Origin of the sequence: Leclercia sp. GLN_9 (genome assembly GCF_043105735.1) — a bacterium.
GTDB lineage: Bacteria > Pseudomonadota > Gammaproteobacteria > Enterobacterales > Enterobacteriaceae > Enterobacter > Enterobacter adecarboxylatus.
Window position 1 is genome coordinate 229,136 of record NZ_JBICLV010000013.1, and the last position, 57,671, is coordinate 286,806.

51 protein-coding genes, 1 tRNA gene and 1 pseudogene (2 of these 53 running past the window's edge) are annotated in these 57,671 nt (G+C 53.9%); 19 read left to right on the top strand and 34 right to left on the bottom strand.

Annotated elements, in window-relative coordinates; translation table 11 throughout:
- From ACF8PE_RS08000 to pncB, 3 genes are all read right to left on the bottom strand, one after another.
- Positions 1-171: the 5' end (the start) of a porin gene (locus tag ACF8PE_RS08000; protein ID WP_392494751.1), read on the bottom strand. 909 nt of this gene lie to the left of the window's left edge; the window shows 171 of its 1,080 coding nt (coding positions 1-171); its start codon is at positions 169-171; its stop codon lies beyond the left edge, outside the window.
- A gap of 606 nt (positions 172-777) precedes the next feature.
- Positions 778-2,178, bottom strand: coding sequence for an asparagine--tRNA ligase (gene asnS, locus ACF8PE_RS08005; protein WP_059308356.1), 1,401 nt, complete (start codon positions 2,176-2,178; stop codon positions 778-780).
- A gap of 161 nt (positions 2,179-2,339) precedes the next feature.
- Positions 2,340-3,542 (bottom strand): nicotinate phosphoribosyltransferase, encoded by a 1,203-nt coding sequence (gene pncB, locus ACF8PE_RS08010; RefSeq protein WP_032617379.1) that lies wholly within the window; start codon positions 3,540-3,542, stop codon positions 2,340-2,342.
- A gap of 264 nt (positions 3,543-3,806) precedes the next feature.
- Here pncB and pepN point away from each other — a divergent pair, with 264 nt between their 5' ends.
- Positions 3,807-6,419, top strand: coding sequence for an aminopeptidase N (gene pepN, locus ACF8PE_RS08015; protein WP_392494752.1), 2,613 nt, complete (start codon positions 3,807-3,809; stop codon positions 6,417-6,419).
- Between the two features lie 89 nt (positions 6,420-6,508).
- Here pepN and ssuB read toward each other — a convergent pair whose 3' ends face one another.
- The 5 genes from ssuB to ssuE are packed head-to-tail and all read right to left on the bottom strand — an operon-like array spanning position 6,509 to position 10,749.
- Positions 6,509-7,279, bottom strand: coding sequence for an aliphatic sulfonates ABC transporter ATP-binding protein (gene ssuB, locus ACF8PE_RS08020; RefSeq protein WP_032617381.1), 771 nt, complete (start codon positions 7,277-7,279; stop codon positions 6,509-6,511).
- Positions 7,276-8,067, bottom strand: a complete 792-nt coding sequence (ssuC, locus tag ACF8PE_RS08025) for an aliphatic sulfonate ABC transporter permease SsuC (protein WP_392494753.1) — start codon at positions 8,065-8,067, stop codon at positions 7,276-7,278. The genes ssuB and ssuC overlap by 4 nt, the downstream gene beginning before the upstream one ends.
- Before the next feature lie 9 nt (positions 8,068-8,076).
- On the bottom strand, positions 8,077-9,222 hold the full coding sequence (ssuD, locus tag ACF8PE_RS08030) for an FMNH2-dependent alkanesulfonate monooxygenase (protein WP_059308353.1): 1,146 nt from the start codon (positions 9,220-9,222) through the stop codon (positions 8,077-8,079).
- A complete protein-coding gene (locus ACF8PE_RS08035) occupies positions 9,219-10,181 on the bottom strand; it encodes a sulfonate ABC transporter substrate-binding protein (RefSeq protein WP_262659990.1) in 963 nt (320 codons plus the stop codon). The genes ssuD and ACF8PE_RS08035 overlap by 4 nt, the downstream gene beginning before the upstream one ends.
- Entirely contained in the window at positions 10,174-10,749 is a 576-nt protein-coding gene (gene ssuE, locus ACF8PE_RS08040) for an NADPH-dependent FMN reductase (RefSeq protein WP_392494754.1), read from the bottom strand. The genes ACF8PE_RS08035 and ssuE overlap by 8 nt, the downstream gene beginning before the upstream one ends.
- A 248-nt stretch (positions 10,750-10,997) precedes the next feature.
- Between ssuE and pyrD the strand changes: the two genes are divergently transcribed.
- Positions 10,998-12,008: a quinone-dependent dihydroorotate dehydrogenase gene (gene pyrD, locus ACF8PE_RS08045; protein ID WP_059308350.1), complete on the top strand. Its 1,011-nt coding sequence runs from the start codon at positions 10,998-11,000 to the stop codon at positions 12,006-12,008.
- A gap of 168 nt (positions 12,009-12,176) precedes the next feature.
- Positions 12,177-12,713, top strand: a complete 537-nt coding sequence (zapC, locus tag ACF8PE_RS08050; RefSeq protein ID WP_032617388.1) for a cell division protein ZapC — start codon at positions 12,177-12,179, stop codon at positions 12,711-12,713.
- Here zapC and ACF8PE_RS08055 read toward each other — a convergent pair.
- Positions 12,710-13,819 carry a YcbX family protein gene (locus tag ACF8PE_RS08055; protein WP_263755857.1) on the bottom strand — a complete coding sequence of 370 codons (1,110 nt, stop codon included), beginning with the start codon at positions 13,817-13,819 and terminating at the stop codon, positions 12,710-12,712. The two genes, zapC and ACF8PE_RS08055, sit on opposite strands and share 4 nt — an antisense overlap.
- A gap of 99 nt (positions 13,820-13,918) precedes the next feature.
- Between ACF8PE_RS08055 and rlmKL the strand changes: the two genes are divergently transcribed.
- The 6 genes from rlmKL (at position 13,919) to rmf (ending at position 21,846) form a co-directional block, all read left to right on the top strand.
- Positions 13,919-16,027, top strand: coding sequence for a bifunctional 23S rRNA (guanine(2069)-N(7))-methyltransferase RlmK/23S rRNA (guanine(2445)-N(2))-methyltransferase RlmL (gene rlmKL, locus ACF8PE_RS08060; RefSeq protein ID WP_262659993.1), 2,109 nt, complete (start codon positions 13,919-13,921; stop codon positions 16,025-16,027).
- Between the two features lie 12 nt (positions 16,028-16,039).
- The gene (locus tag ACF8PE_RS08065; protein ID WP_262659995.1) at positions 16,040-17,947 is read left to right on the top strand and encodes an ABC transporter ATP-binding protein; all 1,908 of its coding nucleotides are present in this window, start codon (positions 16,040-16,042) and stop codon (positions 17,945-17,947) included.
- Between the two features lie 18 nt (positions 17,948-17,965).
- Positions 17,966-19,219, top strand: a complete 1,254-nt coding sequence (gene pqiA, locus ACF8PE_RS08070; RefSeq protein WP_032617394.1) for a membrane integrity-associated transporter subunit PqiA — start codon at positions 17,966-17,968, stop codon at positions 19,217-19,219.
- A 4-nt stretch (positions 19,220-19,223) separates the two neighbouring features.
- Positions 19,224-20,861 (top strand): intermembrane transport protein PqiB, encoded by a 1,638-nt coding sequence (pqiB, locus tag ACF8PE_RS08075; protein ID WP_155166536.1) that lies wholly within the window; start codon positions 19,224-19,226, stop codon positions 20,859-20,861.
- Positions 20,861-21,424, top strand: coding sequence for a membrane integrity-associated transporter subunit PqiC (gene pqiC / locus ACF8PE_RS08080; protein ID WP_262659999.1), 564 nt, complete (start codon positions 20,861-20,863; stop codon positions 21,422-21,424). Before pqiB ends, pqiC begins: the two co-directional genes overlap by 1 nt.
- A 254-nt stretch (positions 21,425-21,678) precedes the next feature.
- Entirely contained in the window at positions 21,679-21,846 is a 168-nt protein-coding gene (rmf, locus tag ACF8PE_RS08085; protein WP_032617397.1) for a ribosome modulation factor, read from the top strand.
- A gap of 72 nt (positions 21,847-21,918) precedes the next feature.
- Here rmf and fabA read toward each other — a convergent pair whose 3' ends face one another.
- Both fabA and ACF8PE_RS08095 read right to left on the bottom strand, forming a co-directional pair.
- Positions 21,919-22,437: a bifunctional 3-hydroxydecanoyl-ACP dehydratase/trans-2-decenoyl-ACP isomerase gene (fabA, locus tag ACF8PE_RS08090; protein ID WP_032617398.1), complete on the bottom strand. Its 519-nt coding sequence runs from the start codon at positions 22,435-22,437 to the stop codon at positions 21,919-21,921.
- Positions 22,438-22,505: 68 nt separating this feature from the next.
- Entirely contained in the window at positions 22,506-24,266 is a 1,761-nt protein-coding gene (locus tag ACF8PE_RS08095) for a Lon protease family protein (RefSeq protein ID WP_117385676.1), read from the bottom strand.
- 186 nt (positions 24,267-24,452) lie between these two features.
- Here ACF8PE_RS08095 and matP point away from each other — a divergent pair, with 186 nt between their 5' ends.
- The gene (gene matP, locus ACF8PE_RS08100; protein ID WP_032617400.1) at positions 24,453-24,908 is read left to right on the top strand and encodes a macrodomain Ter protein MatP; all 456 of its coding nucleotides are present in this window, start codon (positions 24,453-24,455) and stop codon (positions 24,906-24,908) included.
- Between the two features lie 66 nt (positions 24,909-24,974).
- Here matP and ompA read toward each other — a convergent pair whose 3' ends face one another.
- Positions 24,975-26,030: a porin OmpA gene (gene ompA, locus ACF8PE_RS08105; RefSeq protein ID WP_103792031.1), complete on the bottom strand. Its 1,056-nt coding sequence runs from the start codon at positions 26,028-26,030 to the stop codon at positions 24,975-24,977.
- 354 nt (positions 26,031-26,384) lie between these two features.
- Positions 26,385-26,894: an SOS-induced cell division inhibitor SulA gene (gene sulA, locus ACF8PE_RS08110; RefSeq protein ID WP_032617403.1), complete on the bottom strand. Its 510-nt coding sequence runs from the start codon at positions 26,892-26,894 to the stop codon at positions 26,385-26,387.
- 217 nt (positions 26,895-27,111) lie between these two features.
- On the opposite strand from sulA, the gene ACF8PE_RS08115 reads away from it, so the two are divergent.
- Positions 27,112-27,738 carry a TfoX/Sxy family DNA transformation protein gene (locus ACF8PE_RS08115; RefSeq protein WP_059308343.1) on the top strand — a complete coding sequence of 209 codons (627 nt, stop codon included), beginning with the start codon at positions 27,112-27,114 and terminating at the stop codon, positions 27,736-27,738.
- Here ACF8PE_RS08115 and yccS read toward each other — a convergent pair.
- Entirely contained in the window at positions 27,723-29,858 is a 2,136-nt protein-coding gene (gene yccS / locus ACF8PE_RS08120; RefSeq protein WP_059308342.1) for a YccS family putative transporter, read from the bottom strand. The two genes, ACF8PE_RS08115 and yccS, sit on opposite strands and share 16 nt — an antisense overlap.
- A gap of 18 nt (positions 29,859-29,876) precedes the next feature.
- Entirely contained in the window at positions 29,877-30,323 is a 447-nt protein-coding gene (locus ACF8PE_RS08125; protein ID WP_032617407.1) for a YccF domain-containing protein, read from the bottom strand.
- 123 nt (positions 30,324-30,446) lie between these two features.
- Here ACF8PE_RS08125 and helD point away from each other — a divergent pair, with 123 nt between their 5' ends.
- Entirely contained in the window at positions 30,447-32,501 is a 2,055-nt protein-coding gene (gene helD / locus ACF8PE_RS08130; RefSeq protein WP_230431345.1) for a DNA helicase IV, read from the top strand.
- Between the two features lie 105 nt (positions 32,502-32,606).
- On the opposite strand, the gene mgsA is transcribed toward helD, so the two are convergent.
- Both mgsA and ACF8PE_RS08140 read right to left on the bottom strand, forming a co-directional pair.
- Positions 32,607-33,065 carry a methylglyoxal synthase gene (gene mgsA / locus ACF8PE_RS08135; protein ID WP_032617409.1) on the bottom strand — a complete coding sequence of 153 codons (459 nt, stop codon included), beginning with the start codon at positions 33,063-33,065 and terminating at the stop codon, positions 32,607-32,609.
- Positions 33,066-33,144: 79 nt separating this feature from the next.
- Complete coding sequence (locus tag ACF8PE_RS08140) at positions 33,145-33,807, bottom strand: DUF2057 family protein (RefSeq protein WP_392494755.1); 663 nt, start codon at positions 33,805-33,807, stop codon at positions 33,145-33,147.
- Between the two features lie 171 nt (positions 33,808-33,978).
- Here ACF8PE_RS08140 and ACF8PE_RS08145 point away from each other — a divergent pair, with 171 nt between their 5' ends.
- Positions 33,979-34,392, top strand: a complete 414-nt coding sequence (locus tag ACF8PE_RS08145) for a CoA-binding protein (protein ID WP_392494756.1) — start codon at positions 33,979-33,981, stop codon at positions 34,390-34,392.
- A gap of 37 nt (positions 34,393-34,429) precedes the next feature.
- Here ACF8PE_RS08145 and hspQ read toward each other — a convergent pair whose 3' ends face one another.
- On the bottom strand, positions 34,430-34,747 hold the full coding sequence (gene hspQ / locus ACF8PE_RS08150) for a heat shock protein HspQ (protein ID WP_032617412.1): 318 nt from the start codon (positions 34,745-34,747) through the stop codon (positions 34,430-34,432).
- Between the two features lie 60 nt (positions 34,748-34,807).
- The gene (rlmI, locus tag ACF8PE_RS08155) at positions 34,808-35,998 is read right to left on the bottom strand and encodes a 23S rRNA (cytosine(1962)-C(5))-methyltransferase RlmI (RefSeq protein ID WP_032617413.1); all 1,191 of its coding nucleotides are present in this window, start codon (positions 35,996-35,998) and stop codon (positions 34,808-34,810) included.
- 277 nt (positions 35,999-36,275) lie between these two features.
- On the opposite strand from rlmI, the gene yccX reads away from it, so the two are divergent.
- Positions 36,276-36,557, top strand: coding sequence for an acylphosphatase (yccX, locus tag ACF8PE_RS08160; protein ID WP_059308338.1), 282 nt, complete (start codon positions 36,276-36,278; stop codon positions 36,555-36,557).
- On the opposite strand, the gene tusE is transcribed toward yccX, so the two are convergent.
- Both tusE and yccA read right to left on the bottom strand, forming a co-directional pair.
- On the bottom strand, positions 36,554-36,883 hold the full coding sequence (tusE, locus tag ACF8PE_RS08165; protein ID WP_032617485.1) for a sulfurtransferase TusE: 330 nt from the start codon (positions 36,881-36,883) through the stop codon (positions 36,554-36,556). The two genes, yccX and tusE, sit on opposite strands and share 4 nt — an antisense overlap.
- Before the next feature lie 86 nt (positions 36,884-36,969).
- Positions 36,970-37,629 carry an FtsH protease modulator YccA gene (yccA, locus tag ACF8PE_RS08170; RefSeq protein ID WP_032617416.1) on the bottom strand — a complete coding sequence of 220 codons (660 nt, stop codon included), beginning with the start codon at positions 37,627-37,629 and terminating at the stop codon, positions 36,970-36,972.
- A gap of 267 nt (positions 37,630-37,896) precedes the next feature.
- Here yccA and ACF8PE_RS08175 point away from each other — a divergent pair, with 267 nt between their 5' ends.
- The 3 genes from ACF8PE_RS08175 to ACF8PE_RS08185 all read left to right on the top strand — a co-directional run bounded on the left by ACF8PE_RS08175 (position 37,897) and on the right by ACF8PE_RS08185 (position 40,936).
- Positions 37,897-39,525 (top strand): ABC transporter substrate-binding protein, encoded by a 1,629-nt coding sequence (locus tag ACF8PE_RS08175; RefSeq protein ID WP_077227803.1) that lies wholly within the window; start codon positions 37,897-37,899, stop codon positions 39,523-39,525.
- 145 nt (positions 39,526-39,670) lie between these two features.
- Positions 39,671-39,758 (top strand) — tRNA-Ser (locus tag ACF8PE_RS08180).
- Between the two features lie 173 nt (positions 39,759-39,931).
- Complete coding sequence (locus tag ACF8PE_RS08185; protein WP_059308336.1) at positions 39,932-40,936, top strand: substrate-binding domain-containing protein; 1,005 nt, start codon at positions 39,932-39,934, stop codon at positions 40,934-40,936.
- On the opposite strand, the gene ACF8PE_RS08190 is transcribed toward ACF8PE_RS08185, so the two are convergent.
- The 5 genes from ACF8PE_RS08190 to ACF8PE_RS08210 all read right to left on the bottom strand — a co-directional run bounded on the left by ACF8PE_RS08190 (position 40,929) and on the right by ACF8PE_RS08210 (position 48,065).
- The gene (locus tag ACF8PE_RS08190) at positions 40,929-41,813 is read right to left on the bottom strand and encodes an NAD(P)-dependent oxidoreductase (RefSeq protein ID WP_059308335.1); all 885 of its coding nucleotides are present in this window, start codon (positions 41,811-41,813) and stop codon (positions 40,929-40,931) included. The genes ACF8PE_RS08185 and ACF8PE_RS08190 overlap by 8 nt on opposite strands.
- A 51-nt stretch (positions 41,814-41,864) precedes the next feature.
- Positions 41,865-43,220: an NAD(P)H-dependent oxidoreductase gene (locus ACF8PE_RS08195; protein WP_059308334.1), complete on the bottom strand. Its 1,356-nt coding sequence runs from the start codon at positions 43,218-43,220 to the stop codon at positions 41,865-41,867.
- A gap of 31 nt (positions 43,221-43,251) precedes the next feature.
- Positions 43,252-44,610, bottom strand: coding sequence for an MFS transporter (locus ACF8PE_RS08200; protein WP_392494757.1), 1,359 nt, complete (start codon positions 44,608-44,610; stop codon positions 43,252-43,254).
- A 270-nt stretch (positions 44,611-44,880) separates the two neighbouring features.
- Positions 44,881-46,560: a glycoside hydrolase family 43 protein gene (locus tag ACF8PE_RS08205; protein WP_117385670.1), complete on the bottom strand. Its 1,680-nt coding sequence runs from the start codon at positions 46,558-46,560 to the stop codon at positions 44,881-44,883.
- Between the two features lie 65 nt (positions 46,561-46,625).
- Positions 46,626-48,065, bottom strand: a complete 1,440-nt coding sequence (locus tag ACF8PE_RS08210; RefSeq protein ID WP_163604458.1) for an MFS transporter — start codon at positions 48,063-48,065, stop codon at positions 46,626-46,628.
- 507 nt (positions 48,066-48,572) lie between these two features.
- Between ACF8PE_RS08210 and ACF8PE_RS08215 the strand changes: the two genes are divergently transcribed.
- Together ACF8PE_RS08215 and ACF8PE_RS08220 are read left to right on the top strand one after the other, a co-directional pair.
- Complete coding sequence (locus ACF8PE_RS08215) at positions 48,573-49,952, top strand: carbohydrate porin (RefSeq protein ID WP_392494758.1); 1,380 nt, start codon at positions 48,573-48,575, stop codon at positions 49,950-49,952.
- A 15-nt stretch (positions 49,953-49,967) separates the two neighbouring features.
- Positions 49,968-50,215, top strand: a pseudogene (locus ACF8PE_RS08220) (penicillin binding protein PBP4B); the annotation flags it as partial.
- 31 nt (positions 50,216-50,246) lie between these two features.
- On the opposite strand, the gene ACF8PE_RS08225 reads toward ACF8PE_RS08220, so the two are convergent.
- The 8 genes from ACF8PE_RS08225 to ACF8PE_RS08260 form a co-directional block, all read right to left on the bottom strand.
- Entirely contained in the window at positions 50,247-50,726 is a 480-nt protein-coding gene (locus tag ACF8PE_RS08225) for a type VI secretion system tube protein Hcp (protein ID WP_150870433.1), read from the bottom strand.
- Between the two features lie 225 nt (positions 50,727-50,951).
- Positions 50,952-51,653 (bottom strand): hypothetical protein, encoded by a 702-nt coding sequence (locus tag ACF8PE_RS08230; protein WP_392494759.1) that lies wholly within the window; start codon positions 51,651-51,653, stop codon positions 50,952-50,954.
- 312 nt (positions 51,654-51,965) lie between these two features.
- Positions 51,966-52,343, bottom strand: a complete 378-nt coding sequence (locus ACF8PE_RS08235) for a hypothetical protein (protein WP_392494760.1) — start codon at positions 52,341-52,343, stop codon at positions 51,966-51,968.
- A gap of 321 nt (positions 52,344-52,664) precedes the next feature.
- Complete coding sequence (locus ACF8PE_RS08240) at positions 52,665-53,699, bottom strand: LacI family DNA-binding transcriptional regulator (RefSeq protein ID WP_150870439.1); 1,035 nt, start codon at positions 53,697-53,699, stop codon at positions 52,665-52,667.
- Positions 53,689-55,116, bottom strand: a complete 1,428-nt coding sequence (locus ACF8PE_RS08245; protein ID WP_392494761.1) for an inositol monophosphatase family protein — start codon at positions 55,114-55,116, stop codon at positions 53,689-53,691. The genes ACF8PE_RS08240 and ACF8PE_RS08245 overlap by 11 nt, the downstream gene beginning before the upstream one ends.
- A 39-nt stretch (positions 55,117-55,155) precedes the next feature.
- A complete protein-coding gene (locus ACF8PE_RS08250) occupies positions 55,156-56,259 on the bottom strand; it encodes an ABC transporter substrate-binding protein (protein ID WP_103793008.1) in 1,104 nt (367 codons plus the stop codon).
- Between the two features lie 26 nt (positions 56,260-56,285).
- Positions 56,286-57,365 carry an ABC transporter ATP-binding protein gene (locus ACF8PE_RS08255; protein WP_059308329.1) on the bottom strand — a complete coding sequence of 360 codons (1,080 nt, stop codon included), beginning with the start codon at positions 57,363-57,365 and terminating at the stop codon, positions 56,286-56,288.
- Between the two features lies 1 nt (position 57,366).
- On the bottom strand, positions 57,367-57,671 hold the final stretch of the coding sequence (locus ACF8PE_RS08260; protein WP_148568922.1) for an iron ABC transporter permease. The gene runs 1,519 nt beyond the window's last position; 305 of the gene's 1,824 nt are visible here — the last part of the coding sequence; the start codon falls outside the window, past its right edge; its stop codon occupies positions 57,367-57,369.

Here is a 57,671-nt window from a genome sequence, read left to right on the forward strand (position 1 = left end):
GGTGGTGTCAGCGTTAGAAGTATCACCGTTAGTGGTCCACTGGTGTTCGCCTACTGCTTTACCGTAGAAGTCCAGCTTGTTAGCGTTTTTGTTATAGATTTCTGCTGCGTTAGCTGCACCGGCTGCCAGCAGGGCAGGGATAACCACTGCCAGGATATTGCGCTTCATCATTATTTATTACCCTCATTGGTTTTTTTATGACACTCGCCACTGCCGTCAATAAATTCTGTCAATAAATATTTCCGGAACTATTGATGAGAGTTTGGTGTCTTTATGTGTCTGACAGGCATCTTTCCATTCAAATCCACGTTTCGCTAGCCTGAATGTGCTACAAACCTAAAGAATCAGTTACAAGAGGAAAATATGTGTAACAAAAGATGTATTTTAAGGAACTTTGTGAAGCATCTCAAAGTTCAGAGTTGAATGGTCAAAATTAAAGCTCGACTAATTCTATCTATATGAATTGCTTATCTTAATTTCAGCTAACGACTTTTTTTATGATCCGAAGCATTAGCACACTATTTTTCTTATCGTTGAAGATGGACATCTGGATAGCCGTATTTTTGTACGAAAAATGTGCTAATGCTTGAGATAAGTATTAGGCGCAATAAGACTGTGGTTTATTTTGTGTGCAAAGATATTTCATGGAAATAAAGCGTAACAGTGGAGAGGATTTTGCGGGGTTGCGCTTTAAGGATATTGACTTTCAACTGACAAAATTTGACAGTGCAGAATAAAATAATGGCCAGCAGAGGCTGGCCATTGAGTGTTACTGAATCAGAAGGTGGCGTTGCGCGGGGTACGCGGGAAAGGAATAACGTCACGCACGTTCTGAACACCGGTCACGTAAGCGATCAGACGCTCGAAGCCGAGACCGAAACCGGAGTGCGGTACGGTGCCGTAACGGCGTAAATCGCGATACCACCAGTAGTCCTCTTTATTGAGGCCCATCTCAGCCATACGCGCATCCAGCACATCCAGACGCTCTTCACGCTGAGAACCACCGATAATTTCACCGATGCCCGGGGCAAGGACGTCCATCGCGGCAACGGTTTTACCGTCTTCGTTAAGGCGCATATAGAACGCCTTAATGTCTTTCGGATAGTTTTTCACGACCACCGGGGCTTTGAAGTGTTTCTCGGCCAGGTAGCGTTCGTGCTCGGAGGAGAGGTCAACACCCCAGTAAACCGGGTTCTCAAATTTCTGACCGCAATTTTCGAGGATCGTCACCGCATCGGTGTAATCGACCTGCGCAAAATCAGCAGAGACGAAACGCTCCAGACGGGAGATTGCATCGCTGTCGACGCGCTCGGCGAAGAATTTCATGTCGTCAGCGCGCTCGGTGAGCACCGCGTTAAAGACATATTTCAGCATCGCTTCCGCGAGGCCAGCTACGTCATCGAGGTTGGCGAAGGCCACTTCCGGTTCCAGCATCCAGAATTCCGCCAGGTGACGGCTGGTGTTGGAGTTCTCGGCACGGAAGGTTGGGCCGAAGGTGTAGATTTTGGACAGTGCGCAGGCGTAGGTTTCGCCGTTCAGCTGGCCAGATACGGTCAGGAAGGACTCTTTGCCAAAGAAATCTTTGTCGTAGTCCACTTTGCCTTCCGGCGTGCGCGGCAGATTTTCCATGTCCAGCGTGGAGACGCGGAACATCTCGCCAGCGCCTTCGGTGTCGGAGGCGGTAATCAGCGGGGTGGAGACCCAGAAGTAGCCCTGTTCGTCAAAGAAACGGTGCAGCGCCTGCGCCAGAGTGTGACGCACACGGGCCACGGCACCAATCATGTTGGTACGCGGACGCAGGTGAGCCACTTCACGCAGATATTCGATGCTGTGGCGTTTTGCCGCCATCGGGTAAGTATCCGGATCTTCAACCCAGCCGGTCACTTCAATTGAGGTGGCCTGCAGTTCAAAGCTCTGACCCTGGCCCTGAGAGGCCACGATCTTACCGGTGACAACCACGGAACAGCCGGTGGTCAGACGCAGCACTTCCTGATTGTAATTGGGCAGAGAATTATTAATAACGGCCTGTACAGGATCAAAGCAGGAACCGTCATAAACGGCGAGGAATGAAAAGCCAGCTTTTGAATCTCGGCGGGTACGCACCCATCCGCGCACGGTGACTTCGCTGTCAACGGCTACGCGGCCCTGGAGTACGTCGGCTACAGGCACAACGCTCATAATAATCTCTCTATGTAGTCCAAAAATAAAATCTGTATCCCCTTCAATGGGGGGATATCTATGTTACCTGGCATCCGCCATCAGACAAGCAGATTTCGCTCTGATAAGAAAAGAAATAAGAAATAAATGAGAAAGGGAGCCGGGCAGACTCCCTGAAAGGATCAACTGGCGATTTTTATCTGTGGCAGGTCGAACGCTTTACGCAGTGCGCGTACGAAAGCTTTGTCATGGCAAATAGTTTTGCCCGGGCTGTCGGAGAGTTTTGCCACCGGCTTACCGTTACATTCCACCAGTTTAATGACGATATTCAGCGGTTTTACCTGAGGAATATCGCAAGTCAACCGGGTGCCGATGCCAAAGGCCAGGTTTACGCGTGAAGAGAAGTGCCGGTACAAGCCTACCGCTTTTGGCAGGTCGAGATTATCGGAGAAGACCAGCACTTTGCTCATCGGATCGATGCCTAACTTTTGATAATGGGCAATGGCTTTCTCGCCCCACTCCTGCGGATCCCCTGAGTCATGGCGCAGCCCCTGATAGGCGGTGGCGAACTCCGGGCCGAAATCACGCAGGAAGGCATCCATGGTAATACAGTCGGTTAAGGCGATGCCGAGCTGGTCCGGGTATTCTTCAAGCCAGGCCGCCAGCGCCGCACGCTGGCTGGTGGCCAGTTCCGGGCTGATCTGCTGATGCGCCTGGAACCACTCATGCGCCTGGGTGCCCATTGGGGTCAGGTTCAGGCGGCGGGCCAGATCGTAATTACTGGTGCCGACAAACCACGGCTCCTGCTGCAGCCGTTCGACGATGGCCTGCTGCACCTCGCGGGAGAAACGACGGCGGGTGCCAAAATCCATCAGCCGGAAACGCGACATATCCAGCGAGTCGGTCAGTTGGGCAAAATCAACCAGCTTATGTTCCAGGGTATCCAGCGCTTGATCAACGCTGACCTCCGGGGAACGGAAGTGGTGTACCAGCTCGCTGATCACCGCCAGCAGCGGCACTTCCCACATGATCACTTCGCGCCACGGGCCTTCCAGGCGAATATGCAGCTTGCCGTTATCATTGCTGATCTGAACCTGGGCCGGGTCATAGCGGAAATTCCGCAGCCATTGCAGGTAGTCTTCTTTAAAGAAAGGCAGGCCGGAAAGCCACTGGAATTCCTCGTCCCGCAGACGAAGATGTTGCATAGCGTCGACTTGCTCACGAATGGCATCAGCATAGATCCCAAGCAAATCATCACCACGGCAGCGGAACTCAGCCGCGACCTGTACGTCGTGGTAGTGGTGAAAAACGGCTTGCTGCATATGCAATTTATACGCGTCGGTATCCAGCAGCGTATGCAGAACAGGTGAAGCGAATCGAGTCATAGGTGCGCAGTAGCATCCTCTCACGGGAGCGTTTAGTACAATAAACGACTAATGAAACCGCTGGAGTATACCTTGTTTAGCGATTTATTGAACCCCGATCACACCATAAGCCTGGACCAGGGTCGAGTGCATTTCGTGCCGCATGTTATTAAAATGTAGCAAATAGAGTGTTTGTGACTGAAAAGATGAACATTCTGCATAGCGCGATTTACACAACAGGAATAGACTGACTCGTTATTCGACAAACGATGCAAAAGGTTTTCTATGACACAACAGCCTCAAGCCAAATACCGCCACGACTACCGTGCGCCGGATTACCTGATTAGCGATATCGATCTGACTTTTGACCTGGATGCCACTAAAACCGTTGTCACGGCGGTAAGCCAGGTGACACGCCATAACGCCACGGCAGTGCCGCTGCGCCTTGATGGCGAAGATCTGACCTTGGTGTCGATACACGTAAACGACACCGCATGGACTGACTATAAAGAAGAAAACAACCAGCTGGTGCTCGATAATCTGCCGGAGCGCTTTACATTACGCATCGTTAACGAAATCAGTCCGGCGTCCAACACCGCGCTTGAGGGGTTATACCAGTCGGGCGTCGCGCTCTGTACCCAATGTGAAGCCGAAGGTTTCCGTCACATTACCTGGTATCTCGACCGCCCGGATGTGCTGGCCCGCTTCACCACTAAAATCATCGCCGATAAAGCCACCTATCCGTTCCTGCTCTCCAACGGCAACCGCGTGGGTGAGGGCGAGCTGGAAAACGGCCGTCATTGGGTGCAGTGGCAGGATCCGTTCCCGAAACCGTGCTACCTGTTTGCGCTGGTGGCAGGTGATTTTGACGTCCTGCGTGACACCTTCACCACCCGTTCCGGTCGCGAAGTGGCGCTGGAGCTGTTTGTCGATCGCGGCAACCTCGATCGTGCGCCATGGGCGATGACCTCTCTCATCAACTCCATGAAGTGGGACGAAGAGCGTTTCGGCCTCGAATATGACCTCGACATCTACATGATCGTCGCCGTCGATTTCTTCAATATGGGCGCGATGGAGAACAAAGGCCTTAACGTCTTTAACTCCAAATATGTGCTGGCGCGTACCGATACCGCCACCGATAAAGACTACCTCGATATCGAGCGCGTTATCGGCCACGAATACTTCCATAACTGGACCGGCAACCGCGTCACCTGCCGCGACTGGTTCCAGCTAAGCCTGAAAGAGGGCTTAACCGTCTTCCGCGATCAGGAGTTCAGCTCTGACCTCGGCTCGCGCGCAGTAAACCGCATCAATAACGTGCGCACCATGCGCGGCCTGCAGTTTGCGGAAGATGCCAGCCCGATGGCGCACCCGATCCGCCCGGATAAAGTGATCGAGATGAACAACTTCTACACCCTGACGGTGTATGAGAAAGGTTCTGAAATCATCCGCATGATCCACACCCTGCTGGGGGAAGCGAATTTCCAGAAAGGGATGCAGCTCTATTTCGAGCGCCACGACGGCAGCGCCGCCACCTGCGACGATTTCGTACAGGCGATGGAAGATGCTTCTAATGTCGATCTGTCCCACTTCCGCCGCTGGTACAGCCAGGCCGGTACGCCGATTGTGACCGTCAAAGACGACTACAACCCGGAAACCGAGCAGTACACCCTGACCATCAGCCAGCGCACACCGCCGACGGCTGAGCAGGAAGAGAAGCACCCGCTGCATATTCCGTTCGCCATCGAGCTGTATGACAACGAAGGCAAGGTGATCCCACTGCAAAAAGGCGGTCATCCGGTACATAACGTGCTGAACGTGACTCAGGCCGAGCAGACCTTCGTGTTTGATAACGTCTACTTCCAGCCGGTGCCTGCGCTGCTGTGCGAATTCTCCGCGCCGGTCAAGCTGGAGTACAAGTGGAGCGATCAGCAGCTGACCTTCCTGATGCGTCACGCGCGCAATGACTTCTCCCGCTGGGATGCCGCTCAGAGTCTGCTGGCAACCTACATCAAACTCAACGTGAACCGTCATCAGCAGGGCCAGCCGCTGTCTCTACCCGTCCACGTTGCGGATGCATTCCGCGCGATCCTGCTGGATGAGAAGATCGACCCGGCGCTGGCGGCTGAAATTCTGACCCTGCCGTCTGCAACGGAAATCGCCGAGCTGTTTGAGATTATCGACCCGATTGCGATTGTGGCCGTGCGTGAAGCCCTGACCCGTACTCTGGCGACCGAGTTGGCGGATGAGTTCCTCGCCATTTACAACCTCCACAAGCTGGATGCGTACCGCGTTGAGCATGCCGATATCGGCAAGCGCGCGCTGCGTAATACCTGCCTGCGCTATCTGGCGTTTGGCGAGACGACGCTCGCCAACGAGTTGGTCAGCCAGCAGTACCATACGGCCGACAACATGACCGATGCCCTGGCCGCGCTGACCGCCAGCGTAGCCGCAGAGCTGCCGTGCCGTGATGCCCTGATGCAGGCGTATGACGATAAATGGCATCAGGATGGTCTGGTGATGGACAAGTGGTTTATTCTGCAATCCACCAGCCCGGCAGCCGACGTGGTAAACAAAGTGCGCAGCCTGCTCAACCACCGCTCATTCACCCTGAGCAACCCGAACCGCGTCCGTTCCCTGATTGGCGCCTTCGCCAGCAGCAACCCGGCCGCTTTCCATGCGGAAGATGGCAGCGGCTACCAGTTTATGGTGGAGATGCTGACAGAGCTTAACAGCCGTAACCCACAGGTGGCGTCGCGTCTGATTGAGCCGCTGATCCGTCTGAAACGCTACGATGAGCAACGTCAGGCGAAGATGCGTGCCGCACTGGAGCAGTTGAAAGGGCTGGAGAATCTGTCCGGGGATCTGTACGAGAAGATCAGTAAAGCGCTGGCCTGACAGTAAACGTCCGGCGGTAAGCTAAAAGCAAAACGGCAACCTCGGTTGCCGTTTTTAATCTCTGCACGTTATCTGTGTGGATAAGCGCATCAGGCATTGGCCGTCGCTAAATGACGCTCCGTCACCCCACGCGCCATCACCCGCTCCAACACCTCCGCTTCCAGCTCCGCAAGCCGCGCTGAACCTATCCGGCGAGGGCGTGGAAGGTCCACCGTCAGATCCAGCCCTATCCTGCCATCCTCAATCAGCAGTACCCGGTCGGCCATGGCTACGGCTTCGCTCACATCGTGAGTGACCAGCAGCACCGTAAAGCCATGCTCCTGCCATAACGAGACAATAAGATCCTGCATCTCGATCCGCGTCAGCGCATCCAGCGCCCCCAGCGGTTCATCCAGCAGCAACAGCCCCGGGCGATGGATCAACGCTCTGGCCAGCGCCACGCGCTGTTTTTGCCCACCGGAAAGGGCAGCAGGCCACTCACTTGCGCGATTGTCCAGCCCGACGGCGGCCAGGGCCTGCAACGCCTGCGCTTTCCAGTTACCCTTCAGCCCCAGCCCGACGTTATCTATCACCGTTTTCCACGGCAACAGACGCGCGTCCTGAAACATCATGCGGGTATCTTCCTGGATCTCTGCCAGCGGGGTGTTCCCGGCCAGCAGTTCACCGCCGTCTGGCGCCTCCAGCCCGGCCAGCAGGCGCAGCAGGGTGCTTTTACCGCCACCGCTGCGGCCCACGACCGCCACGAATTGCCCGGCCGGGATATGCAGTTCCAGCTCGTTCAGAATGGTGTTTTCGCCGTAGCGTTTGGTGACGCCGTTGAGCAGCAGCGGCGTACCCTGGTTTAAGCGAGCCGTATTCATGCGTGTGCCTCCTTAATCGCGTAGGCCGGATTCCAGCGCAGCCAGCGGCGTTCAAGCCACTGGGCGCTCACATCCGCCAGTTTGCCGAGCAGGGCGTAAAGAATAATGGCGACCACCACCACGTCGGTCTGCAGGAATTCGCGGGCGTTCATTGCCAGGTAACCAATACCGGAGTTAGCGGAGATGGTTTCCGCCACGATCAGCGTGAGCCACATCAGGCCGAGGGCGAAGCGCACGCCAACCATGATCGAGGGCAGGGCGCCCGGCAGGATGACATGGATAAACAGAGCCAAGCCGGACAAACCGTAGCTGCGCGCCATTTCCACCAGCCCGCGGTCGATATTACGAATGCCGTGCCAAGTGTTGATGTAGATCGGGAACAGGGTGCCGAGGGCGACGAGGAAAATTTTCGCCGACTCATCGATACCAAACCACAGGATCACCAGCGGGATCAGCGCCAGATGCGGCACGTTGCGCAGCATCTGGATGGAAGTATCCAGCAGACGCTCGCCCCAGCGGGACAGGCCGCTGATCAGACCCAGCGTCAGGCCAATCGATCCACCGATTGAAAAACCAATGACCGCGCGCCAAGAGCTGATCGCCAGATGCTGCCACAGCTCACCGCTGGCACTCAGCGACCAGAACGCCGCCACAACGCCCTCCGGGGAGGGCAGTATGCGGCTCGACAGCCAACCCACGGAGGAGGCCAGCTGCCAGATCAGGACAATACCCACAGGGAGCAGCCAGGGCGCAATGCGCAGCAGCCATTTTCGGGAAGGGTTAGCCATGCGATCTCCTTAACTCTGGGCGACTTTACGCGGGATAAATTCATTCGCGATCGCCTCACCCTGCTGCAACAGGGGCTGCGGCTGCGGGATCTGAGGAATGGCAACATCCAGATGCGGGAACAGAAGTTCGCCCACCTTGTACGCCTCTTCCAGATGCGGATAACCGGAAAGAATAAAGCTGTCGATACCGAGTCCGGCGTATTCATTAATCCGCGCCGCGACGGTTGGGCCATCACCCACTAACGCCGTGCCCGCACCGCCGCGCACCAGCCCCACGCCCGCCCACAGGTTCGGGCTGATCTCCAGATTCTCTCGCTTGCCGTTGTGCAGAGAGGCCATCCGGTGTTGCCCTACGGAATCGGTACGGGCCAGGGCGGCCTGGGCTTTGGCAATGGTGGCGTCGTCCAGATGGGCGATCAGGCGGTCAGCGGCCTGCCACGCCTCTTCCGTGGTTTCGCGCACAATCACGTGCAGACGGATCCCGAAGCGCACCTGACGACCCCGGGCCGCCGCTTTGGCACGCACCTGCTCAATCTTCTCTTTAACCAGTTCCGGCGGCTCGCCCCAGGTGAGGTAGAGGTCTACCTGCTCGGCGGCCAGGTCCTGGGCGACGTCCGATGAACCGCCAAAATAGAGTGGCGGGCGCGGCTGCTGGATCGGCGGGAAGAAGAGTTTCGCATCGCGAACATGAATGTGTTTGCCCTCGAAGGTCACGTTCTCACCTTCCAGCAGACGACGCCAGACGTGGGTAAATTCAGCAGAGGCTTCATAGCGCGCGGTGTGATCCAGGAAGACACCGTCTCCCGCCAACTCCTGCGGATCGCTACCGGTAACCAGGTTAAACAGCGCCCGTCCGTTCGACAGGCGATCCAAGGTCGCAGCCTGGCGTGCGGCCACCGTCGGAGAGGTCACGCTCGGACGCAGGGCCACCAGAAACTTCAGGCGTTGTGTCACCGGGATCATCGATGCCGCCACCAGCCATGCATCTTCGCAGGAGCGGCCAGTCGGAATCAGCACCCCGGTAAAGCCAATCCGATCTGCCGCCTGGGCTATCTGCTGAAGATAAGCATGATCCACCGGGCGTGCGCCCTCGTCGGTGCCAAGATAATGACCATCACCATGGGTAGGTAAAAACCAGAACAGATTCAGACTCATGACTTATCTCCTTTCAGCGCTGTGGGGTGCCAGATACGGTCGCGAATATCAATTTTTTTCGGGACCAGGCGATTGTCGTAGAAAAGATCAGCGGTTTGCTGCTGTAACACGGCGGTATTGGCATCCACCGGTTTGATGACGGTAGGCGGGCGGTGATCCAGATAGGTGGCAATCACCGGCTCCGGGAGACCCATCGTTTTTGCCAGCAGGGCGATACTGGCCTGACGTTGACTCTGAGTCAGGGCATCCGCCTCGCTAAAGGTATTCAGGACGCCCTGAACAAATTCACCGTTTTTCTCGGCATAAGGGCGAGCGGCAAGGTAGAAGGAACCGGTCTGTTTCAGGGTTTCGCCATCTTTAAGCACCCTCACGCCACCCTGCAACAGGGCTGCGGAGTAGTAGGGATCCCAGATGGCCCAGGCATCCACGTTGTTTTGCTGGAAGGCGGCGCGCGCATCCGCCGGTGACAGATAAACCGGCTGAATATCTTTAAACGTCAGTCCTGCCTGCTGCAGGGCGCGCAATAAAAGATTGTGTGAGCTGGAGCCTTTCTGAAAAGCGACTTTATGACCTTTAAGGTCTGCGACGGTTTTAATCGGGCTGTTTTCAGGAACCAGGATCACTTCGGCTTTCGGTTTGGGCGGCTCCACGCCAACGTAGACCAGATCTGCCCCGGCGGCCTGAGCGAAGATGGGCGGGATATCGCCGGTGCTGCCGAGATCGATACTGCCGACGTTCAACGCCTCCAGCATCTGCGGGCCTGCCGGGAACTCCACCCAGGAGAATCTGGTGTCCGGGTAGCGTTTTTCCAGCAGCTGGTGGCTTTTCGCCAATACCATGCTGACGCTGCCTTTCTGGTAGCCGATACGCAGGCTATCCGGGGCAGGCTCGGCAGCGTGCGCCAGGGCAGAAAAGGCCAGAAGCCCTGCGAGGCCTGTACGGACCAGGGATTTAAACATGGGCGACTCCTTTCTGAAGACCAAAAGCAGGAACCTGGACGTCGCGGCGGTGCAACGCCTGCCAGAACGTCTCCAGCGCGCTGTCGAGACGGGTCTGTAAATTCGAGGTAAAGTGCGGCTTGTGCTGGTAATCGATCACCTGCGAATCATCGGCAAACACGCCATGCAGTATCTCCTGAGCTTTCAGGGCGCTGAGGACGGGCTTCAGGGCATAATCTACCGCCAGCAGGTGGGCGACGGTGCCGCCAGTCGCCAGGGGCAGGACAATTTTGCCTTCCAGCGCGCGCTCCGGCAGCAGGTCGAGCAGGGTTTTCAGGGCACCGGAAAACGAGGCTTTATAAACCGGCGTTGCGACGATCAGCCCGTCGGCATCTTTAAGCTGCTCATTCAGGGTTTTTAGCGCCGGGCTGTCGAAACGCGCATAAAGAAGATCTTCCGGGGCAAAGTTATGCAGATTCCAGTGGAACACTTCAACATCCAGCGAAGTGAGTTGCTCCCGGGCGTACTCCAGCAGCGCGCTGGAGCGGGAAGGGAATCGCGGACTGCCAGCCAACGTAATGACGCGCATAAATGCTCCTTATAACCAATTGTTTGCTTTTATCTAACATTGATAACATTTGTTGGCAGTGTGGCATTGCTGACTTATTCCACTAAATGATTTATCTGCAGAATAAATGCCAAAAAATGAATAAAGGAGGAATGAAAAGTAAACGATTGCGCGGCAGGGCGCTTTTTTTGCCCCAGGTCAATTCCCTTTCCCGCTGCAATCGCAGATAATACGCCCCCGGTTTGCACACCGGGAATCCAGGAGAGTTCATGTACTACCCCTTCGTTCGTAAAGCCCTTTTCCAGCTCGATCCTGAGCGCGCTCATGAATTTACATTCCAGCAATTACGCCGTATTACGGGAACCCCGCTTGAAGCGCTGGTGCGCCAGAGAGTGATGGAGAAGCCGGTCACCTGCATGGGATTAACCTTTAAAAACCCACTGGGTCTGGCAGCAGGGCTGGATAAAAACGGCGAGTGCATCGATGCACTGGGTGCGATGGGCTTTGGTTCCATTGAAATTGGCACCGTCACGCCACGTCCACAGCCGGGTAACGACAAGCCGCGCCTGTTCCGTCTGGTGGAGGCCGAAGGGCTGATCAACCGCATGGGCTTTAATAACCTCGGCGTCGATCATCTGGTCGAGAATGTGAAGAAAGCGCATTTCGATGGCGTTCTGGGCATTAATATCGGCAAAAATAAAGACACGCCGGTAGAGCAGGGCAAAGATGACTATCTGATTTGTATGGAAAAAGTCTACGCCTACGCCGGGTATATTGCGGTGAATATCTCTTCACCTAACACCCCAGGCCTGCGCACGCTGCAATATGGTGAAGCGCTCGACGATTTGTTAGTCGCCATCAAAAATAAGCAAAATGAACTCCAGGCGACCCACCATAAATATGTTCCGGTGGCTGTTAAAATCGCCCCGGATCTGACCGAAGAAGAGCTGGCGCAGGTGGCCGACAGTTTAGTTCGCCATAATATTGATGGCGTTATTGCCACTAATACGACCCTCGACCGTTCTTTAGTGCAGGGGATGAAATATTGCGACGAAATGGGCGGCCTGAGCGGGCGTCCGGTGCAGTTAAAAAGCACTGAAATTATTCGTCGTCTGTCAGAAGAATTGAAGGGCCGCCTGCCAATTATTGGGGTGGGGGGAATTGATTCAGTGATGGCCGCGCGCGAGAAAATGGCGGCTGGCGCTTCGCTGGTGCAGATATATTCGGGCTTTATTTTCAAAGGCCCACCGCTGATTAAAGAAATCGTTAATCATATCTAATCTTTTATCATGACTCACAACCAGGGCTTTATTTCCAGCTCTGGTTGTTTTATATTCCCGGACTGTTGCTTTATTAGACATTGTGGTCTTTGATTATTGAAGTTTAAAAAGCGAAGCGGCAATACAGGACTTTCTTACGACAGGACGTTTTAGGAACGGGAGAGACAAATGCGAATTAAACCTGACGATAACTGGCGCTGGTATTTCTGTGACGAGCACGATCGCATGATGCTCGATCTGGCCAATGGTATGTTGTTTCGTTCTCGTTTTGCCCGCAGGATGTTGACCCCGGATGCCTTTGCCGATACCGGTTTTTGCGTTGATGATGCTGCACTCTATTTCTCTTTTGAAGAGAAGTGCCGTGACCTCGAACTGTCGAAAGAACAACGCGCCGAGCTGGTGCTCAATGCGCTGGTGGCGATACGCTTCCTTAAACCTCAGATGCCGAAAAGCTGGCACTTTCTTGCTCACAACGAGCGCTGGTCTCCCGTCACCGGCGATGCCGCGTGCGTCAGCCTGAGCGAGAATGCCGAGCAGGTGAATTTGCTGGTGGTGGAGCCGGGCGATAATGCCGCGCTCTGTTTACTGGCGCAGCCATCGGTGACCATTGCCGGGCGCACCATGCAGCTGGGCGACCCGATTAAAGTGATGAATGACCGGCTAAAACCGCAGCCGGTCTGTTTCAGCCTCGAGCAGGCTGTTTAAGCTTCCAGCTGTAACGCACTTTTCGGTACGCAGCTGCAGCACAGAATCGTGCCGTCACTGCCGATAGCCGATTTCTTCAACGCCGTTACTTCGCCTTCGACCAGGGTAACGCGACAGCATCCGCAGATCCCCGCCCGGCAGGAATAGGGCACACGAATACCGGCCTGTTCAAGCTGTTCCAGTAATACCTGCTGATTGTTGCCACGGATCGTCTGACCCTGCCACTGAATAGTGATAGCCGTCGCGGGCTGCGTCTCTACTTCGATAGCCTCTTCCTCAGCCCCTGCGCCGTAGATCCGGCCTGGCCCTGTGGAGAGAATTTCCACTTCGTCGCCTACGCGGATCACCCCGCTGCTGCGCGGGATCAGGTTCTGACCAAAATCGACATCGCCATTATCCTGTGCGGTGCGGAACGATTGCAGCGTTTTTAGCGGTTCACCGGCAGGGTGCTTTTGTCCTTTTTCCGGGCTGACGGTGGTAAAGATGCAGCGGCTGCAGGGTTTCACCACGTCAAAGATAACCTCCCCGATGCGGATCACTTTCCAGGTATCCTCTTCCCAGGCCGTTGCGCCTGTGACCACCAGATTCGGGCGGAACTGCTCCATCTGCACGCTGGCCGGGCAGCGCTTTTGCAGGTCGCGCAGGGAGGCGTCGTTAGTGAGCAGGAACGGGAAGCCGTCGGCAAACGACAGCGGAACCGCGGCAAAATCTTTAACGCGTCGCGTCATTTCAGGCCCGACCCAGCGGAGCTGTACCGGGCGCGAAAAGAATTCGCTCAGCCAGCGGTTGATCGCGTCGGGGGCGATACGCGCGGTAAAGTGGTTGCCCCATACTTCGGTAGGCGCATCCGCAGAGGCAAAATCGCTGAAGCGAACAAGACTACTGGAACCGTCTGGTGCGGTAAGATGCAGGCCGTCCTGAACCGGGGCCGGGGTGAAACGAACCATCTGTGGGAACTGGCGTGCGGTAATAAAGGTGCCATCCGGTTCTGTGATCATAAAAGTGCGATCATACGCAAAACCGCTGACGTCTGCGAAGGCATGCGTCAGCCCAATACCGCGCATGGATTTGACCGGATGAATGAAAAGCCTGGATAACGTCGCCACGGCACCGCTCCCTCAAATGAAAATAAGCCCTCAACTTTATGACATAGCGCCTGGATTGGCTATAATGCGCAGCAATTTTCTTAGAGTAAAAGTGACGATATGAATTCTCTGTTTGCCAGTACGGCCCGTGGGCTGGAAGAGCTGTTAAAAACTGAACTGGAAAACCTGGGTGCGCAAGAGTGCCAGGTGGTTCAGGGTGGGGTCCATTTTCAGGGCGACACGCGGCTTATTTACCAGAGCCTGATGTGGAGTCGCCTGGCCTCACGCATCATGTTGCCGATGAGAGAGTGCAAGGTTTACAGCGATCTCGATCTTTATCTGGGCGTGCAGACTATCGACTGGACAGAGATTTTTGCCCCGGGCGCCACTTTTGCCGTGCACTTCAGCGGCCTGAATGACGAGATCCGCAACAGCCAGTATGGCGCGCTGAAGGTCAAAGATGCCATCGTTGACTGCTTCACCCGTAAAAATCTTGAACGTCCGAACGTCGATCGTGAAAACCCTGACCTGCGTATCAACGTGCGTCTGAACAAAGAGATCGCCAGTATCGCGCTGGATCTGTGTGGCGAAGGCCTGCACCAGCGCGGTTACCGCGACCGGGCAGGTATCGCGCCGATCAAAGAGAACCTGGCGGCGGCCATTGTGATGCGTTCCGGCTGGCAGCCGGGTACGCCGCTGCTCGACCCGATGTGCGGTTCCGGTACGCTACTGATTGAAGCGGCCATGCTGGCGACCGATCGCGCACCGGGCCTGCACCGCGGCCAGTGGGGCTTTAAAGGCTGGGCACAGCACGACGAAGCCACCTGGCAGGATGTCAAAGCCGAAGCGCAGACCCGTGCGCGCGCAGGTCTGGCAGCCTATGAGTCCCGTTTCTACGGCTCTGACAGCGATAGCCGCGTGATTGAACGCGCGCGCAGCAACGCCCGTCGCGCCGGGATTGGCGATCTGGTCTCCTTTGAGGTGAAAGATGTCTCCCAACTCACCAACCCACTGCCAAAAGGCCCGTACGGCACGGTGATCAGCAACCCGCCTTACGGCGAACGTCTGGACAGCGAACCGGCGCTGATTGCCCTGCACAGCCTGTTGGGTCGCACCATGAAAGATCTGTTTGGCGGCTGGAATCTGTCGCTGTTCAGCGCCTCGCCGGAGCTGTTGAGCTGCCTGCAGCTGCGCGCCGAGCGTCAGTTCACAGCCAAAAACGGCCCGCTGGACTGTGTACAGAAGAATTATCACCTGGCCGAGAAAGAAGCCGACAGCAAGCCAGCCAGCATTGCGGAAGATTACGCCAACCGTCTGCGTAAGAACCTGAAGAAATTTGAAAAATGGGCGAAGCAGGAAGGGATTGAGTGCTATCGCCTGTATGACGCCGATCTGCCGGAGTACAACGTGGCGGTCGACCGCTACGGCGATTGGGTGGTCGTGCAGGAGTATGCCCCACCGAAAACCGTTGATCCGCAAAAAGCGCGTCAGCGTATGCTTGATATCATCGCTGCAACCATCAGCGTACTGAATATCGCCCCGAACAAGCTGATCCTCAAAACCCGTGAGCGTCAGAAGGGTAAAAATCAGTACGAGAAGATGAACAGCAAGGGCGAGTTTATCGAAGTGGGCGAATATAACGCCCGCCTGTGGGTGAACCTGACAGACTATCTTGATACCGGTCTGTTCCTCGACCACCGTATCGCCCGTCGTATGCTGGGCCAGATGAGCAAAGGTAAAGACTTCCTGAACCTCTTCTCTTATACCGGCAGTGCCAGCGTGCATGCGGGTCTGGGTGGCGCACGCACAACCACCACGGTGGATATGTCCCGCACCTATCTGGAGTGGGCAGAGCGTAACCTGCGTCTCAACGGCCTCACTGGCCGGGCGCACCGTCTGCTGCAGGCCGACGTGCTGGGCTGGCTGCGCGAATCGGATGAACAGTTCGATCTGATCTTTATCGATCCGCCGACCTTCTCCAACTCCAAACGCATGGAAGAGTCTTTTGATGTGCAGCGCGACCATCTGGCGCTGATGAAGGATCTCAAACGGATGCTGCGTAAAGGCGGCACCATTATGTTCTCGAACAACAAACGCGGCTTCCGCATGGATCATGAAGGGCTGGAACAACTGGGGCTGAAAGCACAAGAAATCAGTCAAAAAACCCTGTCCCAGGATTTTGCCCGTAACCGTCAGATCCACAACTGCTGGCTGATCACCGCCGCCTGAAAGGAAAAGTAAATGTCATTAATTAGTATGCATGGCGCGTGGCTGTCCTTCAGCGACGCACCGCTTCTCGATAATGCAGAGCTGCATATCGAAGATAACGAACGTGTCTGTCTGGTAGGCCGTAACGGCGCAGGTAAATCGACCCTGATGAAGATCCTGAACCGTGAGCAGGGTCTGGATGACGGACGTATCGTGTACGAGCAGGACCTGGTGGTGGCGCGTCTGCAACAGGATCCGCCACGTAACGTGCAGGGCAGTGTCTATGATTTTGTGGCCGAGGGGATCGCTGAGCAGGCGGAATACCTGAAAGGTTACCACGAGATCTCGCACCTGGTGATGACCGACCCGAGCACCAAAAACCTCAACGAGATGGCGCGTTTGCAGGAACTGCTGGATCACCATGGTCTGTGGCAGCTGGAAAACCGTATCAACGAAGTGCTGGCCCAGTTAGGGCTGGAAGCGGATATGCCGCTGGCCTCCCTCTCCGGCGGCTGGCTGCGTAAGGCTGCGCTGGGCCGGGCGCTGGTCAGCGGGCCGAAAGTGCTGCTGCTTGATGAACCGACTAACCACCTCGATATTGAAACCATCGACTGGCTGGAAGGGTTCCTGAAAACCTTCGGCGGCACCATTATCTTTATTTCGCATGACCGTTCGTTTATTCGCAACATGGCAACCCGCATTGTCGATCTCGACCGCGGTAAGCTGGTGACCTATCCTGGCGATTACGATACCTATCTGCTGGAAAAAGAGGAAAACCTGCGGGTAGAAGAGCTGCAAAACGCTGAATTCGACCGCAAGCTGGCTCAGGAAGAGGTATGGATCCGTCAGGGCATCAAAGCCCGTCGTACCCGTAACGAAGGCCGCGTCCGCGCCCTGAAAGCGATGCGCCGTGAGCGCAGCGAACGCCGTGAAATAATGGGCAGCGCGAAAATGCAGGTCGAAGAGGCGAGCCGCTCAGGCAAAATCGTCTTTGAGATGGAAAACGTCAACTACCAGGTAGACGGCAAAGTGCTGGTGAAAGACTTTTCCGCCCAGGTTCAGCGCGGGGATAAAATTGCCCTGATCGGCCCGAACGGCTGTGGCAAGACGACCCTGCTGAAGCTGATGCTGGAACAACTGAAGGCCGACAGCGGCCGCATCCATTGCGGGACCAAGCTGGAAGTGGCTTACTTCGACCAGCACCGTGCCGAACTGGACCCGGACAAAACGGTCATGGACAACCTCGCAGAAGGTAAGCAGGAGGTGATGGTAAATGGGAAACCGCGTCACGTGCTGGGCTATCTGCAGGACTTCCTGTTCCATCCTAAACGGGCGATGACTCCGGTTCGTGCTCTCTCCGGGGGGGAGCGTAACCGTCTGTTACTGGCGCGTCTGTTCCTGAAACCCAGCAACCTGCTGATTCTCGATGAACCGACAAACGATCTTGATGTGGAAACGCTGGAACTTCTTGAAGAACTGATTGATAGTTATCAGGGAACGGTAATGCTGGTCAGCCACGATCGTCAGTTTGTGGACAATACCGTTACCGAATGCTGGATCTTCGAAGGGCAGGGCCGTATCGGACGCTACGTGGGCGGCTACCATGATGCCCGTGGCCAGCAGGCGCAGTCGCTGGCGACGAAACAGTCAAAAGTGAAGAGCGAAGCGGACGTTGCGGTAACCAAAGCAGAAACGGTCAAACGTGGCAGTAATAAATTAAGCTATAACCTGCAGCGCGAACTCGAAGGCTTGCCGCAGCGTCTGGAAGAGCTGGAAGCCAGTCTGGAAAGTTTGCAGGCTCAGGTGGCCGACGCGTCATTCTTTAGCCAGCCGCATGACCATACGCAAAAAGTTCTTGCCGATATGGCCCAGGCTGAGCAGGCGCTGGAAGAGGCATTTGAACGCTGGGAATATCTTGAGGCTCTGAAAAACGGCGCATAAGTGAAACATGGAGCCAGTATGTGTGAACATCACCATGCCGATCGGCATATTTTATGCTCCCAGTGCGATATGCTCGTGGCGCTACCCGCGCTCGAGCATGGACACAAAGCGGCATGCCCGCGGTGCGGGACAACGCTGACAACGAAGTGGGACGCGCCGCGGCAGCGTCCCACTGCTTATGCTATTGCTGCGCTGTTCATGCTGCTTCTGTCCAACCTGTTTCCCTTTATCAACATGAAAGTGAGTGGTATCACCAGCGAAGTGCATTTGCTGGATATACCCGGTGTTATGTTCTCGGAAGATTACGCCAGTCTGGGCACTTTCTTTATGCTTTTCGTCCAGATCGTGCCAGCGTTTTGCCTGGTGGTGATTTTGCTGCTGGTGAACCGCGTGCAGATACCCAGGGCACTGAAAATCAGGCTGGCGCGGATCCTGTTCCAGTTAAAAAGCTGGGGGATGGCGGAGATTTTTCTTGCCGGGATCCTGGTGAGCTTTGTCAAACTGATGGCCTACGGCGACGTGGGCGTTGGCAGCAGCTTTATTCCCTGGTGTCTCTATTGCATCCTGCAACTGCGCGCGTTTCAGTGTGTTGACCGCCGCTGGGCCTGGGACGATATCGCCCCGGCGCCCGTGCTGTCGCAAAAGCTAAAGGTCGGTGTGCCGGGTATCCAACAGAATCTTCGTCTGTGTCCCTGCTGTACGGCGATCCTCCCCGTTGACCAGGAAATCTGTCCACGTTGCGAAACAAAAGGGCATGTGCGGCGCAAAAACAGTCTCCAGTGGACGATGGCGCTGCTCGTCACTTCGATCATGCTCTATTTCCCTGCCAACATCCTGCCGATTATGATCACCGATCTGTTGGGCGATAAAATGCCCTCCACCATCATGGCCGGGGTGGTTCTGCTGTGGGGCGAGGGGTCTTATCCCGTGGCGTTGGTGATTTTTATCGCCAGTATTATGGTTCCTACGCTCAAAATGATTGCGATTGCCTGGCTCTGTTGGGATGCCAAAGGACACGGCAAGCGGGATAGCGAGCGGATGCATTTGATTTATGAAGTCGTCGAGTTTGTTGGACGTTGGTCAATGATTGACGTCTTCGTGATTGCCGTTCTGTCTGCCCTGGTGCGGATCGGCGGGTTAATGAGTATTTACCCTGCAATTGGGGCGCTGATGTTTGCACTGGTCGTAATTATGACCATGTTTGCGGCCATGACTTTCGATCCGCGTTTATCGTGGGATCGTGAGTCAGAACTGAGCCATGAGGATGAATAAAAGCATGGAAAATAAGAGTGGAGAGGCGAAAGTCCAGAAGGTCAAAAACTGGTCACCGGTGTGGATTTTCCCCATTGTGACCGCGCTGATCGGTGCCTGGATCCTGTTTTATCATTACAGCCATCAAGGCCCGGTTGTCACGCTGATCACCACCAACGCCGAAGGAATTGAGGGCGGTAAAACGACCATCAAGAGCCGCAGCGTAGATGTAGGGGTGGTCGAGAGCGCGACCCTGACCGACGACCTGACGCACGTAGAAATTACCGCCCGCCTCAATGCCGGTATGGAAAAGCTGCTGCATGGCGACTCGGTGTTTTGGGTGGTGAAACCACAGGTGGGGCGCGAAGGCATTAGTGGTCTGGGAACCCTGTTATCCGGGGCCTACATCGAACTGCAGCCGGGGAAAAAAGGTGCTCAACCGGAGCAGTATCAATTGCTGGACTCTCCGCCGCTGGCGCCGCCGGATGCGAAGGGGATCCGCGTGATCCTCGACAGTAAAAAAGCCGGTCAGCTCAGTCCGGGCGATCCGGTGCTGTTCCGCGGTTATCGGGTCGGCTCTGTTGAAACCAGTACCTTTGACACACAAAAGCGCACCATCAGCTATCAGCTGTTTATCAATGCGCCGAACGATCGTCTGGTCACGGGCAACGTGCGCTTCTGGAAAGACAGCGGCATCGCCGTTGACTTAACCTCCGCAGGCATGCGCGTCGAGATGGGTTCCCTCTCCACGCTGTTTGGCGGCGGCGTGAGCTTTGACGTGCCGGAAGGAATGGATCAGGGACAGCCCGTGGCGCAGAAAACCGCGTTCAGGCTGTATGACGATCAGAAGAGCATTCAGGATTCGCTCTATACCGACCACATCGACTACCTGATGTTCTTCAAAGATTCCGTTCGTGGCCTGCAGCCGGGCGCGCCGGTTGAGTTCCGTGGCATCCGCCTTGGCACCGTCGGCAAAGTGCCGTTCTTTGTACCGGGGATGCGTCAGGTGCTGGATGACGATTACCGTATTCCGGTGCTGATCCGCATTGAGCCGGAGCGTCTGATTAATCAGGTTGGCGATACGCCTGACATCGCTCAGCATATCGACGGATTGATGAAGCGCGGCCTGCGCGGCTCGCTCAAAACCGGTAACCTGGTGACGGGCGCGTTATACGTGGATATGGACTTCTTCCCGAAAGAGCCGCCGGTAAAAGCGATCCGCGAGTTTGGGGGCTACAAAATCATCCCAACCGTGAGCAGTGGACTGGCGCAGATCCAACAGCGTTTGATGGAAACGCTCGACAAGATCAACAGCCTGCCGCTCAATCCGATGATTCAACAGGCCACCAATACGCTTAGCGAGAGCCAGGCCACAATGCGTCGTCTGCAAACCACGCTGGATAACCTTAACAAGCTGACCGCCAGCCAGTCGATGCAGCAGCTGCCGCAGGACATGCAGAAAACGCTGCGTGAGCTGAACCGCAGTATGCAGGGCTTCCAGCCGGGTTCAGCGGCGTACAACAAGATGGTGGCGGATATGCAGCGCCTCGATCAGGTTCTGCGCGAACTGCAGCCGGTACTGAAGACGCTGAATACGAAGAGCAACGCGCTGGTATTCGAAGCGAAAGACAAAAAGGACCCTGAGCCGAAGGGGGCTAAATAATGAAAAAATGGCTAATTATTACCGCAGTGGCGCTTCTGACCGCCTGTAGCTCATCAGAGAACAAGAGCTATTACCAGCTGCCTGTCGCAGCGCAAGCGGGTGGGCAAAGTATCGCCAGTCAGGGGAATCGCCTGCTGTGGGTAGAGCAGGTGGCCGTCCCGGATTACCTGGCCGGTAATGGCGTGGTATATCAAACCAGCGATGTGCAGTATGTCATCGCCAATAACAACCTGTGGGCCAGCCCGTTGGACCAGCAGCTGCGTAACACGCTGGTCGCTAATCTCGGTAGCCAGCTGCCGGGATGGGTGGTGGCTTCGCAGCCGTTGGGAAGCGACCAGGATACGCTGAACGTCAACGTGACTAACTTCCATGGTCGCTATGATGGCAGGGTGATTGTCAGTGGGGAATGGTTGCTGAACCATCAGGGTCAGTTGATTAAGCGACCTTTCCATCTTGAGTTGAAGCAGCAAAAAGATGGCTACGATGAGATGGTGAAAGTGCTGGCACAAGGGTGGGCGCAGGAGTCTGCGAGCATTGCCAGAGAGATTTCCCGACTGCCATAAGTAAAATTCATCGCATTAGGCCGCAGTTAGCGTCACGCTAATTGCGGCTTTTTTTTGGTTTATGCTCAGGCCGTTACTTGTGCCGCATCACACTTTTTGTACAAATGATCTTTTGAGTTGGTCACAAATATGACACTGGCGTGAATTTTGCGCATTGACGATCAACGCTAATCAGGGTATTCGTTATCTGTGGTTGCACGTTTTGTAATCACTGTTTTCTTTTCCACCAGATCAAATAATGAGGGAAACGAGGCATGAAGAGACAGAAACGAGATCGCCTTGAAAGGGCTCATCAACGTGGTTATCAGGCTGGCATCGCCGGACGTTCTAAAGAAATGTGTCCCTATCAGACCATCAATCAAAGGTCGCAATGGTTAGGGGGCTGGCGAGAAGCCATCGGAGACAGGGCAGTACTTGCTTGATAGCGTCTCTTTAAAAAAGAAACCTCCGCAGTGCGGAGGTTTCGCCGTTTTATGCTTCGGTAAAAGCAAAAATCAGAATGCGGAAGTATCCTGGAACAGACCCACTTTCAGGTCATTCGCGGTGTAGATCAGACGACCGTCGACCAGCACTTCGCCATCCGCCAGGCCCATGATCAGGCGACGGTTAACAATGCGTTTGAAGTGGATACGGTAGGTGACTTTTTTCGCGGTCGGCAGAACCTGACCGGTGAATTTCACTTCGCCAACGCCCAGGGCGCGGCCTTTGCCTTCGCCACCCAGCCAGCCGAGGTAGAAACCAACCAGCTGCCACATTGCGTCCAGACCCAGGCAGCCTGGCATCACCGGATCGCCAATAAAGTGGCAACCAAAGAACCACAGGTCCGGGTTGATATCAAGCTCTGCTTCTACGTAACCCTTATCGAAGTTGCCGCCGGTTTCCGTCATCTTAACGACACGGTCCATCATCAGCATGTTCGGGGCCGGTAACTGCGGGCCTTTTTCGCCAAACAGTTCACCGCGACCAGAGGCAAGAAGATCTTCTTTTGTATAGGATTCGCGTTTATCTACCATGTTCTCAGTATGCCTTATTTTAGTGAAGGACGCAGGATAGCTAACACGTGTACGCTGAACAAGTCCGATCAGTTCGGCGTGAACCAGTTCAACCAGCGTAACGGCCAGGGATAACGATGCCGTGCTTCCTGTTGTGTTGCCTGCGCAATACGTTCCTGGATGGTGTTCATTAACGTCGTCTGCCCTTCAGCATCCCACTCCAGGTTTGTCAGTAAGGGTAGCGCATCTGCAATGTCTTCGATGGCCCAGAGACTGAATTGTTCCTCTTCTACCGCGGTCAGCAGCGCCTGACTGAGGCTGAGATGACGCACGTTCGGCAGTGGAATAATAACGCCCTGTTTACCGTTCAGGCCGCGTTGCTGGCAAACGTTAAAGAAGCCTTCGATCTTCTCATTCAGACCGCCGACCGGCTGCGCACGACCAAACTGATCCACCGAACCGGTGATGGCAATGCTCTGATTCACCGGCACATCGGCAAGGGCGCTGATTAATGCGCACAGTTCTGCCATTGAAGCGCTGTCGCCATCGACTTCACTGTAGGATTGCTCGAAAGTCAGCGAGGCGGTGAAGGGGATCTGCTGCTCAAGCTGCAGTTCCGACATCAGATAAGCCTGCATGATCATCATGCCTTTGGCATGAATGTTCCCGCCCAGCTCGGCTTTACGTTCCACATCGATAAACTCACCGTCACCAATGTGTACAACGCAGCTGATACGAGACGGCTCGCCAAAGGCGCGCGGATGGCCCGGGAACTCGATCACCGACAGGGCATTGATCTGTCCGACGCGTTCACCTTCCGTTTCGACCAGGATCTGCTCAAGCAGGATCTCATCCTGCATGCGATCGGCCAGGTAGCCTTCGCGCCACTCTCGCTGCAACAGCATCTGGGAGAGCTGTTCGCCGGTAATGGTGTCGTCATCAGTCATGGCCGCAGCTTCACGCAGCTGCTTGCCAAGCCAGAGCGGGCAAAGCGGCAGCGTCTCCTGATCGCCGGTGTAGCGAACCGCCTCGCGGATCAGCACGGGCCAGGCATCGGCTGCCGGGGTAGGCAACTGCGCACGTTCGCTAACGGCAAGCACCCACTGGAGCCATTGCTGCATATCTTCGGCATCAGCGATCTGTGTGCTGTCTTCGAACTCGCTGTACACCACCTGGTCGGCCAGCTCGGGTTCCATCTCCTGGAAATCAGCCAGCGCTTCGCGATCGCCAATCAACACCACTTTCAGGGAGAGCGGCATAGAAGGCACGGCAACCGGAAGAGGGCGAGACTCATCCCAGGTCACCCAGTCAAAGCGCTGCTGGTTGACGCTGTTTTTCAGACGCATCCACAGCAGCGGCTGGGCCAGCAGCGTGCGCAGAGAGATGAGCAGCACGCCGCCATTGGCCTGATGGACCAGACCGGGATGCAGGGTTATTTCACCATTGAACTGGCGCAGGCAGCCGAACAGCTGTTCTGCTTCTGTCCAGCCCGCCGGAACGATATTGCCTGTGACCGCAAAACGGCCATCGGGTACGGTGGCGGGTTCAAAGGTGACGCTGTGGCCGTTGATGCTGTATTCACCCCCAAAGACCGTCCCGGTTTCTGGTTGCAGCTGCCGCATGGCATCCGCCAGAAGACTCAGGTACTCCGCTTCGTCTGGCGCTTTCAACAACATGAACGGTGAGGTTGCCCACGGGCTTAACACCTGCTCCAGTGCGTAATGCAAACGGGGCTGTGTGTCACTGAGGATGTATTCGTGTTCTTTCGCGAGATCTGGCTGTGCAAACAGTTCCTGATAGCTATCGGTATCAGGAACGAGGTCACGCCATGCAAGTTTCGTAATGGTCAAAGTTGATGTTTTTTAGTCAGAAGTAAAACGATGGAGTATACCGTAAGGTGCAGGCTCTGCCCATGAGGGAATGGGCGTTTCAAGAGATGAATGCATCACCGCGTGTCACAGGATATGATTTCTTTTCAGCAGATTGCCAAAAAACTGATATTCTGAACAGAGTTACACGGTCACACTGAGATCGCGATGAAATACCAACAACTGGAAAATCTCGAAAGCGGCTGGAAATGGAAGTATCTGGTCAAAAAACACCGTGAAGGGGAATTGATCACGTGCTACCTCGAAGCCAGTGCCGCAAAAGAAGCTGTGAATTTATTGCTGACCCTCGAAAATGAACCCATTCTGGTCAACGGCTGGATAGATAAACACATCAATCCGGCGCTACTGAACCGCATGAAGCAGACCATCCGCGCGCGGCGGAAACGGCATTTTAATGCCGAGCACCAGCATACGCGGAAGAAGTCGATCGATCTGGAGTTTATGGTCTGGCAACGGCTGGCCGGGCTGGCCCAGCGCCGCGGTAAAACCCTGTCAGAAACGATCGTGCAACTGATCGAAGATGCGGAACATAAAGAGAAGTACGCCAGTCAGATGTCGACCCTGAAAACCGATCTCAAGGCGTTGCTGGCTGGTAAGAAGTAGCGTTTACCTTTTCTTCAGGCAATAAAAAACCCCGCAACATGGCGGGGTTTTTTGTCAGACGATAACTTATGCCGCTGGCTGAGTTACAACGTCTTTGATGCCTTTAACTTCGATCTCTACGCGACGATCTGGAGCCAGGCAGTCGATCAGTGCAGCGCGAGCTTTCACGTTGTCACAGGTAGAACCGGTAACTGGGTTAGATTCGCCCATACCACGTGGGGAGATCTTGTTAGCCGGGATACCTTTAGAGATCAGGTAGTCAACAACGGACTGAGCACGTTTCTCGGACAGACCCTGGTTGTAAGCGTCAGAACCGATACGGTCGGTGTAACCCAGAACAACTACGGAACCATCTTTAGGATCCAGGTTGCTCAGCTGGGTGTACAGCTGATCCAGTGCCTGCTGACCTTCTGGTTTCAGGGTAGCTTTGTTGAAGTTGAACAGAACGTCAGACTTCAGAGTGAAGTGCTTGGTCTGTACTTCTGGAGCTGGTGCTGGCGCTGGAGCAACGATTGGCGCTGCTTCTTCCTGCTGGCCGAAACGGTAGGAAACACCTACGCTCAGCATGCCGTTGTCTGGACGAACACCAACGGTGTTGCCGTCGCCGATGTTGTTAACCCACTGGTATTCCAGACGGGTAGCAACGTCACGGGTCATTGCCCACTCAACGCCACCTGCGAATACTGGAGAAACGCCAGTGTCATGGTCGTCGCCAGCGATGCTGTTGCTGGAGTCTGCACGCCATACCATGCCGCCCAGACGGGTGTAGATGTCTACAGCGTCATTTACTGGGTAGCCCAGTTTAGCAGTCAGCTGAACGCCCTGTGCTTTGAATGCACCGTTAACGTTGTCACCTTTGTAAGGCATGCGGCCCAGCCAGTCGTAGCCCATTTCGAAACCAACGTATGGGTTAACCTGATAACCACCGAACGCGCCTGCGCCCAGCTGGCTTTCGTGAGTTGGGCCGTCGTTGTTCAGAGCATCGTTATACCAGCCAGTGTCATGGAACTGAGACCAGCCCAGTTTGCCACCTGCATACCAGGTATTATCTTTCGGAGCGGCCTGCGCTACGGTAGCGAAACCTGCCAGTGCCACTGCAATCGCGATAGCTGTCTTTTTCATTTTTTGCGCCTCGTTATCATCCAAAAATCGCCATGAGAATCTCAATGAGAGTCACGGTTAAATCCTTCACCGGGGGGCGGGGACAAAGAGTAAAGCTACCGATATCTTCGGTTTAGGCCGAGCACCCCTGGCGATGTAAAGTCTACAACGTACCTGAAAACTTACAAGTGTGAACTCCGTCAGGCATATGAAAAAAAAAGTTTTATATACACAATATTTAACATTTCTGGCGAAGTTTTGGGCGTGCTAAACTGGAGGAAGCCGCGGCAGACAAGACTTGTCGCGGCTTTTAGAAGGGGAACCAATGGCGTACAGCGCGTGCAAAAAAAATTCCAGGAAAACTCTTATTTTTACTTAGTGATACAAATTTGAGTGAATTTTTAGCCCAGAAAGGTGTCCGTTGCCGTGAGCGTTCATCCTGACGGGACGCATAATGAAGCCGAGTGCATTCCCTTCTTCGGCCGCTTCGGCCAGTCGATATTGTTCCGTTTCGGTTAGCTCTTCCGTAAACCAGCCAATCACTACGCTGTAATTCCCGGTACGCAGCGCTCTCACCATGGATTCTACAGTATGGCAGGGATCCATCTGGCTAACCTGCATCACTTTGGTAAGTGGTAAACCTGCGGATTGCACCCATTCCCGACTTAATTTCTGCTGCGGCGTGAGCCACAGCTGCCAGCGAGACTGCTGACCAAGCTGCTGTAACAGGGGCAGCAATAACAGCTGCGTCATCATGGGCTGGTCTTCACGGTAAAGCACTTCACTAATCAGCCCGGTGGTCATATAAGCAGCGGAACTCCGTGCACTTTTGCCGGCAGAAGAAGAGAAAGTTGTTGAACGGTTTGCATAGCCTGAAGAGTACATAATCTATCCAGCCCTGTAGTTACTGTATGGATATACAGTAACCCCTGTACGTCTAAAGATCAACTTCATTTTCGGAAAGCGCCTCGCAAATTTGGTTTGTTATTGAGGCGTATTGAAAAATCATCTTGCCGTTCAATCATAAGTTACCTATTTTTTGGCTAACGGATCCGTTAACAAATGACTGCACCATTACTCCATGATTTAAAAGGGAAATATCATGAAAAAGTTATCCTACGAGCGGATCTATCAATCCACGAAATATCTTTCACCCCTCGGAGAGGTCCAGCATCGCGCCCTGTTTGGCGGATACACATTGGCGGTGGATGACGCAGTCTTTGCGATGGTGTCAGATGGGGAGTTGTACCTGCGTGCCTGTGAAGAGAGCGCACCGTATTGCGCCAAAAATACCACCTCTTATCTGACGCTGATGAAGCGGGGGCGCGCGGTATTGCTGAATTATTACCGTGTCGATGAGGCGCTCTGGCAGGATCAGAATAAGCTTTTACAGCTCTCTTCACTTGCACTTGAAGCCGCGCGGCGGGAACGTCGCGAGCGGTACAAACGCGACAGGCTGAAAGATTTACCCAATCTCAATTTTCAGCTTGAGATTCTGCTGAATGAGGCGGGCATCACCAACGAAGCAGCATTACGCGCCCTCGGTGCTGAGCAGAGCTGGCTAAAGATCAGAGCGCTTAACAAGCACCTGAGTTACAAAGTGCTGTTTGCGCTGGAGGGGGCAATAGTGGGGCTGCATGAAGCAGCGCTCCCGGAGCTCAGGCGCCGGGAGCTGGTGGAGTGGTACAAAACGCTACCGGTAGAGAACAGTCCTCACTCCGGCAGTTGATTCACGTGCTGCTGTAAACGACAAATTTCTGGCAGCAACGCAATAAGCAGACCGATTTGCTGCAGCACTAACGGCGCTTTGGTCTCGGTACCCGGTTCAATATGCGAAATGCGTTGCGCCAGTTCGGACAGGGCCTGCTGAACACGAGGCTCATCCGCCGGGCGTTGATGAAGCGCATCATCGACATAGCAAACGGCGTCATCCAGCAACGCCAGGATGGCCGGGCTGGTCAGCCGCTCACGGTGTGCGCCCAGCGCCGAGATGTAGCTGGTAAAAGTATGGTTCAGGCACAACAGGCGGAATGCGACTTCACGTGTTTCCGCCGTCGCCCGCGGCTCCGTGGACATGTTCGAGACCACCGACGCCAGCTCCGCATCGCGGTTGTGCGCATCGCGCCGGGCGATGCGATACGCCAGTCGGTTATCCCGGCCCTGATGATACTGCTCAAGGATGGCATCCAGATACCGGCAGTTAGCGTTCATCGCCTGATCCAGCACGCGGGGTAGGTTACGGAAGCGCCAGTCTGGCCAGATAAAGCTCACCGCGGCCCAGGCAATGGCGCAGCCAATGAGGGTATCGATGATGCGCGGCAGCGCCACTTCAAAGCCTTCCCCGAGCAGGTTGAAACAGAGCAGAACCAGCAGGGTTATGAACATAGTCGCATGCGCGTACTGCACATTGCGAAACGCAAAAAACAGCACCCCGGTGATCACAATTAAGATCAGTTGGCCTTCCACCGACGGGACAAAGTAAAGAATCGGCAATCCGATGGCGACCCCCACCAGCGTACCGAGAATACGCAGCGCCAGCCGGTGGCGGGTGGCGTTGTAGTTGGGCTGGCAGACAAACAGGCTGGTCAGCAAAATCCAGTAGCCATGGTCAAGCCCGGTCACCTGTATAAAGGCATAGCCAATACAGAGCACCACCGACATCCTGACGGCGTGGCGAAACAGTGCCGATTCCGGTGAAAAGTTGCGGCTTAAGCGCAGCCACATATCGCTAAAACCGTTAAGACTGTCGTCGGCAAGCTGGTTTTCGACATCGTTACCGGGCATCGCCTGAGCCTGCCCGGATTCGATAGTGGCGAGCTGGGCATCAATGGCGCGCAGGTTGCTCAACAGAAAACCCAGCGCTTTCATTTGTTCGGCAGAGGTCCCGCTGGCCTGAACGCGATCGAGCGCTGCATCCAGGTGCGTGAAGGCCCGCTCAAAACGCGGATCGTGCTGATAGGGGGTGCGCAGCAGGATGGAGCGTGACAACTGCTGGCAGGCCTGCGCCTGCATAAAGAGCAGCCGCTGGAAGCGAAACATGACGTCGCTATAGCGAAACTTCTCGCGCAAGGTGGCGTACTGAATATGTGATGAACTGGCACGCTCATGGATATCCTGCGCCACAAAATAGTAGTGCAGGGTGCGGCGGGTGCCACGCTGGCCGCGATCGCCGCGCAAGCGGGTAAGCAGAGAGGCTTTGGTCTGGTTTAACGTGGTCACCAGCTGACCGTTCGCCAGCGCCAGATCGTACAGCGGTGCCTGGCCGTCATCTTCAATATCCGGGTCGAAGAGGCGGGATTTTAGCTCCAGGTAATGCGCCAGCTGCTCATAGCTACGGGCAAGATTGTCCTGCAACGGGCGAATAGGAAAGATGAGATGCCCGGCAAGAGTGAGCAGGTTATACCAGACCGCCCCCAGCAACAGCAGAACCGGTTGCTGATACCACTGGTCGTAAAGTGACACTCCCAGCATGGTATAGATAGCAATCAACAGAGCGCCAAAGGCGATGGTGGCGTAGCGCTGGCCCAGCCCGCCCAGCAGAATAAAGACGCTGGTGGAAAGCGTCAGTCCGATGGCGAAAAGCCATGGCCACGGGAAGAGCAGCTCCACCGACGCCGAGGCGATAAAAAAGCAGATCAGCGTGATGACCAGATTGCGCAGCCGACCGGCGAGACGGTCATCCAGATCGGCCAGCGCCCCGGCCACAACGCCCAGCGTCAGCGGAATGGTCAGCTTCACATCCCCCAGCCACCAGGGCAGGGCGGTGCTGCCACAGAGGGCAATAAAGATTCTGGCGTTATACAGCCAGGCGCTGTTGAGGGTGTAGCGGCGAAGCAGCGGGCTTAGCATAAGCGCACGGGATCCTTGTTACGGAAAACGACGGCGGGCGTTGGCCTCACGCGCAGCACGGGCAACTTCCACCGGGACGACCCGGCGTCCGACAGGCCACAGGGCAATGGCGGCAATTTTGAAATTGGCGATCCCGACAGGGATGCCGATAATCGTAATGCACTGCGCGATCCCCGCCACAATATGCATCAAACACAGCCACCAGCCGAAAAAGATCAGCCACAGAATATTGAGCAGCGTTCCTCCGGTATTCATGAGCGCGTTTTTACTGCCAGGTTCCAGCTCATCCACATGGACCGCTTCATTACCGAACGGGACCAGCGAAAGTTTGGTGATCTCCCAGCAGGAACGCGTCAGCGGCAGGGTGAAGATCAGGACCACGCTGACCAGGGTTGCCAGCAGCCAGGAGAGCGTAGTGGCAAACCCACCCAGGACAAAATTCAAAATATTCAGAACGGTACGCATAAAACCTCAATTCTTTCCATAATGTTGAAGCCCTGCTGATTGTAACGTTTTTTTGCGCTGGAGCACCTGAAAACTGGCAGTTAAACTATCAGGCAATTATTCACGTCGTGGATCGGGCTGGACATGGAACTGAAAGCAACTTCGTTGGGCAAGCGCCTGGCACAACATCCGTACGACAAAGTCGTTCTGCTCAACGCCGGGGTAAAAGTCTCCGGCGAACGTCACGAATATCTCATTCCCTTCAACCAGCTGCTGGCCATTCACTGTAAGCGCGGCCTGGTCTGGGGCGAGCTGGAGTTTGTCCTGCCTGAAGAGAAAGTGGTGCGTCTGCACGGGACTGAGTGGGCGGAAACCCAGCGTTTTCATCACCATCTGAACACGCTCTGGCAGCAATGGAGTGCTGAAATGAGCGAGGTGGCGGCGCAGGTATTGCAAAACGCGCTGAATGACATTACCACCAGCAATGAGCAAAACAGCTGGCTGACGCGGGAGAAAACGCTGGGCCTGCAGCAAAAAATTAATCAGGCGTTGCAGGCGCTGCCGCTGTCGGTCTCGCGGCTGGACGAGTTTGATAACTGTCGGGAAGCCTGGCGCCAGTGTCGGGCCTGGCTGGAGGATATTGACCAGAGCCGGCTGGCGCACAACCAGGCGTGGACCACCGCCATGCTCAGCCAGTATGCCGATTTTTTTGCCGGTATAGAGTCATCTCCTCTTAACCCGGCCCAGGCCCGGGCCGTGGTTAACGGCGAGCAGTCGCTGCTGGTGCTGGCGGGAGCCGGCAGCGGGAAAACCTCGGTGCTGGTGGCGCGGGCGGGCTGGCTCCTGACCCGCAATGAAGCCGTCCCCGACCAAATTTTACTCCTGGCATTTGGCCGCAAAGCGGCCCAGGAGATGGATGAGCGAATCGAGGCCCGGCTGCACACCCGCGACATTACCGCCAGAACATTCCACTCCCTGGCCCTGCACATCATTCAGCAGGGGAGTAAAAAGGTGCCGGTCGTCAGCCAGCTTGAGAATGACACCGTGGCGCGGCAAAAGATCTTTATCGAGGCCTGGCAACAGCAGTGCAGCGAGAAAAAAGCGCAGGCCAAGGGCTGGCGTCAGTGGCTGGAAGAGGAGCTGGAGTGGAGCGTGCCGGAAGGGAGTTTCTGGCAAAACGAGAAGCTGGCGCGCCGACTGGCCCCGCGGCTCGATCGCTGGGTGAGCCTGATGCGGATGCACGGTGGCGCTCAGGCTGAGATGATTGCGGGCGCGCCCGAAGAGATCCGGGCCTTGTTCTCAAAACGGGTGAAGTTAATGGCCCCGCTGTTAAAAGCCTGGAAAACTGCCCTTAAGGAAGAAAATGCCGTCGATTTTTCCGGGTTGATCCATCAGGCCGTCATTATTCTTGAAAAAGGTCGCTTTATTAGCCCGTGGAAGCACATTCTGGTGGATGAGTTTCAGGATATCTCTCCTCAGCGCGCAGCCCTGCTGGCGGCGCTGCGGGCGCAGAATAAACAAACCAGCCTGTTTGCCGTCGGGGACGACTGGCAGGCGATCTACCGTTTTAGTGGTGCCCAGCTGTCATTGACCACGGCGTTCCATCACTATTTTGGCGAAGGCGATCGCTGCGATCTCGATACCACCTACCGTTTCAATAACCGGATCGGCGAGATCGCCAACCGGTTTATTCAGCAGAACCCGAACCAACTGGCAAAACCGCTGAACAGCCTGTCGGCAGGCGACAAAAAAGCGGTCACCCTGCTTGCAGAGGATCAACTCGATGCCCTGCTGGATAAACTCAGCGGTTACGCCAGGCCGGAGGAGCGCATTCTGGTGCTGGCGCGATATCACCACCTTAAGCCCGCCAGCCTGGAGAAAGCCGCGACCCGCTGGCCGAAACTACAGCTGGATTTTATGACCATCCATGCCAGCAAGGGGCAGCAGGCAGATTATGTGATTGTGGTAGGGTTGCAGGAAGGGAGCGATGGTTTCCCGGCACCGGCGCGCGAATCGGTAATGGAGCAGGCTTTGCTGCCAGTGGTGGAAGATTTTCCCGATGCCGAAGAGCGACGATTATTGTACGTGGCGATGACCCGCGCCCGTCACCGCGTCTGGCTGTTATTCAATAAAGAGCAGCCGTCGCGCTTTGTGGAGATTTTAAAGGACATTGATGTGCCGGTGGCGCGTAAACCGTAGCGGTGTTTTACCCGGTGGCGCTGCGCTTACCGGGTCTACGGGTCATGCGGTTTAGGAGTTTTGTAAGCCGGGTAAGGCGAAGCCGCTACCCGGCAGGGCGGGCATTTATTTCAGGCGTTCAGCCAGATAGCGCTGATAATCCGGGATCAATATCTCTACCTGGTCGTTGAACTGCGGAGAAGCAATAATAAAATCCGCCGTCGACAGGTTGGTGGCGACCGGAATATTCCATACCGTGGCCAGGCGCAGCAGCGCTTTCACGTCCGGGTCGTGCGGGACTGCATTCAGGGGATCCCAGAAGAAGATCAGCACATCAATCTTTCCTTCCGAAATCTGCGCGCCCACCTGCTGATCGCCGCCCATCGGGCCGCTCAACATGGCATTGACCTGAAGCCCGGTTTCGCGGTGGATCAGATTACCGGTGGTGCCGGTGGCAGAAAGCTGGTGTTTTTCCAGCAAGGATTTGTGGCGCTGGACCCAGTTGAGCAGCATCTGTTTGCAGTGATCGTGCGCCACCAGCGCGATATGTTTGCGGTCCGGCAGTGTGCGAGTTGTGAGTTCCATAATCTCTATCCGTTAGTTAACTGGTTACAGATTACTGGAAGCACCTGACGCTGCAAGGGAAAGGGGTAAAAAATGCGGCTCAGGACGAGGGTTGTTGCTTCGCCCATTGCAGAAAACGGCTACGGGTCTCGGGATCGGCCTGGGCAAACCAGTATTTGAGCCGCTGCTCAGTCAGGTTCTGCGACTGCGGCGGCGGCATATCCAGCTCGGACACGCCAGATAGCAGCGTGCTGTCGTCGGCCATGGTGGTGGAGAATTGCGGTATTGAGGCGCTCTGTCCGGCTTTGTTATATCGCTCGGTATCGTATTCGTAATTCACGCCGGAAGGCGTATCGGTGATCGCCAGAATATCCAGCTTCACCGGAATCGGGGTCGCATCGCCATCCAGTAATTCAATATGCGGTGTATGATCAAAAAGTTGCGACTCTTTTTCTGTTTCCAGCCGGGGAAGACTAAAATTAACCTGACTGATGCGCTGGGTGTTGAAACTGGCGACCAGGGGAGGGGAGATATAAACCCGTTCTTCATGATTGCCGAGGCGAATGGTCTTCTCTACCCGAAACACAATCTGATGAGGGCCATTGTCCAGCTCGATGCTGTCCGCGCCGCGCAGCAGTGAACTGGAGACCTTTTTTCCGTCCAGTACCAGCAGATCGATGTCCGTAGAGAGCCGCAGCGTTGTAGCAAAAACGCAAACCGGCATGAGCAGCGCAAACAGACTCCAGGCAATGCCGGTTTTCATAAAAAACCCTCTTAAAAGACGCGCGTCATGAATAATGTATCAAATTTTTTCTTAAATCATATTTACTAACATATAGACATAATCTGGGCATTTGCCCTCATGCGGACGTATGGGATGGCAGGTTGCTTTCACTGCATGAATATTGATGATGAATACGCCAGGAGGAAATCCATGAAACAGAATGATATTGCTGAGATCCTGTCCACCACCCGGACCATTGCGCTGGTAGGGGCAAGCGATAAACCCGACCGTCCCAGCTATCGGGTGATGAAATACCTGCTCGATCAGGGCTACCACGTGATCCCGGTATCACCAAAAGTGGCAGGTAAGACGCTGTTGGGCCAGCAGGGGTACGGCACTCTGGCAGAGGTACCGGAAAAAATCGATATGGTGGATGTGTTCCGTAATTCCGAAGCCGCGTGGGACGTCGCGCAGGAAGCCGTTGCCGTCGGGGCAAAAACCCTCTGGTTACAGCTCGGGGTGATTAATGAACAGGCCGCGGAGCTGGCGCGTGACGCGGGGATGAATGTCGTCATGGATCGCTGCCCGGCGATTGAGATACCACGTCTGGGAATGGCGAAGTAATAAAAAACCCGGTCAGCCACCGGCTACCGGGTTTTCGTTAGTTGCGCAGGCGCGGGGCCTGTAACTGTCTGCGGATCGTTTGCGCCAGTTCATCCATGGAAGGCTGTTCAGGGTGTTCATCCTGCTGTTCGCCACTCAGTTGGGCTTCGGCAAGATAGGTATGCACGGCCTGGCCTTCGTCGTCTTCCATCACCACGTGGTACCAGGGGGCGGCGCGGAGTTCTGCGTTCACCGCCAGCTCATCGGCTGACGGTTCATCGAGGGAATATTCCGGGTCGATATCCACGACCACGCCCAGGTATCCTAACAGGGAGTGGCGGACCTGCTGGCCGATACCGAATTTGCTGGCAATCATAGTCACCTCCCGGGAAACGTTACTTACACTATAGGTGAGGGCAACATTCCACTTTTCAAGTTACATGATGCGACAGGCAAATCCTTTCAGATACAGCCCTTCCGGATAGGTGGCGATCACCGGATGATCGGCCGCCTGACGGAACTGCTCTATAAATTGTACATCACGACCAGCATCTACAGCGGCATCCGCGATAATTTTCTGGAATAATTCGGTGGTCATCAGGCCGGAACAAGAGAAGGTCAGCAGCACGCCGCCGGGGTTAAGCAGCTGGATCGCAAGCATATTGATGTCTTTGTATCCACGGCAGGCACCCATCAGCTGGTTTTTGTTTTCCACGAACTTTGGCGGATCCATCACAATAACGTCAAACTTCTCGCCCTGGTCGCGGTATTTACGCAGCAGCTTGAAAACATCGTCGCGCACAAATTCGGCTTTGCTCAGATCCAGCTTGTTCAGCGCCACGTTCTGCTTCGCCACGTCCAGCGCTTCCTGGGACGTATCAACGCTGACCACCTGGCTGCAACCGCCCATCAGCGCCGAGACCGCAAAACCGCCGGTATAGGAGAAGCAGTTCAGCACGCGTTTATCAGCAACGTACTGGCGGGTCGCCAGACGGCTGTCACGCTGATCAAGGTAGTAACCGGTTTTATGGCCACCCTGAATATCCACCAGCAGTTTCATGCCGTGTTCTTCAATCGGCAGCAGGGCTGGTGGCAGTTCACCGGTGACGGTGCCCTGAGTTAGCTCCATCCCCTCTTTTTTACGCACCGCAACGTCGCTGCGATCGTAAATGGCGCATTCAGGATACTGCGCCTGCAGGGCGCTGATTAACGCCGCACGCTGATATTCAGCGCCCGCGCTTAACAGTTGCAGCACCAGGAAGTTGCCGAAACGGTCGATGGTCACACCCGGCAGACCGTCGGATTCACCGGCGATCAGGCGATAGCTGTCCAGCCCGTCGCGTTTTGCCAGCCAGTCGCGCCACTGCTGCGCCTGCTGCAGACGACGAACAAAGAAATTGATGTCGATGGTTTCATCTTTATCGAAGGTCCAGACGCGCGCGCGGATCTGGGACGCAGGCGAGTAGGCGCCACGCGCTAACCATTTACCCTGATGGTCGACAATATCAATGGTTTCACCGAGGTTGGCTTTGCCTTCCATACGGGCGACCGCGCCGGAGAAGACCCAGGGATGGCGGCGCAACAAGGATTTCTCGCGCCCTTTGGCTAACACTAAACGTACACTCATAATTTACTATTCTGTCGATTCCAGGGAAATGGCGCGTAGAGTAGCACAGATGGCCGGGGGCAATCATCTGCGGGTACCGTTGAGCGTTGCGGCATAAATCAAAAATTATTCAGGCGAATTACCTGTTCGCAGCGGATTACACTGTTGTTGCCAGCCTGCGTTTTACAGCCCGTTTCCGACAACATTACGGCTGCTCAGTTAAAACGCTGTGCGAATCGCCGGGCCATAATTTGCTATTCTTTGGGTTCAGGGCCAGATACGGATAAGGGGACAGAACATGGCAAAAGTCTGCACAATCGCATGGGTTCACGGCACGGTTCAGGGCGTTGGCTTTCGTTACAGCACCCAGCGAGAAGCCACTGAACTGGGGTTGACCGGGTACGCGCGCAATATGGATGACGGTAGCGTCGAGGTGGTCGCCTGCGGCGAGGCGGAGCAAGTCGAGAAACTGCTCGACTGGCTTAAAGCGGGCGGGCCACGTATCGCCCGGGTTGAGAAGGTTCTGTCAGAGCCGCATCAACCCGAACGGGATTACGTCAATTTTGGTATTCGCTATTAAATGCACTTCACGGGCTTAGGCAAGCCGGCGATCTTGGTCGCCTGTTTTGCCGGGCCTTTCGGGAACAGACGATACAGGTAGCGGCTGTTGCCTTTCTCCTCGCCATACTTATTGGCCATCGCTTTTACCAGCATGCGGATGGCGGGGGAGGTGTTAAATTCCAGATAAAAATCACGCACGAAGCGCACCACTTCCCAGTGTTCTGGCGTCAGGGCGATCGACTCTTTTTCAGCAATGACCGCCGCCAGGCCTTCGCTCCACTGGCTGGTCTCTTTCAGATAGCCTTCGCTATCGGTCTCAATCTCTTTACCTTCAAAGTTCAGCATAATCATCACAGGTTTATCGAAAACCGCGGCAGTTTACCAAAAAAGAAAGCCCCGCATAAGCGGGGCTTTTTATGTAGCACTATGGGTTAATCGCGGCTGGCGAAGCCCAGGATGCTCAGCAGGCTGACAAAGATGTTATACAGCGACACATAAAGGCTCACGGTAGCGCGGATATAGTTAGTCTCGCCGCCATGAATGATGTTGCTGGTTTCCATCAGGATCGCCCCGGAAGAAATCAGGATGAACACCGCACTGATAGCCAGGTGCAGGGCCGGCAGCTGCAGGAAGATGTTCGCCACCATACCGATCAGCACCACGACGATGCCCGCCATCAGCATACCGCCAAGGAAAGACATGTCTTTGCGGGTAGTTAGCACGTAAGCGGAACAGCAGAAGAACACCAGCGCTGTGCCCCCCAGTGCCAGACCGATCAGATCGCCCATACCGGCAGACAGATAGGTGTTAAGCATTGGCCCCAGGATATAACCCAGGAAACCGGTGAAGGCGAACGCGGATAAAATACCCACTGGCTTATCAGCGGTTTTGTAGGTCAGGAACATCAGACCGTACATACCAACCAGCGTCAGGATCAGCCCCGGAGACGGCAGCATCAGCACCGTACTGGCGGTGGCCGTCAGCGCGGAAAAGGCCAGCGTCAGGCTGAGCATGAAGTAAGTATTGCGTAGCACCTTGTGGGTGCTGAGCAGCGATGTGCGGTCGCGTGAAGAACTAATAATACGATCCATGAGTCACTCTCTTATGACAGATGTAATTAACGGCAAGAATAGAAAACGACGCGCCGGTTACAAAGTGGTTTTACCCATCTTTACTCAGCGTCTTAGGGACAGAGCCAGCATGAAATTTTCCACAACGCGCCATATGCAGAACGAACCGCGGTTTGTCAGGATTAATCAGATCAAGCTCTTATAGGTCACTGAAATATATTGCCTTATTCCAGCCGCAACGCTAAGAGTTATTTTGCATCGTCAAAACTAAACTATAAGGCGAAGGACATGAAACCATCATCACGCGCTACATTTACACTCTCTTTGCTGACGACAGGGCTCCTTTGCGCAAGCGCAACGGCCTTTGCCGCCAGCGTACCGGCAGGAACAGAGCTGGCAGAGAAGCAGGAACTGGTCAGGAATAATGGCAATGAACCGGCATCGCTCGATCCGCATAAGGTCGAAAGCGATGTCGAATTCAATATTATCAGCGATTTGTTCGAAGGGCTGGTCAGCGTCTCGCCAGAAGGGGAGATCCAGCCGCGGCTGGCGGAAAAATGGGAGAACAAAGACAATACCGTCTGGACGTTCCATCTCCGCCCGGGCATTACCTGGAGCGACGGTACTGCCATCACCGCTCAGGACGTGGTCTGGAGCTGGCAACGGCTGGTGGATGCGAAAACCGCCTCGCCGTATGCCAGCTACCTCGGCAACATGCACCTGGTGAACGCCGCCGACATCGCCCAGGGCAAAAAAACGCCCGACACCCTGGGGGTCAAAGCCCTGAACGACACCACCCTGGAAGTGACGCTGACCCAGCCTAACGCGGCCTTCCTTGCCATGCTGGCGCACCCGTCGCTTGTGCCGGTCGATAAGGTGCTGATTGGCCGCTATGGCGATAAGTGGACCAAGCCGGAGCACTTTGTCAGCAGCGGGGCCTACACCCTCAGCCAGTGGGTCGTCAACGAACGGATCATCGCTGAGCGCAACCCGCGCTACTGGGATAACGCCCATACCGTCATCAACAAAGTAACGTACCTGCCCATCACCTCCGAAGCATCGGACGTGAACCGCTACAAGGCGGACGAAATTGATATTGTCTATACCGTGCCGATCAACCAGTTTGCCCAGCTACAAAAAACGATGGGCAGTGAGCTGGATGTTTCCCCGCAGCTGGCGACTTACTACTATGAGTTCAACACTACGCGTCCACCGTTTAACGACCCGCGCGTGCGCAAGGCGCTGAATCTGGCGCTGGATAAAGACATTATCGCCGGTAAAGTGTTAGGGCAGGGGCAGCGCCCGGCGTGGGTCATCAGCCAGCCGGATATCGGTGGCGTCAAACTCAACAGCCCGGACTACGCCAGCTGGCCGCTGGAGAAACGCATTGCCGAAGCGAAGAAGTTGCTGAACGAGGCGGGCTATAACGACAGCCATCCGCTGAGTTTCAAGCTGTTGTATAACACTTCGGAGTCGCACCAGCGGATTGCCATTGCCGCCAGCTCGATGTGGAAGAAAAACCTCGGCGTAGAGGCGAAGCTGCAAAACCAGGAGTGGAAAACGATGCTGGACACCATGCACACCCACAACTTTGACGCGGTGCGCTACGCCTGGATCGCTGATTACGACGATGCGGCCACCTTCCTGAATAACTTCCGTACCGGTGACAGCGAGAACACCAGCCAGTACAGCAATCCGGCCTATGACGAGGCGCTGGTCAATGCCGCAAAAGCGAAGACCACCGCCGAGCGCGGCACCTTCTACCAGCAGGCCGAAGATCTGCTTGCCCGGGACGTACCGGCGATCCCGGTCTATCACTACGTTCGCACCCACCTGGTCAAGCCGTGGGTAGGGGGCTTCACGCCGGATAAGCTGGGGTACTATTTCACCAAAGATATGTACATCAAAAAGCACTAATGAGCGGCGGTAAGATTTTGTGCTGATAAAATGGTCAGAATGTCGTCTATTCAACCGATTAAACGCATTTTGACTATTTTTCAGGCGAACGATTGTGCTCGTACTTTACAGGGCACACAGAGGTGTTTATAGTTCGCCTCACTTAGGAAGCGTGGCCGAGCGGTTGAAGGCACCGGTCTTGAAAACCGGCGACCCGAAAGGGTTCTAGAGTTCGAATCTCTACGCTTCCGCCAAATTAGAAAGCCCTGCGATAGCAATATCGCAGGGCTTTTGCTTTTTGATTTGTCTGTCGAATAACAACTCTGTGCTCATCCGGTCTGTTTATAGCCAAATATCAATGTTCATTGAAACATGATTGCTCTAACATGAAATTATCTATCCTGCGGACCTGAGGCTAAGTGTTGCATTGGTTGATAAAAAGAAAAGCACCATCAAAGATGTCGCTGCTTTAGCCGACGTTTCAATCGGCGTAGTGTCCCGCGTATTGAATCCCGGAACCGGTTCAGTTTCTGAACGTACCCGTCAGCGTATTATTGCTGCCATGCAAACGCTTAGTTATACCCCGCAGAGCGCCGCGCGTGAACTCAAGACCAGCCTGAATAACACTATTGGCTTAGTGGTGGCCGACATCAGTAACGAGTTTTTCTCTGAGATCTCTGATCTTATCGTTCGACGTGCTCGTGAACTGGCGATGAATGTCATTCTGGTCACGACTCAGGAAGATCCGCTTCTCGAGCGAGAAAGCCTGGAAATGTTGATGCAAAAGCGGGTCAAAGCCATCATCGCAACGCCGACAAGTGCTAATAAGGACATGTGGCAGTCGATCAGTGATATGGGGATCGCAATCGTCTTCATCGATCGCTATCTGGAGGATTTTACTCGCGCCAATGTGATTGGTTTTAATAATGAAACGTCCGCTCGACAGGCGACATCTTATCTGGCAGAACAGGGTCATCGGCGCATTGGATGGATAAGCGGACCTCTTAATACCTCCACCTCTTTGCAAAGACTGGAAGGCTACAAGAAAGGCCTTGAGGCGAATGGGATTGAATGTAATACCCAGCTTATTGTGGTGAAAAATTTTCGCGATCCGCTAGCCAGCCAGTCGCTTGATGAATTGCTATCGCTTGAAGACCCACCGACAGCAATTATCATTGGCAATACCTCAATAGCGCCAGTCATTATGTCGCGTATTCGGGAGCTAAAGTTATCGATACCCGACGATCTTTCATTAATTGTTTATCATGACAGCCACTGGAGTCGACTGCTGAGTCCATCCATTAGCGTCATAAAACATCCCCTCGAAGAACTCGCCAATAAAGCGCTTTTGAGTTTATCCGGGGAACAGCAAACACCCTGTGAACTCGACAGTACCTTAATTAAACGTGAAAGTGTTTCATGGATTAAATAAGGACGTTATTTAAACGCTGAATTTGCTTAATGATGGCGCAATGATCCAGCTCACCCTCTCCGGCATCAATCATCTGGCTAAAGAGTTGATTCACGGTTTCAGTCAAAGGGAGGGTCAAATCAAGTTGCTTCGCCAGTGCTACAGCACTACGCGTATCTTTAAGCTGCCACTTTGCAGCACCTCGCGCCTCAAAGTCTCCTTTAACCATTCGTTCGCCCTGGTGTTGCAGCAAGGTGGAATCTGCAAACCCCCCCAGCAGGGCTTCGCGTACCTTTGCCGGATCGGCACCGCCTTGTTGAGCGAGAGTAAATGCTTCCGACAATAAACTTAAGGTTCCGGCGACAATGATTTGGTTGGCAAGTTTTGTGAGTTGACCGGCTCCAACGCCTCCGACATGTGTAACTTTCCCCAGATGTGAGAGCAAAGGGCGAAGACTATCAACGATTTCTCTGTCACCTCCAGCCATTAATGACAGTGAACCCTTCTCTGCTCCTATCGTTCCGCCGGAAACAGGCATGTCGATATAGTGAGCCTGGACGCTGCTTGCCTTACGTGCTTGTTCAACAACAATGTCAGGGGAGAGCGTACTCATCATGATAATGGTGGTATTTTTACCCACGCTATGAAGTGCATCCTGGTTGAATATGACCTGGTCGCAGGCTGTTGCATCGCTCAACAGACAGATGATGACGTCACTGTCAGCAAGTAATTGCGCGGAGGATTGTTTGATCGTTATACCCGCGCGGGTTAATGGCAGCGCTTTTTCTGGCGACCTGTTCCACACCGCGACCGCATATCCGGCAGCGGCAAGTCGACGCGCTACCGGTTGTCCCATCAATCCGGTCCCCAACAAACCAATACGTATTTGACTCTTCATGTGTCCTCCTGATATCCCCGCAACTTAGGCCGTTACGGGGATTGCCATCATTTATAATCCCGCAAGACTGACCATTTGCTTACGCAGTTCGACGATGTCCAGATTGTTGTCAAAATGGACATCGCTGAAACGAATCGCCTTATCTTTTGCGACATCTTTCACCAGTCGGACATGATGGGCCAGCCCCATAGGCAAGAAGTCCTGCGCCACACTGATGCTGGCAGGTAAGGCATTGGCCCAGACGGTGAACCCACCTTCACCGTCCAGCATTTCACCTGCTTTAAGATCGCGTTTTGCCGTTGCAACCGCATCGCCTCTGAAGCTTAACGCGGTACCAGTAGCTTCTCCTCGTAATACCGCAGAGAGAATACTGATACTGGTTTCCAGACCAATCAGATGGAATGGGCGCCACATGGATGCGTACCAGCCACTTGGGTCAGTGAGTAATCCGTACTGTTTAAAACAGGCGCGACTATATTCATCGCGGGCTTTGAACGTCACGAAGACGCCGTAGCGTATATTGTTAAGCACCTCACGTCCGTCAGGTTCCTGACTGGCAGCGATATCAACAAGCCCACTTCGGCTCAGTCGCCCGCCATCCGATTCTGGCGAGAAAACGCGGGCCAGGTCATGCACCCCCGCAGGAGGAAATTCCAGCCCATTATCAGGGCAGTCTAATCCAGTCGCGTTGGCGACGGCGGCCATTTCGATAGCCGCTTTGGTGCCATCGGTAAACGAGTTGTACATTTTAGGATTAAAGTCTCCGGCCGCGACCTCTTCGTCAGACCAGCCAAAAAATCCCCATACGGTATCCGGGGTAGAGTAACGGTACCGAGGCTCGTAATTCATTCCTTTACCCGCAGCAACGATTTCAAAGCCGCAGGCTTTAGCCCAGTCAACCAGTTCGCAAATGATCGCCGGTTGATCACCATAAGCCATGCTGTAGATCACTCCGTTCTGGCGCGCACGGTCAGCGATCAAAGGCCCGCACAGTACATCGGCTTCCACATTGACCATGACCACATGCTTGTGATGTTCGACTGCATGAAGAGCGTGACGCGTTCCTGCCAGGGGGTGTCCCGTCGCCTCCACAATGCAATTGATTTGCTCACAACGGATCAGCTGTTCTGCATCCTCCACGATGCAGGTAGTGCCTTCGCGCAAGGCTGCATCGATGTTTTGTGCCTGATACTGCGTTTCTGGCCATCCCACACGAGCCAGTGCTGCACGGGCTTTCTTAATATCGAGGTCTGCCACTGCCACCACGTGTAGCCCTTCAAGATGTCGCAGTTGGGCCAGTACCATCGAACCAAATTTGCCGGCGCCGATAATACCCACACGAACAGGTTGTGCTGAACCCGATTTTACGGCACAGGCACGCTCAGCTAACAATGCTGCTAAGTTCATTTTCTACTCCTTTACAGGGGGATGTGATGGATTAACGCCAGCCAGCAACCTGACGGCGACTTCTGCTCATGAGATAAATCAGCAACGGCGAGAACAAAACCAGAACGGACAACAGGTAGAGGCCGTTTTGTGATTTACCGGTAATGGAGATGGTGAGGCCAACCAGGAAGGGGCCGAAGAATCCACCAATGTTGCCAATCGAATTAATCAGTGCCATGCCACCGGCACAGCCCCGGCTGGTAAGGAATGAGGCGGGAAGGGTATAAAACGTTGGAACGCACGACAGCATTCCTATCGTCGATATTGTTAATCCCAACATAGAAATCACGGGTGAATCGCTGATGGCCGCGATCACAAAACCGACAGAAAATATCAGCGAAGGGATAATAAAATGCCAGGTTCTTTCACCGGTTTTATCAGAATGATTCGACCACCAGCACATCACGACTGCACCAGCAATATAGGGAATAGTTCCCAGCATACCGACAACAGTATCTGAATAATCGAAGCGTTTAATGAACTGCGGCATCCAGAAACCCAGGCCTGTAAGACCAATGACGGTGAAGAAATAGGCCATCCCCAGGATCCAGACGCGTCGATCTTTGATCATCTCCCTGAAACCGGAGTGCCCAACGGACAAGGTAGCGTGTTGATCTTTTTCCATTAGATCCTGATAGGCCTGACGTTCTTCTGGTTTAAGCCAGGATGCTTTGGACGGTTTATCGGTGAGATAAAGGAAAACAATAACTGACAAGATTACCGGTGGGCAGCCTTCAATTAAAAACAGCCACTGCCAGCTCTCCAGCCCGCCGACATTATGGAAATTATCCAGAATGTAACCCGAGATCGGGTTGGCGATAATTGCAGCCAGCGGAACGCCCAGGTAGTAAATAGAAAAAACCTTGGCCAGCTCTTTTTTGGGGAACCAGGTAGTGAGATAGAAAACAATACCAGGAGCAAGACCCGCTTCTGCCACGCCCAGTAAAAAACGTAAGATACTGAGTGTCACGACGCCCTGTGCAAACGCCATCGCCATGGAAATGATGCCCCATGTGATCATAATTCGGGCTAACCAGAAACGTGCACCGTATCGTTCCAGCAACACGTTGCTGGGAATTTCAAACAGGATATAACCAAAAGAAAATATACCGACAGCAAAGCCAAAATGTTCAGGCGTCAGTCCCAGGGATTGATTCATGGTTAACGCGGCCATGCCGATATTTGAACGATCTATAAACGCGAGCAGATACATCAGCAGTATCAGGGGCATCAGCCGGAATTTGGCTTTTCTTATCGCACCACTTGCCAGCGATGAAATTTCTGACTTGTCTGGCTCAGGCATGACACCCACACCTGCCAGCGTACTATCGAACTCTTCTACATGTTTCATGATGTATCCCAGTAGTGTTTAACCCACTGAAAATCACGGAAAAAGCATGAATACCGCGACAGTCTTATCAAAAAGTAAAACGTTTTACTTTTTCATGAGTTTTACGACTGAGAGGGAAACAGTCAAGAGAAGAGCATGGAAAGTTAAAAAATTGTGACCAGGTTAACGAGTGGTAAAAACTTTAACCATGGGCGGGGACGAAGTGGGATACGTAAGCCTGTTCTGGAGTAAACCTACGTTATCGTTGCGATAACGTAGGTTTGTCAGCCTTTAATTAAACCGTGATTCGCTGGCCTCCCAGCTATACGCGCCATTTGCCGTCAACCTATCGCCAAGTTCCTGGTACGCGAAATCATAAAAATCTGCGCTAATCTCGTAACCCGAGTAATCGACGACCGCGAGACCCACGAACGCCCCGGTAAAGAACCCACCATAGCTTTGCAGGACATAATCATCTGAGAGAACAGCGGCATCCAGCTTGACCGGAATCTCCGTGAAAGTGACGCCATCAAAGCTGTATTCATAGGTATAACTTTCCTTGCGCACTTTCGTGCGGAACCAAACATATTCTGTGCCTTCAGGAATTTTGATGGCGTTATCTTTCAGATAAGAGGTATATTTCCCGCGGTTATTTTCACCGATTTCAATCACCGGGCCATTAATTTCATTCCAGGTGATGAAAACGAAACTCCAGTGACGGTCATTATAATAATTGGTCAAGCCTGCCATTTGCTGATAACTAAATGGATTAAATTTGACCTTAACCTGAGCATCAAAATAAAAAGCCTGCCAGCGTCGGGCAATCAGAGAAAGGTCATGGGTGTTCGCTAAAGACCCTTGCCCCGTTAACGTCAGCTTTCCATCGCCTGTGGTACCCATTTTTTCGGTGAACGGGACACGAAGGGTATTCCAGTTAATATCGAGCGTCGCACTGGTGAAATTATCGTGCTGGCTATGGTCTTTCGCGCTCTCGGTATGAATGGCATCGGCTGGCCCTTCGACAAAGGTCTTTCCACCGTGGCCGCCTGCAATACGTGGCCAGCCATCTTCATCCCAGTAGACTTTCTGAATAGAGGTTTCACGGCCCAGCGTTGACCAGCCACGGGGATCGTAGGCGGATTCACCGGGACGATTCCACGGTCGCGCGCAAAGCGAGGCATAATACCATTCACCCCCGGGGGTCGAAACCAACGCACCATGTCCCTGCTTCTGAATATAGCTGTCGGGCGTATCGACGTTCGTTAAGAATACCTCTCCCGGTTCCGTTTCAAAGCTGTTGGCATCTAAGGTTCTGGAGCGCGCCACCACTTCCTGGTGGGTAAACACAGTCCCGCCCTGAGCAGCGAAAAGATAGTAATAGCCGTTCAGTTTATAGAGATGTGGCCCCTCAACAAGTGCAACGGCAGTACCACGATAAACAGTCCGCGCTGTCTCGGGTTTTAATTTTAGTGTTCGGGTGTCCAGCTCAGTTAAGGTAATGCCATCAAAGGGATGATGATACTCCCGGTGGTCCCAGGTTTGTTGTACGAGGTATTTACGCCCATCATCATCATGGAAGAGTGATGCATCAAAACCCACGCCGTTAAGTTTGACAGGATCTGTCCAGGGACCACGAATATCTGTGGCGGTGGTCAGATAATTGGTCATGTCCTTAAAAGCACCTTCTGTAATTTTCACATCCGTATAAACCAGCCAGAATTTGCCGTCAGCGTAAGAGAGCGCCGGTGCCCAAATTCCACCTGACGAAGGATTGCCTCGCATATCTAAAAGCGCGGTAGTTGATAATGGGCTGGGCAGCAGATTCCAGTTTTGCAGGTCTTTGGATTCATGTAAACGAACGCCGGGAAACCACTCAAACGTGGAGTTGGCAATATAGTAGGTATCTCCAACACGGATAATGCTGGGGTCTGGGTTAAAACCAGGCAGTACAGGGTTCTGAATAAGCGACATATCATTCTACCTTTTTAATGTTTTTCTGACTTCAATTTTGCTAAGACTTTAAGATGAATCTAAAACTACACGCGGATCTCATCAAGTTGACGATTAATATCGGTGACATGTTTATCTGAGATAGGATAAATGTGAATAACGATCATCGAGATAAAGGCTAAAACAATGGGGATCCAGACCGCGGTAACAATTATTCCGTCGATAGCGTTCGCACTTTGCTGTGCCCCTGTTTCGTTAAAACCATAAACAGCCAGTAACCACAGTGGAATCGCACCGCCGATAGTAAAACCAATCTTGAAAAAGAGGCCCATGATGGCATTAATGATGGCGGCATTGCGCTTGCCTGATTTTAATTCACCATAAGCAATCACTTCCGGAACCAGCGCCCACATGAATCCGGTCGCCGAGGTTAAGCCCCATTGTTTAATGAAGGTGGCGATGTAAGCCAGCCAGAGTGCATCATGCATACCTTCGCGTGACCAAACGTAAGTCAATAATTCCCCCACAATAAACATGCCCAGGAAGATGTGGAAGAACCCTTTTTTACCAAAGATTTTTTTCAGTTTTGGCCAGAAAATGGGGAACAAAATACCCGGAATTGACGCGACAAGGCCAACGGCACCCATCCATTCGGAATGGCCGACAACATACTGATTGAAAAAGCCATTCACCGTGTTCATGAAGAACATGAATGTAAAGGCCAGCATGAAAAAGAGGCCAAGAATAACCAGTGGGCGGTTATTTTTGAGTTCAAGGAATAAATCTGTAGTTTTGACGTTGGCCGTTTGTTCTGCAGAGGCAACAACACGTTCTTTGGTGAATTTATAGCAAATGAAAAGTGCCACCGCGCCAATGACCATATAGACCGCGTAAACCCCAAACCAGGCGTAATTCGCTGAAGGATCGGTATAATTCCCCATATTCAGCTCAAGCCCAAAGAAACCCGTATCCTTAAGGCTGCGGTCCTTGGGGGAGGCCATCTGGACAAACATGGGGAAGAGGGTATAGACCAGAAGGTTGGCGCTGTTTGCCAGCATCATGCGCGTACTGGTCAGTTTATCAATAGACTCAGGATCACGGGTCAAAGACGCATTCAGTGAACCATAAGGAATGTTCACCACGGAATAAACGAGATCCAGTGCCAGATAAACGATAAAGGCGAAGGGAACGGAACCTCTGACGCCAGGAATAGGCGCAAAAAGTAACGCGGAAAGAATAACGAGCGGAACGCCTGCCCTTAAAATCCAGGGGCGGTACTTGCCCGCCGCTGAACTTCTTTTATCAACATAGGTGCCGACCATCGGATCCCAAAACACATTGATGATGCGGACAAAAAGAAATATGAAACCTGCCGTGGCGGTACCGATGGTATTTACCGTCAACATGTGAAGCGCCAGAAAACCACCAATCGTGCCAAACACCAGGTTTTGCGCAAAATCCCCCATCCCGTAGCCAATGCGCTCCCCGCGAGATAATTTATGATATTCATCATGCCGGCTTTGCATTATCGTTTTACTCATTCTAATCCGATCTCCGATTTGTTTTATGAATGTTAGGCTCTTTCTGACACAGGTAGCCCGGGAGAATCCATTACGTTTTTAAATTAAGTAATTATGTTTTTTTACTTCTGTGATCGTCGAGCACAGGTTTATTTAAAACCTTTAAATAGTTCAGGTGCAGGGTTATCAATGTGGTGGAAATATAAGGGTATTTTTGCGACACGGTTCACGTTTGAGGATTATCTTACTCCAATAGTGAAATAACGTAATTGAGCTACCGGCGAGGAAAATAGAGGGTATGTCTCAGCCGATTATTGGCCGCTTCCTGAGCGCGCCTGCGCTATTGAATTTAACATCAATAATGCTGAGAAGGAGATAGCCTTACGATAATAGTGTGTACCTCTGGCCCTATAAAAAATAAAAATCAACCTGTTCTGATGACAGCGACATATTCTGTCAATGCGGAACGGGGTGGTTATTGTCTGAATAAAATTTAACTATATTGAGATAACCATGAATATGATTAAAAAACTTCCATTAACAATGGCGGTTATCGCCGCGCTTTGCCCGGTTTCTGTCCTCGCCCAGGAATTCACGCAGGAGCAAATCGACGCCATTGTGGCCAAAGCGGTGGACAAAGCCCTGGCCGAGCGCCAGGCAAAAATGGATGCCGCGGTGGCGAAAAAGGCCGACGTGGTGACCGAGCCGCAGAGCGCCGCCCAGTCCCCGGATATGGCCATCCCGTTCGGCATTAAATTTACCGGCTATGCCCGCTACGGCGCGCACTTCCAGGCTGCCGACCAGAAATACGTCGCGGTGGACGGCTCCTACAACGGCGCCTCGGCCATTGGCCGTCTGGGGAACGAAGGCAACGGCGGCGAGTTCCAGCTCTCGAAAGCCTTTAAGGGCGAAAACGGCGCCATCTGGGACGTCAACGTGATGATTGACCACTGGGGCGACGAGGTGAACCTGAAAAAAGCCTACGCCGGGGTGACCAACATTCTGGCATCCAACCCGAACGCCTATATCTGGGCCGGGCGTGACTTCCACCAGCGTCCGCAGCAGGGCATCAACGACTACTTCTGGATGAACCACGACGGCCAGGGTGCCGGGGTGAAGAACTTCGACATCGGCGGGGTGCAGTTTGACATGGCCACCGTGGCGGCAGTGGAATCCTGCAGCCCGGAAGTGATGGACGACGAAGCTAACCCGTCGCGCATCACCTGTACCGGCGGCTCCGGCACCGGGGACAAAGGCAACTACGCGGCCACCTCCAAAATTCACGGCATGAAGCTCGGCCCGATCGACCTGGAGCTGTACGCCAACTACGGCTTTGACTCGAAAGCCATCGACACCGAAGAGCGGACCAACGCCTGGCAGGGTGGCGTGGTCCTGAGCCACACCAGTGACAGCGGCGTGAACAAGGTGATCGCCCGTTACTCTGATAACTCAGATAACAGCGTGTACAACAAAACCGAGGATCTGACCACGGTCTACGCCAGCTTCGAAGGGCTGTACAAGTTTACCCAGGCGACCCAGGTGGAGTACCTGCTGGCCTTCCACGACTATGATAACAGCCGGGACAATACCGACAACCGTAAAAACTACAACGCCATCGTGCGTCCGATGCACTGGTGGAACGACGTTCACTCCACCTGGCTGGAAGCGGGCTGGCAGCATGTTGATTACGACAACGGCGGGGATAACAAGGGCTGGAAGCTGACCCTGTCGCAGAACATGTCCATTGCCATGGGGCCGGAGTTCCGTCCGATGCTGCGCTTCTACGTCACCGGCGGCAAGGTGGATAACGAGCGCACCGCCCGCGTGAACAACACCCGGGATGAAACGCTGGACGACTTCAACGTCGGCGCGATGTGGGAAGCCTGGTTCTAGGCAAGGTAAAAGCAAAACGGCAACGCTTCAAAGACTCCTGCATTCGGGGTGTTAGCCAGTAAAGAAACTTATGGACACACCGGATGGACAGGAACGCTGACGGCTATCGATGCTGTTAATCACATGGCTAACGTTATTCCCGGCAACAGACCGTATTCCCCGGTAGTTGACCTGAAATCAATCCAACTGTGTTTATCAGTGGACTATTACCCGTAGCCACATACGGCTGGATTGTTGATCAGGTATACGGGGCATTGAAGTAAAATAGATAAGGGACTCGTGAGAGTCCCTTTTTTATGCTACTGCTGTTCCATTCCAGGTGTCATTAAATATTATATTCCCATCACAATATTTCCATTCGATAGATTCATAACGGATTTCAACTTCCTCCATATGCTTACTTGCAACTCCCAGAGGAAATAAAACTGGAGAGATTCTTGTTATTTTTACATTTTTCAGTGTAATATTAAAATATTCTAGCTCTATACCTGCTTCATTGATTCTATACATTTTTATTATAGCTTCTTTAAATATTCTGCCAGTGCATACACCTCTGAATAAATATGGCGTGATGCGATCAATTTCTTTTTCAAATGTGATAGGAAGATGAAGACGTGTTCCAGTTAGCTTCCCTGTATTATGATCTGTAGGAATCCAAACAGAATGATTGAACGATTTAAGCTCAGTTGAACCCAATCGTGTTGGCATTAAACATTCACCAATTACAGGTGAGTTATTTTCATCGGTAAGCCAAATATGTGCTGGTATTGTCATTTTTTTATCCTTTGTCTTTGAAACGGAAAGCAATTACGAATATGATTATAAGGATGCCTAAGATTATTTCCCCTGCTACTTTTGAATCATCTATATTGGATGCTACTATTCCAGCAAAAAAAGCAGCAGATATAAATACGCTATACCAATAAATATCATTCAAACAATCCTCTATAAAACTATTGAAGAATTGCTTTAAAAATTTCTTGATTGGCCCAAACATAATCACATTATTCTCTTTAAAGCTTTAGTAATTTCATTGTCAGTTGCTGTGCTTACATTTAAATATCCAGCCTTCATAATAATTGGCTCAATAAGGAAATACATCATTTCAAGTTTTTCCATATAAAGGGCGTGATAAAATTGTGGCATAAAACTTTTTAATCTATTTGCACTTTCAGAAGCTTTGTGAACAATCCCATATACATTTAATGCTGTAATGGGAATGCCAGCCCGCCCACCTAATTTCTTCACAAAAGCAGCCTCTACTGATACGCTCATTTTATTTCCATAACAAATGTAAGATACAACGGAATAAACTAAGGCGCCTTTTGAAACATTTTTCATGGCAATGTTTTTTGTGACAGGGGTTAATTTTTCAAGAAGTGTTTTTTTCTCTGTTTCATTTTTGCTTTTGAGAATGGTTTCTATATAAAGCGTAATCATTCTGAAAATCAAATCACGGTGTTTTATTAGTTGGCTTAATCCCAAAACAAATCTAACATCTTCATTTCTTAATCTTACGCATACATCATGATAATTTTTAGTGAAACATGAGGTGTAATATAAAAGGCGCGTGGCGGCATCACCAAGATTATCCACATAATCCACAAAACCATCTTTTACACCAGCCATGGCCTTATCTAATCTCACGGCTAATTCTTTGTCGGTTCCTATTTTTCTAATAATATCTTCACTGTAATACATAATATGTTCCTGTGATTTAATACTTTGATCATCTTATACGTTTCGCTTTGTTCAAAGTGATCATACTCTCAATTCTTGTAAATAGTAAAAAAAAGCCACCTTCATATTATCCAGATAGATAGGTGGCTTTAAATAATTAAGCTGGTGAATGTAATGTGTGGTTAATTGTTGTTCATTGTTTTTTGAGCTTATTTTCCCATTTCAAACGCGCTTCCAGTTTTTCCTGTTTATAATCATATTTATCATAATGAACCGATGATACGTCATGTAAATCATGATGCTGAATTTATTAACTAATTTCTTTTGTGATTTTCAATTGTTCGCCCAATATTTAAAAAAGGTGCGGAAATGATCTCTCGGAATAAATAAATCAACACTCTTTCTCCCACAAAAGCGTTTAATATTATCCGTCAGGAAATCGCTATTCATAAATTTTGTAGGGGCAACGGACTCTTCATCCGGTTTTCCAGAAGCAATAAAATCGGTTTTGTGTGCCTCAAACCGTTCTGCAAGCGTACCGCTTGTTTTAGTAACTTTGATCACACCCGAGCATGAAGAAAGGTTTTCGAACGTCTCAAGTGCGCTACTGATAGACATTGCCAGGTATTCACCTGGCGTCAGAAATGTTGCTATTTTCCCTACAAAATGGCGATAGAGGAATGTTTTACATCCATATAGATAGACGCGCACCCGACCCGTCCTGTGCCTCGTTCGCCGCTTGCATGATAAGCTATATAAGCGGCGGCTTTAGGGGAAAGGTTCTCTGGTGCTTTCGTAGTAAGGTTGATTTGCTTTATTCATATCCTTTGCATAATAAGTGCAGATTTATTCGCAGTTAAAGTTCAAAACGAGTTAAAAAAAACGGTTTCTTAAACTTTAACGTAATGAGCAAAACTTACTCATGCAACGGCTAAAAATGAATTAAATTAACGTTCTCTAACTTTAATTATCTCGCTCTTTGTTCAATTGTTTTGACATGCTTCCCCGTGGGAGAGGGCCGGGGGGAGGGCATCAGGCTGCACCGTACCCGGCAGGGCCCGTCGTTCCCCGTTTCACCAGCGTCGCCCTGAAAACCCGGCTGGCCGGTTTTTCGGCATCCGCGGCTAGCAACATCTCACAGGCGGCCTCCGCCATCTCTGCCAGCGGCTGAGCGAAGGTGGTCAGCTGATACCCCAGCCAGCTTGCCTGGTCGATATCATCAAAACCAATAACGCGGATGTCCTCTGGAATGCGCAGGCCAAACTCGTGGCGTGCGGCATCGATAAAGCCGCAGGCGATGAGGTCCGTGACGCAAAAGACGCCGTCCGGCGGCGATGGCAGGTTGAGCAACTCACGAGCCGCGAGGACGCCGGTCTGGTAGCTGGCGCTGCCGGGGCGGATAAGCGTGACCCCGGCGCTCGCTTCGGCCGCGGCCGTCAGAAAGCGTGTTTCACGGGTAATCATGCTTGGGGAGCGGGCGGAGGAGGAGACAATAGCCAGACGGCGGCATTGTGCAGCCATCAGGTGGTCCAGGGCTTCCTTCATCGTCGAACTGTAGTCGATATCAATATTGTCCGCGCTGGGGAACTGCCCCATGCGGTTGATCGCTATTACCTGCTGTCCACTCTGCAGGCAGAGTTCAATCAGGGACGCGGGCGGTTTGCCCGACAGCACGATGGTGGCCGTTGAGCGGTAATTCAGCGTTTGTTGCAATGCCTCTCTGGCACTCGCTTCGTCGTCATCGGTATTGATCACCATCACCGCGCGTCCGGCATGGTGCAGGCGGCGGGTCAGGTGGTCAAGCAGGCTGGCCTGCCAGGGGAACGACAGATTGCCGCCCAGAATACAGACCGGGCGGCTCTCCTCCCGGGAAAGCCCCCGCGCCAGATGGTTAACGTGGTAATTCAGCGCTTCGGCAGCGGCCAGCACCTTGCGTCGGGTATCCTCAGAGACGCTGCGGCCCGGCGTAAAGGTCCGCGACACCGCGGAACGGGAGACCCCCGCCAGGCGCGCCACCTCGGTGGCGCTGGCGAAGCCAGGGTTTTTCCTCAGGCTGTTATTGCTCATGACGCTGTTCCACTCCGGCGATGGCCCGTTCGCGGATAATGGCATGTTCGGCCAGGCGGATCAGCGACGGCTTCGGCGTTTCATACCACTCGTCCGGGTGGAGCTGGCGTCGGTCGCGGATCAGATCGATGGCGGACTCCAGGGTCGGGAAGCGCGCCGGGCACTCCAGATGCATAAACAGCGCGACCAGGGCGACGGAACGACTCCGCCCACCGCGACAGTTGACGAGAATATTGCCGCGCTTACGGTTTCGGTAAGAGGCTTTATCCGGGATCTGCTGCAATAGGGCCGAACGCATCAGCTGATAACCGGCGTGCAGCATTTCAGGGGCATTGCCTTCGCCATCCACCAGCCCCAGCTTGTAATAGCGGACCGGGCCTGAACCATGATTAAGCAGATGAACAGGCGCGCTGGCTTCCGGGTGCGACACCCAGTCGATATCAAGATTCACCGCGCAGTTAATCACGATCCCGATATCATGTTCCGCCAGCAGGGCCGCATCGCTCACTCCGCTGGAACCGCCGATATAAATATCCACCTCCCAGCCGGAAAAATTCTCGGCGATCAGGCTGATGGGCGGACGGGGGAAATGACCAGCCCTTGGCTTCGCCTCAGCGTCGATCGTCAGGGGAATACCCGCCGCTGCCGCCAGTTCAGCCGCAATACCGGGGGCGGCGGCCAGGACCGGCAGTCCGCTGAATATCCCTTCGGCACTTTCAGGAACCACGCCCGTCAGGCCGCCTGCTTCCCGCACCAGCAACAGCCCCGCCAGGCAATCCCAGGCGTTCATATGAATTTCGAGATACCCGTCGGTACGGCCTTCCGCCACCCAGGCCAGCGCCAGCGCCCCGGAACCGCCCCGGCGCACGCTGGTGCCCAGATTGAGCAATGAGGCCTGCACCTTCAGGTAGTGATTCTGGCTGTGACGGGAAGACCAGCCCAGCTCAACGGCGGCTCGCTGCGGGTCGGTAATGGCGGTACAGCGCAACGGCTGACCGTTTTTCAGGGCGTAATGGCCGCGACGGGCCAGATACAACTCCTGGCTGACCGGGTTGTAAATCGCCCCCAGCTCGGTCACGCCCTGGCGAACCCACGCCATGCAGACGCAAAAATGGGGGATACCGCGAGCGAAGTTGGCGGTACCGTCGATGGGATCCACCACCCACAGGCTCTCCGCGCTGGCAGGCTGGCTGGCGGACTCTTCACCGAGGATCAGATCGTTCGGGAATGCCCCGGAAAGGGCGGTCAGAACCTGTTTTTCAACGAAGGTATCGGCCTCGGTCAGGATATCCTGATGGCCCTTCAGCGCATACTCGCCGGGTTTGCGCGACTGGAAGAAACGCAGGGCGGTCTCTCCGGCGTCAACGATAATGCGCCTCAGCGCAGCTTCCCGCAGTTCAATGTCATGAGTAGTCAAAGTGTGCTGCCTGTTCAGAAAGAAAATGTACGCTGAAAACTACTTCTTGTAGTTCAGGCTCCAGATGTCCTGCCAGTCCTGGCGGCTTTCCCAGTCGTTCTGGGCGGTAGCGGTCAGGTATTCCATCAGCTCGCCGCGATGCTTTGCAATGCCGGAGGCTTCATCGGCGGGAAGGTTCACCTTCTGGTTGGTGGACATTTTGCCGTCCACGCCCTGAGGGGCGATGCCTTCGGCGGTCAGCAGATAATAGGTAAAGAGCTTCGCGGTGTTCGGGCTTTTACTGCCGGTCGCCACCACGCCGAGGCTCGGGTAGTTCCAGCCGATAAACGGCTTCAGGCCGCTGCACAGACCCAGCTTCATCCCCTGCTTGTTGTCGCGGAATTTGGCGGTGGACACCAGGCCAACAAAGTCGGTTTTGCCGTCCGGCGCGCCGATGGCGGATGCCGCGTCGTTATCGGAATGGGTGAGCAACACGCCGTTGCCCGCCAGCGCCTTCACAAAAGCTGCCGTGGCAGACTTCTCATCGGTTTGCAGCGGCTTGCCAAATTGCTGCTCATAGGCATCGCGAACCTGCTGGTCATAGTGGGTTTCCATCTGGCTGAACCAGTCGGTGTAAGCCGGTTTGCTGGTGGGGTCCTGCATCGCGACGCGGCCCCGCCATTTTGGCTCGGTCAACTGCCAGAGATTGGTCACCGGGCAGGTGGCGTGATGATCGGTATTATAGGCAAACACGTTCGGGGCCAGCACGACGGTCAGCGGGTCCTGATAGCGGGCGGGAATGTCGCCTTTCAGATCGTCCGGCACCCAGCTCTGGACATAGCCTTTTTTGAGTAGCTGCGTCATTCCGGCAGGGGCGTCCTCAACGATGGCGACATCGGCGCGGACGTTTTTGGCCTGCGCTTCCCGGCTCATGATTTCAATGATCTGCGGCGCATCGGCCTTCACGCCTACGGCCTGCAAGCCGTACTGCTCGCTAAAGGCTTTGGCCTGCTGCACGATTTTACCGGTCGAGGCGTAAACGGTAATCGGCTGCTCCTGTTTCGCGGCGGCGATCAGCTTTTGCAGATCGGCGGTTTCAGCCTGAGCGACAGCGCTGCTCAGCAGGGCGCTGGTGATAAGGACGGCGGACAACTTGCGCTTCATGTGTGTTCCTTAAGAGTCAATGGAGGTTAATTCGCGGTCACGTCGTGACGCAGTCCGTTGCGGTTAAAAAAGTGCAGGGACGAGGTCGGGAGCTGGCAATGCACCTGCTGACGGGCCTGCCAGCGCGGCCGCAGCTGCGTGGAGTGGAACAGCCGGTCTTCGCCCGCCACCAGCTCAATCACCCAGCTGCCGCCGGTGGGCATAATGTTATCGATGGTCATGGGAACGGCGTTGCTACACGACTCGGCACTCAGCACGATCTCCTCCGGGCGGATGCCGCAGAGCTGGGTCTGCTCGTGCAGGGTAAAGCGCCGCTGCAGATGCTGTGCCAGCTCGCTACAGGGCTGGTGAAGCGGGATCATGTTCAGGCGCGGGGTGCCAATAAACTCCGCGACAAAGCGGTTGGCCGGGGTGGCGTAAATCTCATCCGGGGTACCCACCTGCTGCATCTGCCCGGCGCTCATCACCGCAATGGTGGTGGCAAGGGTCATCGCTTCCCACTGATCGTGGCTGACAAAGACGATGGTGGTGCCGAAGGTTTCATGCAGGCGGCGCAGCTCGGCGCGCATCTCCAGACGCAGCGTGGCGTCGAGGTTCGAGAGCGGCTCGTCCAGCAGCAGTACGCCAGGATTTACCGCCAGCATGCGGGCCAGGGCCACACGCTGCTGCTGACCGCCGGAGAGCTGCGCCGGATAGCGCCTGGCGTAATCGGCAATACGCAGTTTTTCCATCACGTCCTGACAGCGGGCGATACGCGCTTTGGTGGGCACTTTCTGTAACCGCAGGCCGAAATCGACGTTCTGCTCGACGGTCATATGCGGCCAGAGCGCGTAACTCTGAAAGACCAGTCCGATGCCGCGTTTTTCCGGCGGCACGTATGTGCCCCGGGCGATGGAGTCGACAACGTTATCGCCGATGCTAATCTCCCCGCCGCTGGCGTGCTCAATGCCGGCAATCATCCGCAGGATGGTGGTCTTGCCGCAGCCGGATGGCCCCAGCAGGCACATAAATTCGCCATCTTTCACCGTCAGGTTGATATTGTTGACCGCCGGGGCATCGCTGCCCGGATAGGTTTTGCTGAGATTCGTTAAGTGGATAGTGGGCATCTTATTTCTCCAGACCATCAGCCAGACCAGTCCCAGTGATCTTCTGGATCATCACCGTGCCAGCCCATGAAATGAGGGCAATCATCAGCACCACGGCGTTAGCCGCCTGCTGGTAGTTGTAGTCAATCAGGCGCAGGGACCAGGTGGTCAGCACGTCCGTCGCCGGGGTGGCGAGAATGACGAACAGGCTGACCCCTTTAATCCCTGAGATAAACGGCAGCAGGATCCCGGTCGCCAGCGGCGCGGCCTGAATCGGGATGACGATACGGCGCAGGCGGGCGAACCAGCCGGCACCGGCAATCCGTG

Coding starts and splice junctions, on each gene's coding strand:
- ompA (WP_103792031.1), bottom strand. CDS start 26,030: ATGAAAAAGACAGCTATCGCGATTGCAGTGGCACTGGCAGGTTTCGCT.
- ACF8PE_RS08140 (WP_392494755.1), bottom strand. CDS start 33,807: ATGAAAACCGGCATTGCCTGGAGTCTGTTTGCGCTGCTCATGCCGGTT.
- ACF8PE_RS08250 (WP_103793008.1), bottom strand. CDS start 56,259: ATGAAGCGCAAGTTGTCCGCCGTCCTTATCACCAGCGCCCTGCTGAGC.
- pepN (WP_392494752.1), top strand. CDS start 3,807: ATGACACAACAGCCTCAAGCCAAATACCGCCACGACTACCGTGCGCCG.
- asnS (WP_059308356.1), bottom strand. CDS start 2,178: ATGAGCGTTGTGCCTGTAGCCGACGTACTCCAGGGCCGCGTAGCCGTT.
- ssuE (WP_392494754.1), bottom strand. CDS start 10,749: ATGCGCGTCATTACGTTGGCTGGCAGTCCGCGATTCCCTTCCCGCTCC.
- zapC (WP_032617388.1), top strand. CDS start 12,177: ATGCGAATTAAACCTGACGATAACTGGCGCTGGTATTTCTGTGACGAG.
- ACF8PE_RS08225 (WP_150870433.1), bottom strand. CDS start 50,726: ATGACAATACCAGCACATATTTGGCTTACCGATGAAAATAACTCACCT.
- yccS (WP_059308342.1), bottom strand. CDS start 29,858: ATGCTAAGCCCGCTGCTTCGCCGCTACACCCTCAACAGCGCCTGGCTG.
- rlmI (WP_032617413.1), bottom strand. CDS start 35,998: ATGAGTGTACGTTTAGTGTTAGCCAAAGGGCGCGAGAAATCCTTGTTG.
- ssuD (WP_059308353.1), bottom strand. CDS start 9,222: ATGAGTCTGAATCTGTTCTGGTTTTTACCTACCCATGGTGATGGTCAT.
- ACF8PE_RS08145 (WP_392494756.1), top strand. CDS start 33,979: ATGAAACAGAATGATATTGCTGAGATCCTGTCCACCACCCGGACCATT.
- rmf (WP_032617397.1), top strand. CDS start 21,679: ATGAAGAGACAGAAACGAGATCGCCTTGAAAGGGCTCATCAACGTGGT.
- ACF8PE_RS08240 (WP_150870439.1), bottom strand. CDS start 53,699: ATGAGCAATAACAGCCTGAGGAAAAACCCTGGCTTCGCCAGCGCCACC.
- ACF8PE_RS08065 (WP_262659995.1), top strand. CDS start 16,040: ATGTCATTAATTAGTATGCATGGCGCGTGGCTGTCCTTCAGCGACGCA.
- pqiA (WP_032617394.1), top strand. CDS start 17,966: ATGTGTGAACATCACCATGCCGATCGGCATATTTTATGCTCCCAGTGC.
- yccX (WP_059308338.1), top strand. CDS start 36,276: ATGGCAAAAGTCTGCACAATCGCATGGGTTCACGGCACGGTTCAGGGC.
- pyrD (WP_059308350.1), top strand. CDS start 10,998: ATGTACTACCCCTTCGTTCGTAAAGCCCTTTTCCAGCTCGATCCTGAG.
- mgsA (WP_032617409.1), bottom strand. CDS start 33,065: ATGGAACTCACAACTCGCACACTGCCGGACCGCAAACATATCGCGCTG.
- ssuB (WP_032617381.1), bottom strand. CDS start 7,279: ATGAATACGGCTCGCTTAAACCAGGGTACGCCGCTGCTGCTCAACGGC.
- ACF8PE_RS08115 (WP_059308343.1), top strand. CDS start 27,112: ATGAAAAAGTTATCCTACGAGCGGATCTATCAATCCACGAAATATCTT.
- ACF8PE_RS08215 (WP_392494758.1), top strand. CDS start 48,573: ATGAATATGATTAAAAAACTTCCATTAACAATGGCGGTTATCGCCGCG.
- pqiC (WP_262659999.1), top strand. CDS start 20,861: ATGAAAAAATGGCTAATTATTACCGCAGTGGCGCTTCTGACCGCCTGT.
- helD (WP_230431345.1), top strand. CDS start 30,447: ATGGAACTGAAAGCAACTTCGTTGGGCAAGCGCCTGGCACAACATCCG.
- tusE (WP_032617485.1), bottom strand. CDS start 36,883: ATGCTGAACTTTGAAGGTAAAGAGATTGAGACCGATAGCGAAGGCTAT.
- ACF8PE_RS08175 (WP_077227803.1), top strand. CDS start 37,897: ATGAAACCATCATCACGCGCTACATTTACACTCTCTTTGCTGACGACA.
- ACF8PE_RS08190 (WP_059308335.1), bottom strand. CDS start 41,813: ATGAAGAGTCAAATACGTATTGGTTTGTTGGGGACCGGATTGATGGGA.
- rlmKL (WP_262659993.1), top strand. CDS start 13,919: ATGAATTCTCTGTTTGCCAGTACGGCCCGTGGGCTGGAAGAGCTGTTA.
- ACF8PE_RS08035 (WP_262659990.1), bottom strand. CDS start 10,181: ATGTTTAAATCCCTGGTCCGTACAGGCCTCGCAGGGCTTCTGGCCTTT.
- ACF8PE_RS08195 (WP_059308334.1), bottom strand. CDS start 43,220: ATGAACTTAGCAGCATTGTTAGCTGAGCGTGCCTGTGCCGTAAAATCG.
- ACF8PE_RS08205 (WP_117385670.1), bottom strand. CDS start 46,560: ATGTCGCTTATTCAGAACCCTGTACTGCCTGGTTTTAACCCAGACCCC.
- ACF8PE_RS08200 (WP_392494757.1), bottom strand. CDS start 44,610: ATGAAACATGTAGAAGAGTTCGATAGTACGCTGGCAGGTGTGGGTGTC.
- fabA (WP_032617398.1), bottom strand. CDS start 22,437: ATGGTAGATAAACGCGAATCCTATACAAAAGAAGATCTTCTTGCCTCT.
- hspQ (WP_032617412.1), bottom strand. CDS start 34,747: ATGATTGCCAGCAAATTCGGTATCGGCCAGCAGGTCCGCCACTCCCTG.
- ssuC (WP_392494753.1), bottom strand. CDS start 8,067: ATGGCTAACCCTTCCCGAAAATGGCTGCTGCGCATTGCGCCCTGGCTG.
- pncB (WP_032617379.1), bottom strand. CDS start 3,542: ATGACTCGATTCGCTTCACCTGTTCTGCATACGCTGCTGGATACCGAC.
- sulA (WP_032617403.1), bottom strand. CDS start 26,894: ATGTACTCTTCAGGCTATGCAAACCGTTCAACAACTTTCTCTTCTTCT.
- matP (WP_032617400.1), top strand. CDS start 24,453: ATGAAATACCAACAACTGGAAAATCTCGAAAGCGGCTGGAAATGGAAG.
- ACF8PE_RS08125 (WP_032617407.1), bottom strand. CDS start 30,323: ATGCGTACCGTTCTGAATATTTTGAATTTTGTCCTGGGTGGGTTTGCC.
- ACF8PE_RS08210 (WP_163604458.1), bottom strand. CDS start 48,065: ATGCAAAGCCGGCATGATGAATATCATAAATTATCTCGCGGGGAGCGC.
- ACF8PE_RS08230 (WP_392494759.1), bottom strand. CDS start 51,653: ATGTATTACAGTGAAGATATTATTAGAAAAATAGGAACCGACAAAGAA.
- ACF8PE_RS08255 (WP_059308329.1), bottom strand. CDS start 57,365: ATGCCCACTATCCACTTAACGAATCTCAGCAAAACCTATCCGGGCAGC.
- yccA (WP_032617416.1), bottom strand. CDS start 37,629: ATGGATCGTATTATTAGTTCTTCACGCGACCGCACATCGCTGCTCAGC.
- pqiB (WP_155166536.1), top strand. CDS start 19,224: ATGGAAAATAAGAGTGGAGAGGCGAAAGTCCAGAAGGTCAAAAACTGG.